Raw genomic sequence first — 49,829 nt, forward strand, 5'->3', positions numbered from 1 at the left:
TAAAGTAGCCTTGCCAAAATTTTTGATAGCGCTGTTCGTCCTCACTATGAATACTGGCAGGGTTGCGTAAAACAGCATCATCAAGCTCGGTGATGGTTTGCAGGGCAGCGGGGCGCGTGGGCGTGCTTTGACTCTTGTCATAATAAATGCCATAGCCACGAGCCAGATCATAGATAGCCCAATGCTGATCTTGATAGCGCTGCCGAAAATGCTCCCCAATCAGCGGCAAGACGTTAAAATCAGGCTCAACACGGGCAAAATAGATGTCACTGGTTGTGTGCTCAAAACGCACAAACGCTTCCATGCGATGCTTTTCACGTCCGACAGACTTTACAGTTTGTACCAGCTCAAGTATGTTCAAGTTACCCAAGTCTTGCATAACATAACGACTAGGGTAGTCAATAGCATATTTGACTACTTGAAATAAAGTAGTACCAATGTCGTCTTTTTCAGACAAAAACCCCCAAAGTAAATTGCGCATACCTGAGCGACCTAATAGCTGGTTTAGTTTTACCAATACACGTTCAGCATTTTCTTCATTAGGCACAACGCTGGTTGCTTGAGCAATCAATGAGGGTACATAACAGTCTTGAGCAATCAATCGTAATGCTTCATCGTTTTGCAGCTTATTGACATAAACATAAAACACCGCGCTCAACCAACCTTCAAAACTTGGCTCATAAAGCACAATACTGGGTGTCAATTGACCAACAGGGTACGCGGTGTTTGGGGTCAGCTCTAGCATATATGCTCCTTTTTAAAACAGTGCTAATTGCCCACTGCGCTGATCCTTAAATTTAGTCTGCGTTTGCGCCAGTACATATTGACGAAAGTTGTCACGAGTCAGATGTGCAAGATGCTCGTTTTTGCCAGTGGTTGCGATGAAATATTTGGCACGATTGACCGCGGCGCCCATTTTTTTGAGATGATAAAGGGTCAACTGATTAAACTTACGCGCTTTCACTATTTTTTTGGCCGTTTTGGTGCCAATACCTGGGATGCGTACAATCATCTCATAAGTCGCTGTTTGAATATTGACGGGGAAGTGCTCGCGATGACGAATGGCCCAAGCCAGCTTTGGATCACAGTCCAAGTCCAAAAAGGGCGACTCTGGCTCCACAATTTCGTGTGCACCAAAGCCATAAAAACGTATTAGCCAATCGGCTTGATACAGACGGTTTTCACGTACCATTGGTACTGGCGTGCCAATCGCTGGCAAGCGGTTGTCAGAAAGCATCGGCACGTAACCTGAGTAGTAAACGCGCTTGAGATCATAAGTCTGATAAAAATGGCTCGATAGCTGAATTACTTGCAAGTCGGTCTCATTGCTAGCACCGACTATCATTTGGCTGGTCTGGCCAGCTGGGGTAAATTTGGGTGCTTTTTTATGGGTTTTACGGCTCTCACGAATCGTGACGATTTCTTCTTTTACCGTCTGCATTGGCGCTTTTAGCTCGTCGTGCGACTTCTCTGGTGCGAGCAAAGCTAGACCTGACTTGGTAGGAATCTCGATATTGACGCTGAGACGATCTGCATACAACCCAGCTTCTAACAATAGCTCTTTTGAAGCGCCAGGGATGGTTTTTAGATGAATATAACCGTTAAAGCGCTCACGAGTACGCAGGATTTTGGCAACTTCGACCAGTCGTTCCATCGTATAGTCGCCACTTTTAAAGATACCAGAGCTGAGGAACAACCCTTCGATATAGTTACGGCGATAAAACTGCATGGTCAGATCAACCACTTCCTCAACCGTAAATGCTGCGCGCGGTGTGTCATTGCTTTTGCGTGAGGTGCAGTACGCGCAGTCATAGATACAGTGATTGGTTAATAGGATTTTGAGCAAGCTGACACAGCGACCATCTTCGGTATAGCTGTGACAAATTCCTGTCGCTGAAGCGTCGCCGAGACCACCGCCTTGGTTTTTGCGAGTACCAGCGGAGGAGGAGCAAGAAACATCATACTTAGCAGCATCCGCTAAGATGTTGAGCTTGCCTTGTAGTCGTTCATAATTGATGGTTGCCATAAGTTATAGTGCCCATTCATTAGTAGAGTACTATTTTATCAAAATTAACGCTAAGTCATTGGATTTATAGAAGAATTGGGGATATAAAACGACAGATAGTGTCGTGATATGAAACCAAAATTTTACTGGTAGGGAGTGCTTAAATGACTGTGTGAGAAATCGACGAAAAGCTGTGACCAACTAAAAAAAGTCTTGCCGACTAAATATTTAGCCCACAAGACCTTTTATAAAATTTGATGGTTTTTGAGTTTTAAATTCCGCTTTGTTCTTATTGAACCTTGGCGCGTATAATTATAGTTTGCGGTGTATTCGCGTCAAGATCGACTAAATTCCATTTAAGTCCAGAGTAGTTTTCTTTCACTACTACAGTATTACCCACTTGCTGAATGGTTTGATAGCTGTCGCCGCCAGTAGTTGCAAGCGTCGGTAGTGGGCTGTTTAGTGATACCAGCTGCACATTATTCGGCAACGACACCATGGCATTGATATCATCAACGGGCTGCGCGTTGATATTGTTATAAACGGTGTGGTATTCGATGACATCGCCCGGCGAGACATGATTGGCTGGTACTGCAATCTCACGTCCGTCACTGTTTTTTAAAATTTTCATAATTTTGGTTTTGGCATCAACGATGCCAGGTGTAGTAAACGTTGGGGTTAACTGTAAATTATCTAAAGTCGTCGTTAACAATTGATTGCTAGCAGGTTGACCAATAACAATCTGATCATTAGCTGACTGAGTGATGGTTGTCTGAGCGATAACAGGTATCTCATTATTATGAGTGATGGGCAATACTTGTGCTATCGTATTTACAGGAGTCGTCAGGACACCTGCTTGAGTCACTTGTTTGGTCACTGGTATGGTATTCACTGGCACAGTAGTGATGGTCGTCGTACTTTGACGCTTATTGCCAGAATTGATGGTCCCTTGCTGAATAGTATAACGTGGTATCGTAGAGATATTAGTGGTCGAAAATGGTATGCCATCTTGCATAGTAATACCATGCGGTGTCGCAGTAATAGTAGCTATTTTACCATCGGTATAATGTTCAACTACGGTAGTAGTGCCATTGTCAGGATGGCTAATAGCCACCTCGGGTGCAGCGTTCGCAGTAGAAGTAGCGAGCAAAAAGCTAACAAGAGCAATGCTGATATATATCGGTTTGGTGTTATTACATCTGTTTGTGGCGACAAGGCTAGCTATCATAACGTGAGTCCTTTCAATGAATAATAAGTCAAACTAATATAAGTGACAAATATAAGTGACAAAGATGTAAAAACCCTTGTAAGCTGACGATAGGGAGTATGTCAGCTCACAAGGGCAAGGGAAAAACAACAACCGACAATATAACTGCCTAGCTGTTGATTTTTACAAGTCCTACTAAAATAAGTCTTAACAATTATGCACTCAAAAAGCTCTAATAATAAAGAACAATTGTGTAATTGATAAACGTTAAGCAGTTATCAAAGATTATTATAACCAGTAACTAAAAACCAGTATCTGACGTTACTAGCATTAGCACTAGTTATAAATAACTTCCATCACTTCATATTCAACCACACCTTTTGGTGTTTCGATGCGTGCCTCATCGCCTTCAAACTTACCGATCAAGCCACGAGCAATCGGTGAGTTGACAGAGATTTTACCTGCTTTAAAATCAGCTTCGTCATCGCCGACGATCTTATAACGTTTCTCTTCTTCAGTGTCCATATTTTCGATGACAACAGTTACACCAAACACCACACGACCTTCTTGTTTTAAGGTAGTAGGATCAATGACTTGTGCCCCGCCAAGCTTGGCTTCGATATCGCGAATACGTGCTTCACAAAATCCTTGCTGCTCTCGTGCAGCATGGTATTCAGCGTTTTCCTTCAAGTCGCCGTGCTCGCGAGCTTCAGCGATAGAAGCAGTAATACGGGGACGGTCGACACTTTTGAGCTGTTTTAATTCGGCTTCTAAAGCAGCATGTCCTTGTGGAGTCATAGGGTAACGTTGCATGTTTTTTTCCTTAAACCAATAACATCACACCACCTCATAATGAGATGGTGTCGGTGTTATCGCAATGAGTGTGAAATATAAAAAAGGTGATGTTTGTGCTGTTTAATCTTAAAAATTTAATGATCTAACAATTGATTTAGCATCTTACAGTAAGCTTACGTGATAAAAAGCATAGTCGCAGTTAAGCTACTATGCTTTTTAAAAGTTATGCTATTAAGGTTACGAATATAGTTAATCTACTGAATTTATTCAGTCGCGTCAACCACCTTTGCTTGCTCATGCAGGTCTTGTAACTTATACACATCAAATGGCAAGTCAATGGCATAAGATTTACAGACGGCATCTGCTGCACCTAAGGTAGTGACATAAAATACTTTACCTTGTAGCGCACTACGGCGAATAGAGAATGAATCTTCCTGCGCCTGCTTGCCTTCGGTGGTATTAATAATAAGGTCAATTTTGCCGTTTTTCAAGGCATCAACAATGTGTGGACGGCCTTCGGTGACTTTATTGATTTGCTTACATTCAATACCAGCGTCGCTCAGTATTTTTTGCGTACCAGTGGTCGCAACAATGTTAAAGCCAAAATCAGCCAACTGGCGAGCGATAGGGGTGACTTGTTCTTTATCGCTATCACGTACCGAGATAAATACCGTCTTGGTTTCGCCTTCGGTTGGTAGGCCTGGCAAGCGCTCGTTACTACCGATAATAGCCTTATAGAACGCTTCACCAAAGGTTTTGCCCACACCCATAACCTCACCCGTTGATTTCATTTCAGGACTCAAGATTGGGTCGACACCAGGAAATTTGGCAAATGGGAATACGGCTTCTTTTACTGCGTAGAATGCAGGGACAATCTCTTTAGTAAAGCCTTGATCCTTAAGTGAAGTGCCAGCCATACAGCGCGCTGCCACTTGCGCCAATGACGTACCGATACACTTAGAGACAAACGGCACGGTACGAGCGGCACGTGGGTTGACCTCAAGGATATAAACGGTGTCGCCTTTTACTGCAAACTGTACGTTCATCAGACCGACTACGCCAAGCTCTTTTGCCATTGCCACCGTTTGCGCGCGCATGACATCACATAGCTCATTAGAAAGCGAGTAAGGTGGCAATGAACAAGCCGAGTCACCAGAGTGCACACCAGCCTGCTCGATATGCTGCATGATACCGCCAATCACGACGTCATTACCATCACAAACGCAGTCCACATCGACTTCGATGGCATCATCTAAGAAGCGATCTAACAGGACTGGCGCTTCATTTGATGCTTGTACGGCAGTGCGCAAGTAGTGTCTTAGCTCGTCTTCGTTATAAACGATTTCCATCGCGCGGCCACCTAGGACATATGACGGACGTACAACCAGTGGGTAACCCACGTCTTTTGCTTTAACCAAGCCATCTTCTAAACTGGTTGCTAGGGCATTTGATGGCTGGACTAGGTTAAGCTGTTGAATCATATGCTGGAAGCGCTCACGGTCTTCAGCGCGGTCAATGGCATCAGGACTGGTACCGATGATTTTTACGCCAGCAGATTCTAATGCGCGCGCAAGCTTCAATGGGGTTTGACCGCCGAATTGTACAATCACGCCGTCTGGATTTTCGATACGGACGATCTCAAGTACATCTTCTAGTGTGATGGGCTCAAAATAAAGGCGGTCTGAGGTATCATAATCGGTTGAAACCGTTTCTGGGTTACAGTTGACCATGATGGTTTCAAAGCCATCTTCGCGCATGGCAAGGGCAGCATGTACACAGCAATAGTCAAATTCGATACCTTGGCCGATACGGTTAGGACCGCCGCCGATCACCATGATTTTTTTCTTATCAGTTGGGTTGGCTTCGCATTCGCTATCATAAGTTGAATACATGTAAGCAGTGCTAGTGGCAAATTCAGCCGCACAAGTATCGACACGCTTATAAACAGGATAAACGCCTAAATCCCAACGTTTTTTACGTAGCTGTTTTTGCGACAAGCCGAGAAGTTTTGCCAAACGCAGGTCTGATAGGCCTTTGCGCTTAAAGCTGCGCATGTTTTGTTCAGTTAAGCCGCCAAAGCCTAAAGTTTTAACTTGAGCTTCGGTCTTGACGATATCTTCGATTTGTACCAAAAACCATGGATCAATTTTGGTGTAATTAAAGACGTCATCGACACTCATACCCACGCGAAATGCATCGGCAATATAATAAATACGTTCAGGCGTTGGGACGGTTAGACGGTTGATGATTTCGCTACGTGCTTTTTCAATACTTACTTTTGCCAGATCGATTTGCTCATCAAAACCGTCAGTGCCTGTCTCCATGCCGCGCAGGGCTTTTTGCATCGATTCTTGAAAGTTACGGCCAATAGCCATCACTTCACCGACCGATTTCATTTGCGTCGATAGAATGTTGTCCGCTTGTGGAAATTTTTCGAAGTTGAATCTCGGTATCTTGGTGACGACATAATCAAGCGCTGGCTCAAAGCTGGCTGGCGTTTTGCCACCTGTGATGTCATTTTGCAACTCATCTAGCGTATAACCAATGGCTAACTTTGCAGCAATTTTGGCTATCGGGAAGCCAGTAGCTTTTGATGCCAGTGCCGATGAGCGTGATACACGTGGATTCATTTCGATGACGACCATACGGCCAGTATTTGGATTGATACCGAACTGCACGTTTGAGCCACCAGTTTCCACACCGATTTCACGCAATACCGCGAGCGAGGCATTACGCATGATTTGGTATTCTTTATCGGTCAAAGTTTGTGCTGGTGCAACGGTGATAGAGTCGCCAGTATGGACGCCCATTGGGTCAAAGTTCTCGATGGCACAAATGATGATGCAGTTGTCGTTTTTGTCACGAACCACTTCCATCTCATATTCTTTCCAACCGATTAACGATTCATCGATAAGCAATTGATGGTTGGGTGATAAATCAAAACCACGCTCACAGATTTCGATAAACTCATCGCGGTTATAGGCGATACCGCCGCCTGAGCCGCCCATGGTAAATGACGGGCGAATGATACACGGATAGCCCATTTTTTCTTGGGTCGCAAAGGCTTCTTCCATGGTTTCAGCAGTCTCAGCGCGCGGACATTCAAGGCCAATACGCTTCATGGCTTGGTCAAATAGTTCGCGGTCTTCTGCCATTTCAATCGAGTCTTTGGTCGCGCCAATCAGCTCACAATTGTATTTGGTCAATACGCCGTGTTTGTCTAATTCTAGGGCGCAGTTTAGCGCCGTCTGTCCGCCCATCGTTGGCAAAATAGCGTCAGGGCGCTCTTTGGCAATGATTTGCTCGACCGTCTGCCAAGTAATCGGCTCGATATAGGTTGCATCAGCCATCACAGGGTCAGTCATGATGGTGGCAGGGTTTGAGTTGACCAAGATGACGCGGTAGCCTTCTTCTTTTAGTGCTTTACACGCCTGTGCGCCTGAGTAGTCAAACTCACATGCTTGGCCGATGACGATAGGGCCTGCGCCAATGATAAGAATGCTTTTTATGTCGGTACGTTTTGGCATAGTTAGGGCTACCTTCGTTTAAATGATATTTTAGTGAATCTATACTTTTATAGGGCTTATCATGTTTTGTATGATAACGCTTAAACCGCTATTAGTGTTTCAAGCGTTATATTTATTGTTCGACAGTTGACCATCTACTTATGGTTAATGACTGGTTGTCAAGACTTTAAGCTTTAGCCGTCTTAGCAGCTGCCATCATATCTGCAAATTTATCAAATAGTGGCGCAGCATCATGCGGGCCGGGGCTGGCTTCTGGGTGACCTTGAAAGCTAAAGACAGACTTATTGGTCAGCTCAATCCCTTGGTTAGTGCCATCAAATAGTGAGCGATGCGTTGATTTAACGTTGTCAGGCAGCGTGTCTTCATCAATCGCAAAACCATGGTTTTGGCTGGTAATCATAACCGTCCCAGCTGCTAGGTCCTGCACCGGATGGTTGGCACCGTGATGTCCAGTTTTCATCTTAATAGTGCTTGCACCGCTGGCAAGACCGATCAGCTGATGGCCTAAGCAGATACCAAAGGTTGGAATATCTGTCTCTTCAATGATGTAACGTACCGCGTCGATAGCGTAGTCACAAGCCGCAGGATCGCCAGGACCATTAGATAAGAATATACCGTCTGGATTCATCGCTAGCACGTCTTTGATCGGCGTTTGTGCTGGCACGACCGTCACATGACAGCCGCGGTCGACCAGCATACGTAGAATGTTGGTTTTACTACCGAAGTCGTAGGCGACAACATTATATGTTGTGTCGACATGTTTACCTAACTGCTTAAAGAAGCCGCCTGTACCGCTATCATGGCTACCGGGTACATCACGGTTGAGTAGAGTATCTGACAAATCCCAGCTGCCCGCTGTCCACTCAAACGTCGTTGGCGTACAGCATTCTTTTGCCAAGTCCATGCCTTCAATACCAGCAAATTCTTGTGCCAGTTTAATAGCTTGTTGTTCGTCGTCAGTGCTAATCGTTGCGCCGTTAGAGGCAGTCATGATACAACCGTTTTGCGCGCCTTTATCACGTAATAGGCGAGTCAACTGGCGCGTATCAATGTCAGCGATGGCGACGGTATCATGGCTCTGTAGATAATCACTTAATGATTGGGAGTTGCGGAAGTTGGATGTTGCCATGGTAGCGTCACGGATGATCAGGCCATCCGCCCATACTTGATGACCATTACCAGACTCGATATCTTCAGCGTTGGTACCAGTATTGCCAATATGTGGGTAGGTGAGGGTGACCAGCTGACGGGCGTAGCTTGGGTCGGTTAAGATTTCTTGATACCCTGTCATGGCTGTATTAAAGACCACCTCACCGACACGATGACCGAGACTACCGATACTAACACCGCGAAAAATCGTACCGTCTGCTAGTGCCAAAATTGCTTGTATTTCTGCCGATGAATTCAAGGGTTGCCTCCGCTATTATTTGTGAGTGCCATAATAATATGTTGGTTCAAATATTGGCTCATAGTCGCTTTTTATACTGTTATAACTGCCGTCAAAACCAGAATAAAAAAGGGCTAAAGTCAAAAATTTTCCACAAAAAAGCGAGAAGACATTATTGATGAAAACTACAAAACTCACTAGGTAGTGAATAGGTAACTTGCATCATGTCCGCTCGCTTAGGCACAGATTTTGCGCATTATATACAATATATGCCAATATAGCTAGCCGATTAGCAAGGTTAATAATCACTTGTTAAATGATAGTTGCAACTGATCACTCTAAAAACTAAGAATAGCCTAAGCTTTAAGACATCTAACTGACTACTTGAAGTTAATATAACTATAAGACTCCTATCAAAACGGCTGGATTTTACGACATAGCTTTGCCACAATGGACGGCACTTAATTATATCTACTAAACAATAAAGTCAACACGTACAACTAAAACAAGGATTCGTTATGATTTATCAGTATTTAGACAAAACCCCTGAGTTTGCTGTTCCATTCAACGGTTGGGTTGCAGATTCAGCACGCGTTATCGGTGACGTTTACTTAGGTCATCAAGCCAGTATTTGGTTTGGGGCGGTCATTCGCGGTGATAACGAGCGCATTCATATTGGTGATTATAGTAATGTGCAGGAGAATAGCGTTATCCATACCGATGAAGGTATTGAAGTCAAAATTGGCAATTATGTTACTATCGGTCATTTAGCCATGCTACATGGCTGCGAAGTGGATGATAATAGTCTGATTGGCATCGGCGCCGTTATTTTAAATAATGCCAAAATTGGCAAAAATTGCATTATCGGTGCAAAGGCTTTGGTCACTGAGGGCAAACAGATTCCAGATAATTCATTAGTTATGGGCGCACCAGCAAAAGTGGTCAAAACTTTGACTGATGAGCAAGCGGCTATGATAAAAGAGTCTGCTATGCATTATGCAGCACGTTGTCAAAAGTTTAAAACTGGTCTAAAAGAGATTGAGCAGCCAGAATAATCGCACGTCATAACCCAACGTATCCATTTTATTTGGTATTTGCTATATCAACCAATTTAACGATATCAAAACGTCCTAACCAACATCTACTTTCATGAGTTCTTTAATATGAGTACCAAAACTGACGACACCGTTCCTGTCGCGCGCACTTTAGCGTTGTTCGACTTAGACCACACTTTGCTCGACGTCGATAGCGACTATTTATGGGGCGAATATATCGTCAAACACGACCTTGTCGATGAAGCTGAATATCGCACTGCCAATCAAAAATTTTATCAAGACTATATTGAAGGTACGCTTGATGCGACAGAGTATAATGAATTTGTCGCGCAGTTTTTAAGTAGCTTGCCAATGGATAGACTGCACGAATTGCGAGAAGATTATATTAAAAGTGAAATCGAGCCTCATATCCGTCCAAAAGCGATGGAAGTACTGTGTCAGCACATTGAGCAAGGTCACGATGTTGTAATTATTTCTGCGACCAATGATTTTGTGGTGTCTGCCATTGCTGAGCGGTTTGGCATTACGGATGCCAATGTGCTTGCCACACCGCTCGAAATCAAAGACGAACGCTATACTGGCAAATTGACTGATAAGCCAAACTTCCAAGCGGGCAAGATTTATCATCTTGATAAATGGCTTGATAAGCAGCAAATAGCAGGGGTTAAGTTTGAGAAAACTTACGCGTATTCAGATTCTAAAAATGATATCCCGCTGCTAGAATGGGCGAACGTCGCAGTGTGCGTGTCTCCTGATGACGCGCTGCATGCGCATGCGCTGGCCCATCGCTGGGCAGTAGAAGATTGGTCAATTTAGGCTGCTTAAAACTTCTTAATATAAACGCTGTTTAATACAAAGGCAGTAATAATTAGCCAGACATGGTATCCCAATCTCGTTTAATATAGCGCCATATTAGTGAGATATAATCAATCCACTATAAAATAAATACAGTGTTACTGGGATAAATTTTGCGCAGCCTCTGTCAGCGTAGACACAGCAAGCAAGTAAAGTTTATACCAGTGACACGACGTTATAATGTTTATACTCTTTTTATTTAAGATTAACGAAACAGGAAAACCTATGGAAATCAATCCGTATCAAGAAAAAATCAAAGATTTATCTGAGCGTGGGCAGGACTTGCGGAGGTATCTTTGACTTCGATGGTAAGCAAGAACGCTTAGAAGAAGTCAATTTAGAACTAGAAAACCCTGAGCTATGGAATGATCCAGAGCGTGCAACCAAGATTAATAAAGAAAAAAGCCAGCTTGATGGCGTCATCGATGTTGTGGTCTCACTTGAGACTACCTTAGAAGATGCATCTGCCATGCTGGAACTGGCGGTAGAAGCAGAAGACGAATCATTGCTTGCTGATGTACAAGCCGAGCTCGACGATGCGGAGAAGCGCGTTGCTGACTTAGAGTTCCGTCGCATGTTTAGTGGTGAGATGGATCCAAACAACTGCTACTTGGATATCCAATCGGGCAGCGGCGGCACCGAAGCGCAAGATTGGGCCGAGATGCTACTGCGTATGTACACGCGCTGGGCAGAGGCGCATGGCTTTAAAGTTGACGTCATTGAGGTGTCTTCTGGTAGCGTCGCTGGTATCAAGTCAGCTACGATTGAGATTAAAGGTGACTATGCGTTTGGCTGGTTACGTACCGAAATTGGCGTGCATCGCTTAGTCCGTAAGTCACCATTTGATAGCAATAACGGTCGTCATACCTCATTTGCGGCCGTTTTTGTCTCGCCTGAAATTGATGATAATGTCGAGATTGATATCAACCCAGCAGACTTGCGTATCGATACTTATCGCTCATCGGGCGCGGGCGGTCAGCACGTCAACACCACGGACTCTGCGGTGCGTATTACCCATGAGCCAAGTGGAGTAGTAGTCACTTGTCAGAATGAGCGTAGCCAGCACGGTAACAAAGCCACTGCGATGAAAATGCTACGTGCTAAGCTTTATGAGCTTGAGATGCAAAAACGTATGGAAAGCCAGCAAGCGGTCGAAGATAACAAATCCGACGTCGGGTGGGGCAGTCAAATCCGCTCTTATGTACTCGATGACTCACGCATTAAGGACTTACGTACGGGTGTTGAGACCTTTAACACCGGCGCGGTGCTAGATGGTGACCTCGATCAATTTATCGAAGCGAGCCTAAAAGCTGGACTGTAGAAGTGTTTTGAAGAATAAATTTCTACTCTTTATTCTTCAATATTTTTAAAGCCACAGCCTACAGCAGTCCATAAAGTTGATATATGGGTATAGTGAGTTCAGTATAAAGACGATACAGTGGGACTGGGATAAATTTTATTTAGAATCGACTATAACAATACAAAAATTACTTAAGGAAAAGTTATGCCAAGCGTTAATAATTATTTTGATGATAAAGTGACTTCTATTGCTTTTCAGACGGCGACCAAGCCAGCTACTGTCGGTGTCATGAGCATTGGTGAGTACGAATTTGGAACTAGCGAATTTGAAACCATGACAGTCGTTAGTGGGGCATTGACGGTTAAGTTGCCAGAAAGTAATGAGTGGCAAACCTTTAATGCAGGCGAGCAGTTTACTATTGAAGCCAATAAGAAATTTAATGTCAAAGTTGAAGTAGAAACGGCTTATTTATGTGTTTATGGTAAATAGTGGTTTTTTAGATACGCATCAGAAAAATGAACGCCAAGTATTAAATGCTTGGCGTTTTTTGTGAGTGCCTAATAAGCTATTTTTTACACAGCATTACACTTTATCCGTGGCAAGTAAACAGCAAAAATAACGTCAGTTAATTATGCTAAACCAACCACTTTTAAGAGGCGTACTGTTTTATGGTAAAGGCAAACCAGCAAGCGATTATAGAAGATACGCGTCATGATTATGAGCGTTTAGCACAGCGCGCCAATCTGCGTTATGTCAGCGACGATGAACCAGGGTTTACACGTAGACGTTGGGGGCGCGGGTTTACCTATCGTGATGCGACTGGCAAGACTGTGAAAGACAAGGCGTTGCGTAAGCGGTTCAATGATTTAGTGATACCACCAATGTGGTCAGAGGTTTGGATATGCCAAGATGACAAAGGCCATTTGCAGTCAACGGGACGCGATGACAAAGCACGTAAGCAGTACCTCTATCATCCATCATGGAACCATATCCGCGATCAGGCTAAGTTTGATGCCATGGTAGGTTTTGCTAAAGCACTACCAAACTTACGCGCGCAGGTCGAAAAAGATTTGGAAGCTGAGTCATTATCTCGGGAGAATGTATTGGCTGCAGTTGTTAAACTACTTGAGACTACTTTGATTCGTATTGGTAACAGCCGCTATGCTAAGCTTAATAAAAGCTATGGTCTCAGTACTTTACGCAGTAAGCACGTGAGCGAAACAGACAACGGACTGGCGTTTGACTTTGTCGGTAAAAGCGCCAAAGAGCATCATATTGAATTGCAGGACGAGCGTTTAATTGACATTGTGCAGACATGTAGTGAGTTGCCCGGTTATCAGATTTTTAAATATTTGGATGACAATGGCGATAAGCAAGTGGTCGATAGTGCCGATATCAATGACTATTTGCGCACGCACACTTGCGGCAACGATTGTGAAAGCAAGATGTATAGCGCAAAGGACTTTCGTACATGGATGGCAAGCGTGCTAGCGGCAAGCTACCTCTATGATGAGCTGCAAACGTCAGTAGGTCAGGAGATACTGGCAAGTGCGCCCGAGAGCGACGAGCGCCAACAGCTCATTACGGATATGGTCAAAAATGTAGCAGATGAGCTGGGTAATACACCTGCCGTATGCCGAGCCTCTTACATTCATCCCATTATTATTGAGAAGTTCTTAGCAGGGGAGTTTTTTGCGCCTTACAAACAAGCACGTCGTGGACGCACCAATGACCATCAACGCTGTGAAGAAAAAGCGTTGCTTGGTTTTTTAAGCGCATTAGAATAAAGGTATGTCTATGAGATGATTTGCATTTAAACGTAAAAATGATACGTTATGTATTGAAATAAATATATAAATGCGTTACTAATAGATTGACTTAAATATTAGTATGCCATACGGTTTATAGGATGTAACCGCTCTGCTTTTAAACCCAAACTATTAAAACCAACATCGACCAGTCTTTGTCAGTTGTTCGATATTTTCTACTGCTAAAGGATTAGCTCATGACTATCTCATCTTCAAATACCAATTCATCTCGAAACGTCGATTCAAAGGCTTTAACAAGCTATAGTGACTATTATAATAATTTTAATATGGATGCTTTGTTAACAGAAATCTTTGGCGAGCATCTGAACGATAGACTTAATGCTTATATGGCCTGCTGCGGTCGTCATGTGCGTGACGGCCGCGGCGATAATCTAGCCTTAGTGCATGAAGATACCGCTGGTAATGTAACGCGTATGACTTTTGCAGAGCTTGATAAAGCAAGTGCGCAAGTGGCCAATTTATTAAAATCCTACGGCGTACAAGTTGGCGACCAAGTGGCGACCATGCTACCGCGTACCCCTGAGTTATTAGTCATTGTGTTGGCAACTTGGCGATTAGGTGCGATATACCAGCCTTTATTTACCGCTTTTGGCTATGATTCAATCAAGTACCGCATGGACAAAGCTAACACTAAAGTAGTTTACACTAATCAAGAAAATCGTAGCAAGTTCGAAGATCTGGCCGAGCAAACCAAAATGGTCTTAATTGGTAGGGCAGACGATAGCAAGGCTTGGGGAGACGACAATTATAACGAGATGATAGCAACACAGTCGCAAGATATAGAACCAGTCTTGTTAGATACGGATGCGTCATTTTTGCAGATGTTTACCTCAGGTACCGTTGGCAAGTCAAAAGGTGTTAGTGTTCCATTAGCCGCGTTGCCAGCTTTTTATTTGTATATGCGCTATGCCATTGATCTGCGCGAGAGTGATAACTACTGGAATATGGCAGATCCAGGCTGGGCGTATGGTTTGTACTATGCAATTACCGGACCTCTATTATTAGGTATCACGACTCATTTTAATGAAGCGGGTTTTGATGCGACCAATACGCGCGACTTTATAGTACGTCATAACATTACCAATTTAGCCTCTTCACCAACGGCATTTCGCATGATGAAATCCAGCGGTGTCTTTGAGGAAATTACTAAAAACAACCCTTCAAAATTATCATTACGCTGTGCCAATTCAGCAGGCGAAACTTTAAATACTGAAGTAGTAAGCTGGATTGAAAATCATCTAGGCTGCAAAGTCTGTGATCAATATGGGCAGACAGAGACTGGAATGACCTGCTGTGAGCACCATGCCTTAGACCATGAATGCCCAGTCGGCTCAATGGGTATGGCTCTGCCAGGACATACTCTTGTCGTATTAGATGATGACATGCAAGTATTGCCAGATGGCGAGCAAGGTCAGCTAGCAGTTGTAGTCAGTCAATCGCCAGCGTTTTATTTCCGTGGTTATAGCTGGAATGAAAAACAGGCTTTCTTTGAAGACTATTATCTGACAGGAGATGTGGTCGAGCGTCATAGCGATGGCAGCTATTGGTTCTCAGGGCGTGATGATGACATCATTACGACGGCAGGTTATCGCGTTGGTCCAACTGATGTCGAAAACACTGTATTAGAACATGAGGCTGTTGCTGAGTCGGCCGCCGTCGGTGTCCCTGATGAGGTGCGCGGACATAATATTAAGTCTTATGTGGTGCTAAAAGACGGCATCGAAGGCAGTGACGAGATTGCCCAGCAAATTAAAGACTTGGTACGTAAGCGCTTATCAACCCACGCTTATCCGCGAGAAATTGAATTTGTCGCAGCATTACCAAAGACGCCAAGCGGTAAGATTCAGCGCTTTTTATTACGAAGTTTGACTGCTGAATAAGCTGCTAAATGAACAGACTTAGTTGTCAAAATTTTTAATAATATTAACTAAAAGCTTTCTAATATTTTAACTAAAAATACAAAATCTCAAATAAATAAGGAATAATCATGCAAATTCAACAACACAGCTTTTTGGTGACTGGTGGTGCATCAGGATTGGGTGAGGCAGTCGTTCGTGCCATCGTTAGTAAAGGCGGCAAAGCTGTCATCGCTGATTTGAATGAGTCGGCGGGACAAGCACTGGTCGATGAACTGGGTGACAATGTACGGTTTGTACGCTGTGATATCACCAGTGGCGAAGAGGTACAGGCGGCTGTTGATAAGGCTGAAAAAGAATTTGGCGGTCTGCAAGGATCTATCAACTGTGCAGGTATTGCGGTCGTACAAAAGCTGCTCGATCGCGAAAACAATCCAGCGGAGCTTGATGCCTTTAGTCGCGGGGTTAATATTAACCTCGTTGGCTCTTTTAATGTGGCGCGTTTGGTCGCGGCTTCCATTGCTAAGCGCATAGCAAATAATAGTGATACAGAAAGCGCTGCAGAGAAGAACGCTGATAATGGGGTTATTGTTAATACTGCTTCTATTGCTGCTTTTGATGGGCAAGTAGGCCAAGCAAGTTATGCGTCGTCTAAAGCAGGCGTGGTCGGTCTGACTTTGCCACTCGCACGTGAGCTGGCACGTCATGGTATTCGCGTCATGACTGTCGCGCCTGGAGTATTTGCGACGCCTATGATGGATACCATCCCTGAAAAAGCGCGTGAGCAGTTAGAAGCGGGCGTCCCTTATCCTAAACGTTTGGGCGCTCCTGATGAGTTTGCCAAACTGGTCATGCATATCATCGACAACGCCTACTTAAATGGGGAAGTCATCCGTTTAGATGGTGCTATTCGTATGGTTTAATTCGTACTAGTTGACGGTAAGAGACAGATAACTCTTTGATATAAAATCTTTATTTATAAAAACCCCATAAATCTTAGCATAGCGCTTTACTATTTATAATAGATTCGTGATTGGTCGATGTAGTAATATGTCTCCCCAATAAACAGCGATCATGAGTAAGGCGTATGTCATTTCTCTATACTTTCTTCGATATAAATCGGCAAAAATTTGTTACGTTTGTAAATTAGCTTGGCTGTTATAGTTGGTATTAATATAAATATAGCAGCTTATATAAATAGCACCGACTACGAAGACAGCACTGTTTCATCATTCTAAAGCTCTTCTTATAATGCAGCCGTAAATAAAATCCTTATGAATCAATGTTTTGTTTGAAATTCTGTGCATACCTTGTGGTTACTGACTTTTATTAATAATTACTATCTATAATTTGTTAATTTAAGACGTCAACAAATCAGCCTTCTATATACTTCTTCAACGATCAAAACAGCGATAAAGGTTATTATCATGTTATTACAGAACCGTATATCAACGTTATAATACCGTATATCTAGACTCTTTTATGTTACCTCTTCCTTTTTAATATTTCTGTGCTATTGTTTATAATCGCTTATATGAATATAGGGAGGAATCCGTGTTTGAAAAGTACACCCACCATGAGTATCGAAACGACATCCAAGGACTGAGGGCCGTAGGTGCAATCATTATTATGGTGTTCCATATTTGGTTCAATAAGGTGTCAGGCGGGGTTGATGTATTTTTCGTCGTTTCCGGATTCTTGATGGCTTCAATTGTATTGAAAGGTTATTTTTTAAATGGCACGGCCAGCCCATTTCCTTTTTGGGGCGGCGTCATAAAAAGAGTCGCGCCCTCAGCGTATATTGTACTTGCAGCGACACTCGTTGCCAGCTACTTTATCTCATCTCCAGTTCTTATATATACGGTACTACACGAGATCATCGCCAGTGCCTTGCACCTTGAAAACATACAGTTAATTAGGCTTTCTGTCGATTATCTATCTACTGGTAGACCGCCAAGCCCAGTTCAGCAGTTTTGGGCATTGTCTATTCAAATGCAATTTTATGTGGTTTTTCCACTGATTCTTATTCCTCTTGCCTATCTTGCGAAGAAAAGACAAACATCAGCGCCTCTTTTTTTGGGGATAATTATTATTATATTGGCGTCCTTTGCCTACGCTACTATGCTGGTCAAAGACGATCCAGCGATGAGTTATTTCAATCCACTGTCTAGAATTTGGGAGTTTTTCTTCGGTTCACTCTCCTTTCTTTTAATCTCCAATGCCAAAAAAATAAAATATAGACAAATTTTAGGCATTTTGGGTATTGCTCTGATTATTGGCGGTGCAATCTTCATACCCAGAGGCGCAAGTTTTTCAGGCCCTGTATCCTTAATTCCTGTACTTGGTGCAGTTTTTATTATTATGTCAGGTGTCGGTGGTAAAGGCGTCGTAAACAACTTACTGTCAAATAAATTCCTAGTATTTTTAGGGGGGATATCCTTCACTATCTATCTATGGCATTGGCCCATCTTGATATTTTATAAAGAATACTTCGGTTATGAATCTATCAGTCTCTTACAGGGGCTAATGATAATGATCGTATCTACGATTTTGGCTTACTTTACCAGCAAAAAAATAGAATCTCCTTTTAGAAGGATACCAAGAGAAAAAGTATTGGTGAATTTTTCAATCGGAATTCTATTTTTCTTGCCTGTGATGGTAGCGGCTTTCGCCTTTAGACACGAAGTCGTCTCTACTACTGAAAATGCTAAGATAGAATTGGAACAAAAATCTATTGAACCATTTACGGGTGATAAAATTTACTTAGAAGATGAAAGCTTCAAACCAGATCGCGAACGTCTGCTTACGATAAAGCAAAGAGTCCCTGCTGCCTATGCTGCGGGTTGTAATCAATCTATGGATGGCGAGGAGGTGACTACTTGCGACTTTGGAGATTTGACGTCTGATCGTGAGATAGTACTGGCAGGAGGGTCTCATGCAGTGCAATGGATCACTGCACTAGACACCATCGGTAAAGATAATAACTTCAAAGTTATCAATATGACAAAGGCGGGTTGCCCGTTAGGAGTAGTAGAAGATTCTAACGAGTCTTGCCATAAATGGAATGAAGAAGCGGTTGAGAAAATTATAGAGATAGCACCTTATGCTGTTATCACCAACTCTACTAGAACGGTGGTAGACCAAAAGGAGTTTATCCCTCAATCTTATATTGATACTTGGAAAGTAATCTCTGATAACGAAATAGATGTGATTGGTATAAGAGACAATCCTCGCTTTAGTTTTGATGTACCAGACTGCTTACATAGAAGTAGGAATGTAGCAGATACAGATGCCTGTGTCATAGATCGGACAGACGCTTTATTGCCGACTGATCCTACTATAGAGTATCAAGACATTATTACAGGTATTGATATGTCAGATATGTTCTGTACCGCTGAAAAATGTCCAACTACTTTTTCTGGAAAAATAATGTATCGCGATGCAGAACACATCAGTATAGAGTATGCACATTTTATAAAAGATAAATTTGAAGATAAACTAAAAGAAGCGTTATCTACGGTTAGTTAAGAACATTTAAAACTTTTAAATTAGTACAAAAAGAGCTTGGAGCGTTGGTTTAGCCAACGCTTTGGGCTTTTTTCGTTTTAATAGATTCTAAAACAGTAGATGTTACAATTTTTCCTTTTTTTATAACGTTTTGATTTTGAAGTATTCTCTTGAAATACCTACCAAACACACCAAATAATATCTGTAATCAATACCAATACTGTGAGTAAGGTTTAAACAATAAATAGTATTTTTGCACTGTTACCAACAAGTCATTAACCAGTATTGACACTATATATTTTTAGTTGAAATGCAAGATATTATCCCGCATATATATAGCAGACAAACAGAGGGCGTATATTATAGGCCTGTTATAAAAACTGTTAAAAAAATATGAATTATAAAAGGATTACCCTATGAGATTTGAAAAGTTTACGCAAAAGCTGCAGGCCGCTATCCAAGAGGCACAAAGCTTGGCATTAGGACGTGATAATACGGGCATTGACCCAGTGCACTTGCTTGCCGTTCTACTGCAGGATGAATCCAATTTATCTATCTGTCAGCAAGCAGGTGCCTCTATTCCTGCACTAAAAAATGGCGTGGCAAAAGCATTAGACAATCAAGCCAAGATTAGCGAGCCGACAGGGGATGTAAACCTAAACCCAAACGCAGTCAAAATTCTAAATCTTGCAGATCGTCAAGCGCAAAAAGCTGGTGATGATTTTATTGCCACTGAATGGGTCATATTGGCACTGGCTGAACAAGGTGAGACCAAAAAGATATTTGAGAGTGCTGGCGTGACTGCTGATAAGTTAAAAGCAGTTATCGAGCAATTACGTGGTAATGATAAAGTAGACAATCAAAACGCTGAAGATCAGCGTGATGCGCTCAACAAGTATACGATAAATCTGACCGAGCGAGCAGAGCTTGGCAAGCTCGACCCCGTCATCGGCCGTGATGAAGAGATTCGCCGTACTATTCAGGTTCTCTCGCGCCGTACCAAAAACAACCCCGTACTCATCGGTGAGCCAGGTGTCGGTAAGACGGCTATCGTTGAAGGTCTAGCACAAAAAATTATTCAAAAAGATGTGCCAGAAGGATTGCGTAATAAAGAAGTGCTGTCTTTAGATCTGGGCGCATTGATAGCTGGAGCGAAATTCCGCGGAGAGTTTGAAGAGCGTCTCAAAAGCGTACTGAGTGACTTGGCCAAGCAAGAAGGCAATGTCATCTTGTTTATTGATGAGCTGCATACCATGGTTGGTGCGGGCAAAACTGATGGCGCGATGGATGCAGGGAACATGCTAAAGCCTGCATTAGCACGCGGTGAGCTACATTGCGTTGGGGCAACGACCTTGGATGAGTATCGCCAATATATCGAAAAAGACGCGGCGCTTGAGCGTCGTTTCCAAAAGGTATTGGTTGATGAGCCGACGGTTGAAGATACAATTGCTATTTTGCGAGGTCTAAAAGAGCGTTATGAGCTGCATCACGGTGTCGACATTCAAGACAGCGCGATTATCGCAGCGGCGCGTATGAGTCATCGCTATATTACCGATCGTAAATTGCCAGATAAGGCCATTGATTTGATTGATGAAGCGGCAAGTCGTCTGCGTATGGAGATGGATAGTAAACCTGAAGCTTTAGGCAAACTTGATAGCCGTCTGATTCAGCTAAAGATGCAGCGTGAAGTGCTCAAAAATGAAGAAGATGCGGGCGCACGAGCTGAGCGTAAAGTACTTGATACGCAAATAGAAGAGCTTGAAAAAGAATACGCTGATCTTAATGAAGTCTGGCAAGCAGAAAAAGCTTTGGTCAAAGGCAGTCAGCAGCTAAAAGATGAGCTTGATAAAGCGCGTATTGCTTATGATAAAGCCAGTCGTGAAGGCGATTATGAGACCATGAGTAAACTGCAGTATGAGACCATTCCACAGCTTGAGCGCCGTATCAATGAGTCTGATCTGGCTGAGCAAGAAGAGCAGACAGGTGAGCCTACAGGTGTAAAATTACTGCGTAATAAAGTCACCGATAATGAGATCGCTGAAGTGGTAGCAGCGGCGACTGGTATTCCTGTCAGTAAGATGATGCAAGGTGAACGTGATAAGATGCTAGCGATGGAGGACAAACTCCACGAGCGCGTTATCGGTCAGGATGAAGCGGTCGAGTCAGTTGCTAATGCAGTACGTCGTAGCCGTGCAGGCTTGTCTGACCCCAATCGTCCTTCTGGCTCGTTTTTATTCCTAGGACCAACAGGGGTTGGTAAGACTGAGCTGACTAAGTCTTTGGCAAACTTCTTATTCGATAGTGAAGATGCGATGGTGCGTATCGACATGAGTGAGTTTATGGAAAAGCACAGTGTCAGCCGCTTGGTAGGTGCGCCTCCTGGTTATGTCGGTTACGAAGAAGGTGGTACATTGACAGAAGCTGTACGCCGTAAGCCTTATAGTGTGATATTGTTTGATGAGGTAGAAAAAGCGCATCCTGATGTGTTCAATATCTTATTGCAAGTTTTGGATGATGGGCGCTTGACTGATTCGCAAGGTCGCGTTGTAGACTTTAAGAATACTGTCATCATTATGACCAGTAATTTGGGTTCACATAAGATCCAAGAGATGGTCGGTGAAGATTACCAGGACATTAAAGCGGCAGTGATGGAGTCGGTTGGTGAGCATTTCCGTCCCGAGTTTGTAAACCGTATTGATGAGATTGTAGTGTTCCATGCGCTCGGACAAGAACAAATGGCCGGCATTGCTGATATCCAACTAGAGCGTCTGCGTCGCCGTTTACAAGATCGTGAGTTAGATATTACCTTATCTGATGAGGCGATGAATCAGTTGGTCGCAGTAGGTTATGACCCAGTATATGGTGCGCGTCCGCTAAAACGTGCAATCCAGCAAGAGATTGAAAACCCATTGTCATTAAAATTGCTGGCAGGTGACTTTGTCGCTGGTGACATTATCAAAGTCGATGTAGATGTGGATGATAAGCTGACCTTTGATAAGCTTAGAATGAGTTAATAACGCTAAAATTTAGTACAAAATCAACCTCTTATTTGCAATAGCAGATAAGGGGTTTTTTTGTACAAAAACATAATTTGTACCTTGATAGGGTTGTCACTTGCTATATTAGATAAAAGCAGATTGATAGGGAGAGCATGATGATAATCACTACCAAGCACGTAAAGATACCTTTGAGCATAGTAGCGTTACTATTTAGCGCCTCTGCTTGTTCTAACCCAACTACAGTAAATACCGATACAGCACCTACGCAAACAAAAGCGTCCGATAATGCTGCTAATGATGTCCAAAAAAGCACTATCAAACCTGAATTTACGACTAAAGAGTTTGCGACCTTTGATGAGCCATGGGCGATGACTGCGCTACCCAAAACAGCAAATGACCCCCTCAAATTACTCGTTACTCAAAAAACAGGCGAGCTCTTTATCGTTGATACTCAAACGGGTAATAAAACCCAAGTCAATGGTGTGCCAAGTGTGGCTTATGGCGGACAGGGTGGTCTTGGCGATATTATTTTAGCGCCTGATTTTGCAACGAATCAGATGGTATATATTAGTTATGTCGAAGCAGGAGACGGTTCCGACAACAATACTTTTGGTGCTAAGGTGATCAAAGCCAAACTTGTAGGGTTAGATACTGATGCGCCAAGTCTGCAGGCCATCACACCAATTTGGCAGCAGACTCCAAAAGTAAAAGGCCAAGGTCATTATAGTCATCGATTGCTATTTTCTCCTGATGGGCAGTACTTATACATCAGTTCAGGAGAGCGGCAGAAAAAAGACCCTGCGCAAGATATGACCGTTAATTTGGGTAAAATAATTCGGTTAAACGCTGATGGATCTGTGCCCAAAGACAATCCATTTGCAGGTAATACTCGCAACATTGCTTCACAGTTTTGGACGATAGGTCATCGTAATGTGCTTGGTATGGCATTTGATGAGTCAGGCAGATTGTGGGCTAATGAGATGGGACCACGCGGTGGTGATGAATTTAATCTTATTAAAAAAGGCAACAACTATGGCTGGCCCGTGGTTTCTAATGGCCGTAACTATTCAGGCACTGATATTCCTGATCACGATACCCGTCCTGAGTTCGAGCCGCCTAAGATTACGTGGACACCCGTCATTTCACCCTCGTCCATCAGTATCTATACTGCTGGTAATCAAGATGATTTTCCAGAATGGCAAGGAGATGCCCTTATGAGTGGCTTATCATCTAAAGCTTTAATCGTGGTCGATATGAAAGAGACAGGGGAAGCGTCTGAGCGTTATCGCTATGATATGGGCGCCCGTATTCGTGATGTTTTAGCAGTCGATGGCGAAGTGTGGGTACTAGAAGATGGCGATAATGGTAGGTTGTTACAGCTCTTGCCAAAATAGAGATATTCACGCTTATTTTAACTATATGCTTTTACCATATAGTTGCTTTAACGATAACCAACTTTTGATGTAGCAAGGATTAAAATTGTTAGAAAATCGATAAGTTAAGAGCAAATATTAATGCTTAATGCTTAATGCTTACTATAATTACTGTCTTCAACTCTGTTACAAGCTGTTAATCTGAAGTATTGCAATCAGTTGCAAACTTGTAAGTACTTGAATTAGATTTGATAGTTATGAAATATCTTGTTATTGTTAGCCTCTTAAAAAATTAAGGCAAATTTACAGATGGACCATGTAAAGGTTGAGAGACTAGGACCGTTTCCGCGAGTGAGCAAACCTGTCTTTATTACGTCGAGCATTTTAATCGTTGGCTTTATTATCTTTGGCGTGCTATTTACTGAGACTGCTGGAGCACTTTTTAGTTTTTTACAAGGTTTTATAACCGACAAGTTTGGCTGGCTCTTTATTTTATTAATGAACCTAGCTTTAGCGATATGTGTTTATTTAGCCATGAGCCGTTATGGTGATATTCGTTTGGGCCTTCAAACAGAGGCACCGCAATATAGTCTATTTTCATGGATTGGCATGTTGTTTTCTGCTGGTGTCGGTATTGGACTGATTTATTGGGGCACGGCTGAGCCTTTATATCATTTCATGGCTCCACCTTTGGGCGAGCCAAATAGTATAGAGACCGCCAAACAAGCAATAAATCTTACCTTTTTACATTGGGGTCTACATGCTTGGGCGCTATATGCGTTTGTCGCATTATCTCTTGCTTATTTCCATTATCGCCGCGGCCTACCTCTATCAATTCGCTCAACGCTTTATCCTTTACTAGGTAAGAAGATCTTTGGTAGATGGGGGCATGCTGTTGATATCTTAGCAGTATTTGGGACAATGTTCGGCGTTGTAACGTCTTTGGGTTTGGGCGTTATGCAAATAAACTCAGGACTTGAGAAGTTATTTGGTACGCCTAACAGTTTAACAGTACAAATTGCTTTAATTGCTTTTATAACGGTTTTGGCCGTTATTTCTGTTTTAATGGGCTTAGATAAAGGTATCAAGCGTCTTAGTGATATTAATATTGGGCTGACGGCTATCTTACTTGGTTTTATGGTCATCCTAGGACCAACGTTATTCATCTTTGATAGTTTCCTTGAAAATGTTGGTAATTACTTATCAGTGTTTGTTCCACTCGGACTGTGGGGCGAGGCTTATGAAGGTCAAGAAAATTGGCAGTCTTCATGGACGATATTTTATTGGGCGTGGTGGGTAAGTTGGGCGCCATTCGTCGGTATATTTATTGCACGTATTAGTCGCGGCCGTACCATTCGTGAGTTCGTGTTGGGGGTCATGTTAATACCAATAACAATCTTGTTTTTCTGGTTTACGACTTTTGGCGGCGTTGCTATTCATATGGAGTTGCTCGCTGCTATTGATCCCACTTTAGCTAGTCCAGGACTCGTTGAAGCGGTACAAGCAGATTTTGGTAGTGCAATTTTTAAACTGATTGAGTATTACCCGTTAACCAAACCGATTACTTTTATAATTGTTATTATGATTATACTTTGGTTCGTGACATCCTCAGATTCGGCAAGCTTTGTCATTGATATGCTAACTGCCGGTGGCGATACCAATCCGCCAAAAATACAGCGTTTATTTTGGGCAAGTACTGAAGGTGTCATTGCCGCAGTTTTACTTGCAGCGGGTGGGCTAAGTGCTTTACAGGCAGCAGCGATCGTAGCAGGTCTACCATTTGCTTTGGTTGTATTTGTAATGATGTACGCACTTTTACGCGGCTTAAGTAGAGATCAATTGATACTGTACAGAGCTCAACAGTACTACATCACTGCAGAATCAGCAGATCACAATACTGCCAATGAGTTCGTTGATGAAGATTTATTAAAAGGTCCGCCCAAGATTGTCAAAGGTGACTAACTCGTATTAATTGCTAGCGTCATTGTTGTTACAGTAATTGTCATACACAGATAGCCCTCACATTTAGGGCTATTTTTATGTGATTATATTTATTTTTAGGTTTGATAGGTCACTTATATCCAAACATAGTGGCACAACTCTATTTTAGGAAGGTATTATGAGTGAACTCAAAATTGGTCGTTTAGGACCTTTTCCACGAGTCAATAAGCCTGTTTTTATTGCTTCGGCAGTTTTAATCGTGGGTTTTATTATATTTGGTGCTCTGTTTCATGAGCTAGCTGATACAGTATTTGCTGCAGCACAGGGTTTCATTACTCGGCGATTTGGCTGGCTGTTCGTTATCTTGATGAACGTGGCAGTGGTTTTAAGTTTATATTTGATTTTTAGTAAGTATGGTGACATCCGCTTGGGTCATCAGACTGAAAGGCCACAATATAGTCTGCCGTCTTGGATCGGTATGTTGTTCTCAGCAGGTATTGGTATCGGTATCATGTACTGGGGCACCGCAGAACCTGTATATCATTTTATGGCACCACCTCTTGGCGAAGCTGAGACAGTAGAAGCTGCCAAACAAGCGATGAACATCTCGTTTCTGCATTATGGTATCCATGCTTGGGCTATTTATGCCATCGTGGCATTGTCCTTGGCATACTTTCACTTTCGCCGTGGTCTACCACTCTCTATTCGCTCAAGTTTGTATCCGTTATTGGGTAAAAGGATTTATGGCGGGTGGGGCCATGCTGTTGATACTTTAGCCGTATTCGGTACGATGTTTGGTGTCGTCACAACCTTGGGTTTTGGTGTATTACAAATCAATTCAGGGCTTGAGGGATTGTTTGGTATACCAAATTCGGTACCTGTACAAATTATCCTGATTGCTTTTATTACTATGCTTGCCTGTGGTTCTTTATTAATGGGATTGGATAAAGGCATCAAGCGTCTTAGTGATACCAATATTGTTTTGACCTTTGTGTTGCTAGCGTTTGCTTTTATCATGGGTCCAACCCAATACATCATGGACAGCTTGGTTGAAAACGTCGGTAACTATGTACAAAATATCGTTCAGTTAGGCTTTTGGAGTGAAGCTTATAGTAAGGGCGATTGGCAGTCATCATGGACCATTTTCTATTGGGCTTGGTGGATTAGCTGGTCACCATTTGTTGGCGTGTTTATCGCTCGTATTAGCCGTGGCCGTACCATTCGTGAATTCTTGTTAGGTGTATTATTTATTCCTATGGTTATTCTGTTTTTCTGGTTCACAACCTTCGGCGGTGTGGCTGTAAATATGGAGCTGATTGGCAATCCTGGATTCATTGAAGTGGTACAAAATGACTATGGTAATGCGATTTTTAAATTGATGGAGTTCTATCCATTTACGCAAGCCACAACGATGTTAATCATCATCATGATTGTTTTATGGTTTGTGACCTCATCAGATTCAGCAAGTTTTGTGATCGATATGCTAACCGCAGGTGGTGAGACCAATCCGCCCAAGATCCAACGTCTATTTTGGGCGATAACTCAAGGCTTTGTTGCTGCTATTCTGTTGGCAGCGGGCGGCTTAGGCGCTCTACAAGCAGCTGCTATCGTGGCAGGTTTCCCGTTCGCTATCGTCGTCTTTGTCATGCTATATGCTATGATACGAGGGTTCAATCGTGACGAGCTTATATTGTACCGTGCAGAGCAGAGGTTTATCACTGAAGAGTCAGTTGAGCACAATACAGCGAACGAATTCGTTGATGAAGAGCTATTGGACGGGCCACCTGAGATTGCTAAAGGTGACTAAATCATAGTAACCACTGAATGTCTCGAAACAAAACCTCAATCTATTCGTAGATTGGGGTTTTATTAGTTAATATAGCCAACAAAGCACTGAATAGAGTAAGACTACCTTCAAGCCGTACTTGTCGATAAACAGAATCTTGGCTTTTATGACTTATTTCTCACTTTACAGTCAGTCGTAACGATGTTGTGTTTGATAAATGGTTAATATCTTGATAGGGTGACGCTCTTTTAAGTTTGGAAAAATCTATGGATCACGTCAAGGTTGGTCGATTGGGCCCTTTTCCAAGGGTAAGTAAACCAGTATTTCTGTCTTCAGCGATTTTAATTGTCGCATTTATCATCTTTGGTGCCTTTTTTAATGAGCTGGCAAGCGTAGTGTTTGGGCAAGCAAAAGCGTTTATCTCAATGCGTTTTGGCTGGTTCTTTATTGTGGTAGTCAACTTAGCCGTGGTCATGAGTATCTATTTGATATTCAGCCGATATGGTGATATCAGGCTCGGACATCAGATGGAAAAGCCGGAATACAAACTCATATCTTGGATTGGTATGTTGTTTTCAGCGGGTATCGGTATTGGTTTGCTTTATTGGGGTACGGCTGAGCCGTTGTACCACTTTATGGCGCCGCCACTTGGTGAAGGAGAGACAGTCGCATCTGCTAAGCTTGCAATGAACATCTCTTTTTTGCATTACGGTATTCATGTGTGGGCGATTTATGGCATGGTGGCTTTAGCGTTGGCTTATTTTCACTATCGCCGCGGTTTGCCACTGGCAATTCGCTCAACGCTCTATCCATTGTTAGGTCAAAGAATCTATGGGCGTTGGGGTCATACTGTCGATACCTTAGCTGTGTTTGGCACAATGTTTGGGGTGGTCACAACCTTAGGTCTAGGCGTGTTACAGATAAACTCTGGTCTTGAGAGTCTATTTGGTATTCCTAATAATATCACCGTACAGATTGTCTTGATTGCGGTTATTACAGCGCTTGCTGGGTTGTCTTTATTGATGGGACTGGATAAAGGTATTAAGCGTTTAAGTGATATTAATATCTTTTTGACTATCGTGTTATTAAGCTTTGTGATTATTTTAGGTCCAACGCAGTTTATATTTAATAGTTTTGTAGAGAATATCGGTAATTATCTGCATCAAGTTATTCCGCTAGCTTTATGGACAGAGTCTTATGAAGGTCAAGAAAACTGGCAATCTTCATGGACGATTTTTTATTGGGCATGGTGGATTAGCTGGTCACCGTTCGTTGGCGTATTCGTCGCTCGTATCTCTCGTGGTCGCACTATTCGTGAGTTTATATTAGGGGTATTATTAATTCCGGTTACCATATTATTCTTATGGTTTACAGCCTTTGGTGGATCGGCAGTACACATGGAGCTGACTGCTGCAGTCAGCCCTGATATTGTCAGTCCTGGACTGGTTGAGGCAGTGAGAGCAGATACCGGTAGTGCTATCTTTAAATTAATGGAAACCTATCCGTTTACTCAAGCAGCAACCGCCTTGATTATTATAATGATCGTACTATGGTTTGTGACCTCGTCCGACTCCGCCAGCTTCGTCATTGATATGTTGACGTCAGGTGGTGATACCAATCCACCCAAGATTCAGCGTCTGTTTTGGGCAGGAACTGAAGGCGTTATCGCAGCGATATTGTTAGCAGCAGGGGGGTTAGGGGCATTGCAGGCTGCTGCTATAGTGTCAGGATTCCCATTTGCTATTGTTATGCTGGTCATGATGTATGCACTACTTCGCGGCTTGAGCCGAGATCGTCTGGTGTTATATCGCAATCAGCAGTGGTTTGTCACTGAGGAGTCGGCAGAACACAATTCAGCGAATGAGTTCCGTGATGAACATTTGCTAAAAGGCCCTCCTAAAATTACTAAGTCCGATTAGTAAGATTGCATAAATAACATGAATAATAAAAGACCCCAGTTTATATATAAGCTGGGGTCTTTTTATGATTATCAGGCTGAGTTTTTATGCAGGACTCCTAAAAGCTTAGACGCACTTGCCTGGTATATAACCTATCGCTGCAGTTGTGCCACAGGCTGAGCAGGCGTTGCCCGCTGTGCGATAACTGATGGTCGAGCCAACTTTCGTGGTTACGCAAACAGGGTCGTATTGCATGGTACATATGTTTTGCTCTGGGTTGTGAGGCGGACACTCAGTAAACAATTCATCGCTAGGCGCTGGTTGATTAGTGGCTGGTGTATGAATTGGAGTGGTGTCGGGCTCGGCGACACTCGGTATATTGCTACAGCCTACTAAGGTCATCGCGACGGATATTCCTAGTAACGACAAGCATGAGCGCCCGGATGTCAAAAAATTATTATTAAACATAATATATCCTTATTTATGAAGATCATAATTTGTGGAAGTTGTAATTTATGAAACCTACAACGTCCTGTTGTAGTAGATAAGCTAATAATCGGTTGTATAGCAGACTATTCTGCTTTATCTGCTTTTATAAGTTAATGACGGCCTAAGCTTGAATGGCCCAAGTAACCTAAGTATTAGCCTAATTGTAGTCAGTCACTTGCTAAAAAGATAGCCAATAAAAAACCCCAGTCTATAAATAGGCTGGGGTTTTGTTTAAATATTAAATAATAAAGTAGTTACTTAGATGACTTATCATCTTGGTTAAGCTGTACATATTTGTCAAAGTTTTGCGCATAATCGGTCAAATTATCACTTAGCATCTGACGGTACTGTTTAACGTAAAACTCTACGATGTCGTCTTTTTCTTTTGCAAAGTCATCACCTTTCACAAAGCCAATAGAGGCGACCGAAGCGCTATAACGCGCTGCTGCATAAAGTAATGAAGCACCGACTTGCCCTGAATGAGCTTCAGGACCCAATTGACTATTTGCAACCCCGATAATAGCATCGGCACGCTGATAAAACGCCTGCATTTCAGGGGTGATTTCAGTCATCGCTTCAGCATTGTCGTTTAAATTTTGGTTTTGAGCGTTGTTATCAATATTGTCTTGAGACATAAGCAACTCCTATTGAGTGTCTGTAAATATGGGTTTATAAACCTGCATCTGCTTTTAGTAATTCAGCTTTGTCTGTTTTTTCCCAAGTAAAAGCAGTATCAGAGCCGACGCGACCAAAATGACCGAAAGTTGCTGTGCGTTGATACATAGGCTGGAGTAGGTTTAGCATTTGGGTAATGCCATAAGGGCGCAGGTCAAAATGCGTACGAATCAGACGAATGATTTCATCAGAGCTGATTTTACTCGTACCAAAAGTATTAACTGATATAGAAGTAGGTTCAGCAACTCCAATCGCGTAGCTGACTTGTACTTCACAGCGCTCGGCCAAACCTGCTGCGACGATATTTTTGGCGACATAACGTACTGCATAAGCGGCACTGCGATCGACTTTTGAAGGGTCTTTACCACTGAAGGCACCGCCACCGTGGCGAGCCATACCGCCGTAGGTATCGACGATGATTTTACGTCCGGTTAAGCCTGCATCACCGACAGGTCCGCCAATAACGAACTTGCCAGTTGGGTTGATGTGGTAGCGAGTACCAGCATGCAACAGGTCGGCTGGCAGTACTTGTTTGATGATAGATTCCATGACTGCTTCTTGCAGATCTTTTTGCGAAATACTTGGATCATGCTGAGTAGACAATACCACAGCATCAATTGCAGTCGGACGATTGCCATCATATTTTAAGGTAACTTGTGCTTTTGCATCTGGACGTAACCAAGGCAGGTCACCAGCACGGCGTAGCTCAGACTGACGCTCCATAAGACGATGTGCAAACTCGATAGGAGCAGGCATTAACACATCGGTTTCATTGCTAGCATAACCAAACATCAAGCCTTGATCACCAGCGCCTTGCTCTTCTGGGCTGTTACGATCGACACCTTGAGCGATTTCAGGTGATTGCTTGCCAAGCATGTTGATCACTGCGCAAGTCTCACCATCAAAACCAAGATCTGAGTGATGATAACCAATACCATTGACCGTATCACGTACAATACGCTCCAAATCAATGTTGGCGGTAGTGGTCACTTCGCCTGCTAGTATCACTGCACCAGTTTTGACCAGCGTCTCGCATGCTACGCGAGCTTGGATGTCTTCACGTAAGATGGCGTCAAGGATAGCGTCTGAGATTTGGTCGGCCATTTTATCAGGATGGCCTTCGCTTACAGATTCAGATGTAAATAAGTTGTATTCACGCATAGTTAGATCGCTTAATTGCAAGGACTGTCATTACTAAATCAGTCATAATTGAATGTTAACGGAAAATAAGAGGCAAAAGTGAACCAAAAAATTAGCACATTTTACCGTGAATCGAGTGAAAACTCTAGTGTAGCTATTGTTGCTATCAATCGTAAAAATCATCGAGTTGGCTAAATTTCTGCTAATAGTTATCTGTATTGTTTTTCTTTGAGTTGGGTTATCTCTATTAGACAATACTAGCTATAAAGAATTTCAAATCTCTACAAACGTAGCTTTGTCCTTAAACATGCATTCTTCATAAACCGGACAGGCGCCGCATTTAGGGGTACGCGCTTGACAGGTATAGCGCCCATGTAAGATGAGATAGTGATGAGCGTCAACCAATAGGTCTTCTGGAATGCGCTCGACCAGTCTTTTCTCTACCATCAATACGTTCTTACCAGTGGCCAGCCCCGTGCGATTGCTAACACGGAAAATATGCGTATCGACTGCCATTGTTGGTTGTCCAAAGGCTGTGTTCAAGACCACGTTAGCGGTTTTGCGCCCCACACCAGCGAGCGACTCTAAGTCTTTACGGTTATCAGGTACGGTGCTGTCAAATTTCTCTATTAAATCGCGACAGGCTTTGATCACATTTTTGGCTTTGGCATTATATAAGCCAATATTTTTGATATAAGATTTTAGGCCTTCTTCACCCAATGCCAATATGGCCTCAGGAGTATTGGCGACAGGGTATAGCTGCTGGGTTGCAATATTGACACTCACATCAGTCGCTTGTGCAGAGAGTATGACTGCGATAAGTAGCTCAAAATTATTACTGTAGTTTAATTCGGTAATGGGATCGTCAATAGTAGCAGCCAACTTCTCAAAGAACGGTCGTACGTTACGATTGGGTAATCGTCTCGATGGCGGTGTGTCTGCAGTTTTGTGTTTGACAGTTTTACTCATAGGATATAGACAATATTTTTATAGCTGTTGATGTTAATAGTGGTTAAGGTCGATACTAAATTAGATCAAATAAGATAACAGAATACGGACAAATTATAACTGAGACAGTTGATCTTGCAACGTAGCCAACTCGGCACTTTTCTCTGGATTAGGACGGACGCTTAGCTGTTTTTCTAGTTTTTTGATTTTGGTACGTAGTTTGGCGGCAGCAATAGTGTTTTTTGCTTGCTGCTCATCAATGTCAATCGCTTGTGCGCTGGCGTTATTTAGCTTGGCTTCTACCATACTGACGACAGGTCTACTATTGTTACTGTCGGCCAGTTGCTCAGTTACGCGCCTAAGATGCGTATGATAACGTTGTCGCAGCTCATTTTGTTCTTGGAGGCGCTCTGCTGCTGACAATTCACGCTCGATAGGTACAAGATCAATGCAGTCCACAGGGCAGGGTGCGATACACAACTCACAACCGGTGCATAAATCTGTAAAAATCGTATGCATATGTTTGCCAGTACCGACGATAGCATCGACTGGGCAGGCAGGGATGCACTTCGTACAACCGATACAATCATCTTCACGAATGATGGCACGTACTTCATGCGGACGCTCGGTCGTAGGGTCTATTGGCCACTTTGACGGTACAGCAATCAAGCGTTCGTGCTCACTACTTGAGGTTTGGTTCTGTGAAAAGACCGTATCCAAAGTATCATGATCTGCGTCTAAAATAAGGGCAATTGCATCACTAACAGGTTGACCTCCAGGCACACATTTATTATGTGGTTCACCATTTATAACGATAGCGGTAGCATAAGGTAGACACCCATCGGGATGATCGCAAAGACCGCACTGGGTCTGGGGTAGACACGAATCTACATACGCAATTTGCTGTTGTGTGTCAGCTGGGAGCGTCTCTAAAGTTAACGTATCAAACAGTATGGGCAAGTTTGTTAGACGAGTATGAATATCACTGGGCATTTAATCAAAGGCCTTAAAACTGGCGTAAAGAATGGGTGAGAGCTACTATACTATTGGTAGCTACTAGTATAGATAATCTATCATAAAAGAGTATTGTTCATAATGGCATGCTACTGATTACACGCTAATATATTCTATAAAGCTAAAGTATTATGCCTTGTTCGTGAGCAATTTGCGCAATTAAATCGTAAGCAATACTGCCCTTAAAAGGTATCTTTGGTAAGTTTGAGATATCAAAAAAGTCGGCGTGCGAGAGCTCATCTTCTTGTATGACTATCTGACCGCTAGTGTAAGACGCTCGAAACCCTAGCATTAAGTTTGAGGGAAATGGCCATGGTTGGCTACTGACATAGTGGATGTCAGTCAAGCGAATACCTACTTCTTCTAACACCTCTCGCATTACGGCATGCTCTAGACTTTCACCTACTTCTACAAAGCCTGCAATCAAGCCATATTGAAGCTGCGTGCTTGGTCGACCATAGCGGTGATGGTGTGCCAAGAGTATCTGCATCTCACCGGTTTGTGGGTTTGGACGGGTGATGGCTGTGATGACACAAGGTTGTACTCGTGGATACTGGCGTAAGCGGCAGACTGGACAGACCATCGCACGCTCGCCAAATTTGGCTACCGTAACCGAAGCGCTGCAGCGACTACAAAACTGAGTATCTGCTTGCCAGCGCAGCAATTGAATCGCTTGGCTCAGCTGCGTCGAGAGAGCAACTGGTAGCTGGGTGATAAGCTGCCTATAAGTAATGAAGTTTATCTCGTCAGTACGGGCTAATGGCGTCTGCAATACAGTTGACTCATGGGAGTCTTTAGTTAAGTTGGGAATAGCAATGCCGTGAGTTTGCGCATAATCATAAGTAATGGCAATGGTAGCAGGTACATCATCGCCATCAATAGGCTCAGGGCTTGTATCCAATGCTAGCGACTCATTAGTCTCCCAATTGCTTGCTGCTAAGCTTGCCAGTAACTCCACACGGCCAACCTGATAAAGCTTAATTGATGACTCTGCTGCTTGGTCTTTTTTGACAATATCACTGTTAATAGCCAAAACAGGAAATTGCAGAGGTCGCCAGCCTTTTGTAGTATAGCGGCACAGTACAGTCTCGTTATTAATCACAAAGGCGGTAGTCATAAATAGCTATCCAAAGCAGCAAGAGGGTTGCCTAAAAGTTGCTTGTATTTATTTGTAACAGTTAAGCGGCAAGTAGTTGGCTTAAACTATCCTGAGCAACATCAAGCGATTTTTTGCTCACAGGATGGTTGTTCTCAAAACCATCTAAGCGATAGTCTACTGCCATAAGTACATCAGCTATATGAGCAAGTGTACGATCATCTATACTTTGACCACTTTCAAGACGTTTTTGCATATTGGTGGTCAACTGGCCAAGCATATTTGCGGGTGTAGGCAATTGTAAGAAGCGTATTGCGCCTGCGACTTGATGTATCAGATCAGGTATGTTTTCGATGTTGAGCAGGTCACGATTGTCATCCATTAAATAATCGTTAATTGCTTGCTCTGCACTTGATAGAGCTGTACGGCTCTCTTGTACCAACGTATCATAGGCCGTATCGATTTGGTGTAATGAGATATGCTGACTATGCGTTGCCAAATGAATAGCGCCTGGAGTGTGTATTTTTGCCATCGCGTTCGAAGCGTTCTCTGCATGCATCAGTGCTAATAGTAGATAATCAAACTCATCAGGTGTTGGCGTCTGCCATTTTGCTACAGATGAGGCTACATTTTTGAGTGAAGTTGCCGCATCAGCTAAGCATAATAACTGCAATGCTGAGCCCAGCTCTATAAGATCGGCAGCTATTGAGCTTACTTGTACCGCCGCAGGGCTAAGTGTATCACCGCGGGCATAACTATCGACTTTTTCTTTAACAGTGCTGATTTGGTTTTGAATAATATCATTTAGCGTGTCAGTAATGGCACGGTTTGGTCCAAACAAGAAGCGTTGCATCTGCGTAAGCTGTGACGACTCAATCCGATTATTTGCATACTGAGTACGTAGCTTTTGCGCTTGTTGATTATCGCGCTGGCAAGCAAAACTCACTAAGTCTGCAAAACGGGCGTCCATTACTGGCAAGTAGCTATGAAACTGCTGCTCTAAGTAGATAAGTGTATGTTTTTGACTAGCACTTAACGGTAAGATGTCTTTGATATCTGTGACAGCAGCCGTTGCCGCTTGCCAAAACAAACTGTCAGTGTGGGCGGCAATCATTGCACAAGCAGCACTCATGGCATTAAGTTTTTGCTGGGCATCTGCTGTTAGTGGCGCATGTTTGGCAAGGACCACATTTAGACCACTACGATAAGCATTAGCGAGTAAATCACTATCGAGATTTAGCTCGCTTAAAGGTTTGAAGTTCTGTTCAGGATTGGCAATGATGACGCTGCTGCTACCAAAATCAGAAAAATAATCGGCATCGATCGTATCTTGCTGACTATGAGCATATAGTTTGTTAATAATTGGCAAGAGTAGAGTTGGCTCAACTGTCTCGGTCAATAGTACAAATTCAACATAACGATCAAGTGTCATGATCGCCTCTGACAAATCCATAATCAAAGCGGTGTCACTGTTGTTATTATTGTCATAAAGTTGTTGTAGACCTTGTGCGATAGCCGTACTTAGTAGCTGTCCGCCAGTCAATGCAATCAATTTAAAAATACAAGACAGTTGTGTTAATACGCTAATAGAGTCTAACAATAAAGAGACTTGTTCGTGATCATCGTTAAATTCGCTAAGATGATTTTCAGTATCTTTTAGAATGACCGTAATCTCATTATGCAGCAGATGTAGAGAGGGCAAGTTAAAGTTAGTGATACTAAGGGCAGGGGTGGTCAACATTGTTTGCTCAGACTGGCTCATAGTTTTTTCCATAAAGTGTTGATAGAGTCGACTCTAGCAGCAGATAGTTATTGATAAAAGTGGGCTTTTTAGTATGTCATTAGACAAATGACTGGCTTAGCCCGACCAATTATGCGCAGTAACACGCTCTACCACTGCGATAGCCTAGCGTTTAATTCAGGGTAATCTTCTGCTAAACCTGCAAACCAGTTTTGATTGGCATGGTTGTCTACGGTTGACTCTAGCAATAAAGATGCCAAATTCGCAAAATTAGCATGAGCGGTGTTTCCACCCTCTGTTTGAGTATCTTCTTCGATCGCTAACGTTACCTGTCCACCCGTCATTGCCAGATAAACTTCAGCTAAGATCTCCGAATCTAATAAAGCACCGTGAAAAGTACGGTCTTGCTTACCGACATCTAGCCGGCGCACCAAAGCATCCAAGGTGTTTTTTTGTCCAGGATACTGCTGCTTTGCCATCAACAAAGAGTCAGTCACTTGTACACGCTCGGCGAAGTCTGTCAGACCAACTTTACTAAACTCCATGCTTAAAAAGTTCATATCAAACGTGGCGTTGTGAGCGATGATTTCTGCGCCATCCATAAAGTCATATAACGACTTAGCAACTTGATCGAAGGTTGGCTTATCTGCCAAAAAAGCTTCGGAGATACCGTGAATACGAATGACCTCCTCATCCATACCGCGCTGCGGGTTGATATAAACATGGAGCTTTTCGCCCGTAAACTTACGACCGACCATCTCGACAATACCGACCTCAATCACGCGGTCACCTTTAAGAGGATCAAGTCCTGTCGTCTCTGTATCCATGATGAGCTGACGATTGGGCTCGTGTCGATGGATAGGCTTTGGCAGTAGCGGACGAAAATTGGGGTTAGCACGACCAGTATCACCATCGAATTTTGGCAAGTCTACTGTTACGTTGGTTGTATCGCTGTGTGCATTCGTCTCATCTGATATCATAGTATCGATACTCACTGGCTGCGTAGCATTGTCTGGTTGTTGCTTGGCTGATAAAGGCTTTGAATCATTATTATCTGACATCTCATCTAAAGGGGTTTCGTACGACTCTTCATCTAAATCATTATCCATCATATTAAAGCCTAATGGATCGTTATTTAGCCAGTCATTAGCGGTTATTTTATCTTTTTTTTTAGCAATATCAGCGTCAATAGGTTCAAAGCTATTTATAGAATGCGCTGTAGATGAGTGCTCGCTACTAGAAGTGACGCCCAGATTGGCCAGCTCATCAGCTTTCTCATTACCTGCGTGTCCAGCATGACCTTTAACCCAGTGCCAATCAACATCGCGTGCTTGACAAAGATTATCCAACTGTTGCCACAAGTCTTGATTGGCTACAGGCTTTTTGCCTGCCGTCTTCCATCCGCGCTTTTTCCAACCTTCAATCCATTGGGTAATGCCGTTTTTAACATAACTAGAGTCGGTCCAAATCTCAAGCTTTAAATCGCGTGGGCTATGCTCTAGAGCTTTTATTGCGCCCATCAGCTCCATACGATTATTAGTGGTTTCTTTATCGCCACCGTATAGATCTTGCGTACGTCCATCACTAAAGATAAGGTGCGCGCCCCAGCCACCGGCGCCAGGATTACCTTTACAGGCACCATCAGTATAAGCGACGGTAGTATTTGCTTTCACGGCTAGCGGATCAGCCGCATTTTGCTGACTTGCGCTAAAAACATTTGTACTAGAAGTGTAGGATGATAGAGCAGGATTGTCTGACATAAAAATCTAATAGCCTAATAGATAGTTAACGTACGATAAACAGATATATTATTCGCCTTGCAAGCTCAGTTCTATAGAGCCTCTGCGCTATTTATTTATATCTATACTATCGAGCTTGACTATAGTTTAACTGAGAGTATAACTGGGATTAACGCGCTTGATTATAGCAAATCCATTAGCAATATGCGCCATCGCTCGCCACAAAACTGTAAAGCTAAATATCAAAACAGAAAGGGAGTTGTTTTCTGTTAAAATGAGCCTGATGAGAGCACAGCTTTTCAGTTGAAACTGAATGCACATGCCTCAGTCCCTTTTAACGCAGGATGACATTATCATGCTCAAGCGCTCAGACGTTATTTGCAAAAGACTTACCTTGTTAGTGGTTAGCGGTATCACTTGTAGTGCGCTATTGCTAGCAGGTTGTAATGATAGCAGTACGACCGTGGTGAAAGATGCGGCAAAGACCGAAACGGATTTATCTATATTTGAAGGCTGCTATACCGTCAGCAGTGATGAGCCTGCCCAGATTAAGGTCAGTCAGCAACAAGGCAGATGGGTTATGCAGATGAAGGAGCCTGCAACTGCCAAGCGTGTCTGGGATACTGCTGAACCGTTAGAAGAGCTTGATAATAGTGAGATACCTAAGTTTTTCTCCATTGATCCTGACAATGTCGATGCAGTTATTGGACGTCCTGATAGAGTGTTGGTCATGGCACATGTCAAACCTGTTTATGCCAATATCGATCCATTACTTGATAGTGAGTATTTGTCCTACATCTATAAGGGCGCAAATACGATTTATCGGGTAGAGTGTGATGAGGTCAATACTGATATTTTAGCCAATCCCCATGCCGATATTGTCATCGATAACGTTGGGCCGAGTACTAAAAGTCTTTGATAGCAAACAGTATTTATTATAGGTTTGTTGGACAGTAATATAATATGTTCTGCCAGTTATTTAGTAATAGAGTCAGATAATATGAATTTTTTAAGTTATGTCGTTTTGGGCGGTTTGTCTTATGCCGCTGGTTGGGCGATACGTATATATATACTTGGTAAACAACCTAAGCCTGCGCAGCCCTATGGTTTAAAACATCCTGTCATCTTAGGGTATCTGGGCGCGTTTTTTATTATTATGCTTATTGTCTCTTGGTTGATTGGACGCTATCTACTTGGTCACGTCACGATTGACTTACCCTTTATCATTATTAACAGTCTGGTTGCGACATTCGTATACTCATTTGGTCTCAACCCAGAAAACGCCAATTATGAGGTACCTGATTGATGGTTAGTGATCACTCACTAATGTTGGTTTACTAGCTTTAAACTTAATGCACATAAAACACGGTCAGTGATGAACTCATTGACCGTGTTTTTATGATTAAAGATACCATTTATCACTATTTTAATAATTAGGATTTTTTCTTAGCTTTTGCATTTTTGTCTTTATTATCAGACGTTTTATCTTCAGACTTTGCACCATCTTTAGACATTGATTGCTCGCTTTTCCAAGCTTTATATTTGTTCAAGTCTTTCTCCATCAGTCTTAAGCAAAACCCAATTACCAAGGCATCATCAACTTGACCAATAAAAGGTATAAAATCTGGAATAATATCAATAGGGTTTAAGACGTATAACAATCCAACCACTGCTGCTGAAATAGTTTTATAAGGTATATTGCGATAGTTACCTTGGTAATAATCTTTTACCAAGCTCATCAGTAGCATCAAGTCTTTAGCATAACGCTCAAGACCGCGATCCTTGTCGACTTGTTTCTTTATGCTGTCTTCTTTACTTAAGATGAGTTTAATATTGTCTAAAAGCGACTTATTATCTTTTTCTTTATCAGCCATACTAGCGTTCCTATTATTATTGATGAATTATTTCTTACTATTTACTATAACAAGAGTAATGGTAAGTACCAAACATGGTTGTTTAACGATTTGTTGTCGTTGTAATAAGCAATGGTTATAGGGTTATGCAACCATTGTCGCTATTAAAGCTGCCAAACCGCGATATTTATATAAAGTTAATGTTAAAAACGTTGATAATTAAATCATTATTCTAAAACCATTATTCTAAAATAAGTTTTGAGGTAACAGCTTAGTATGCTTATGACAAATCCAACTCTTTTACAGCAAGCTGATATAACCACCGTAGCCAATAAGGAGCTTAGTCGTCGCCAATTCTTACGTCGACTAGGCGTGAGTACAGGTGCTGGACTACTTGCAACTCAAGGTATCGCTCAAGGCTTAACGATTAAAGCTGCAGACAAAACGAGTGATCAAAATAGCAGTATGCAGCTGACCAAAGATGATCTGCCGACGGCGTTGCCAGAGGGTAATCAGTCAATAGCGTCCAAATTACATTGCATCAATTCTACTATTGAGACGCGTCTATTTGCTAGCTCCAACGTTGGCGGTAATCATGAGCGCAACCAGTTGGCGTTAGAGCGCTTGGCTTGCGCAGGTTTTGATGTGCAGAATCCTGCTATCACCGAACGACAATATTTGCGCTTTGCGGGAACGGACAGGCAGCGAGCTAGTGATCTACAAAACATTGCGACTGGGGCGATTGATGCACCTAAACTGCTCATGGGTGTACGCGGTGGCTATGGCGCAATGCGTCTGCTGCCATTGATTGACTGGCAAACGCTGGGACGAATTATGAGAGAGCAGGGTACGATACTAACAGGCTTTAGTGATGTCACTGCTATTCAATGTGCACTGCTGGCGAAAGGGCAAATGAGCTCGCTCGCTGGCCCCATGCTCTATAGTGAATTTGGTAAAGCAACTCCTGATGAGGTTAGTTGTCGGCAGTTTGCAGAAGCGCTTACTAATCCTAATTTAAGCATTAATGTTCAAAACGCCGATTTGACCAGTAAGCAGTTACCAGCGATTCTAGCGACTGATAAGACTCAAGCACTCACAGGAACGATTTGGGGCGGTAATTTGAGCGTGGTATCAGCGCTGGCAGGTAGCGAGTACTTGCCGCGTATTAAAGGCGGTATTGTATTCTTAGAAGATGTGGGGGAACAGGCTTATCGTATTGAGCGCATGCTCTATGATTTGTATTTGGCAGGGGTGTTCCAAAATCAGCAAGCAATCGTGTTTGGCTCATTGTCTGGTGCAGGTGAAGATAGCTACGATAAGCGTTATGATGTGGCGATGGTCATACGCCAATTGCATAAACTGACTGGACTACCTATCTATAATGGCATGAGCTTTGGGCATATCAGTAAAAAATATAGCTTTCCACTGGGTGTGACTTGTCAAATTACGCCAGCGAGCAATCAAGCAGGCGGCTATACACTAAGCTTTAGTGATTATCCGATAATTGATAAAAGCGCTGTTAATCTTGAAGGGTTGTGGCAAGTCATATAGATTGATCGGAAGTTTTTCGATCATCAGATTAACATTTGCCTTACAGAAGGCATCGCTCATATCTGTCAAGATTAATCATCAATTATTCTCTTATTACAAGGATTTATGATGATGTCAAACGCCAAAAAAACAAATCTTTCAGCCTTTTCTGTTCATTACAATGCTACTTGCAGCTGTGAAAAATGTGGTTGTACCAGTCCATCAACCTGCAAAAAATGCAACATGTGCGAAAAATGCTGCCAGTGTAATTAAGCTTGATGAGCAATAGTAGCGAGTGAGAACGCAGATTCGATTGTTACTAAAAGTAATAAGTGCTCAACAAGCGTATGCAACTGCCTTAACTCTATGAGTCGGGCGGTTTATTTTTTCTACTTAATAAAGATAACTATATAAGTTGCAAGATCATTTAGGGCGAGTAAAAAGACAATAAGCACACCTAGCGGTTTTTGTTAAACGATTAATGAAAACAAACAAAAATGATTGGTTAGTAATAGCAGATAATATTTAAATGACATATAAGATAGTACTTACCTTGAATTGATGGATATTATAATAAGGAATATTAAAATGAAAAATTCAGTATTGAATAGAACCTTTCAAAATAAGCTATGGGTGGCAGTATTAGTAAGTCTTATCGGACTGAGCGCTTGTAGTAATGAAACAGAAGAAAAGGCTGATACCAATAATACAGAGACGAGTGAAATGACGCCAGTACAGACAGATAGCGACACTGAAGCTAGTGTTAATACTTCCACAGATGAAGCAGAAAGTGCAGACAGTACAGATGATGACGCAGGGGGTACAGCATACTATTCTGGTGTAGACAGCGTGGAAAATGAGCAAAAGGCTGACGATACGGCTACTGTAAACGAAAATAACTCGAACTTAGATAAAACAGCAGCGGAAGGTCTACAGTAACAACTGAATGATATATAGCTTTGTCTATTGTCTTTATTAAAAGTAAGACCGCTAGCTATTTATCGCATCGGTTTACTGTGTATTTATATGTAGGTAATGTACACCAATGCACGGATTGGGCTAGATAAGGCAGGACAGTATAAGACGCCAGATACAACAAAGCCCCTGATATCAGGGGCTTTAGCTGTTCTATAAGATAGTATAGGACTATGTAATGGTACCCGGAGCCGGAACGGTGATACTTTAATAAGTATTTGATATATATGAATAAATTTTTAAAAATATAAATTAGTACACTTGTGAGTATACTTAAGACTTGGTTTTCAGTTTTATAATTTAATAGTAACTAAATATTATAGTTTGAAAAGTTTTTAGTATAACACAAGCCGTAAACTTAATATTGTAAAGCACAAGCTGTTGATAGACTTGCAACAAGTATAAAGTCAGCCTGAAGCATCGTCCTTATCTAATGTATCATTATTACCTACAATGAGCTTATCATACATTTGCTCTATCGACTTATTAACCAACTGATTCGCTGTAAAACTACTAAAAGCCCTCAGTGCCTCTAATTTGGGTAGATTTGGCTTATATATTTTTATATAGCCCTTTTTAACTTCGTTTTCAGTATCAGTCTGCTTCCGACCATCCCATGCTTTTTTCATGCTAGATAATACGTAAGCTCTAAGCGAAAAGCCTTTTTTGTTTTTGGTGCCTATGGATGGATCATTTATGTTAGATAGTACATCTAGACTTGCAAGGATAAGCTCATATTTTTCCTGAGTATTTTCTGGAAAAAATATCCCCTTCAGTATGATATGTTCACGACCTTTTCCGCATAGATATTTGTAACTCCAGTCAATCATTTGATCATTTTTAGGGTCTATCCAGTCAAAATTTTCTGTGCGATTTTTCAAGTATATAGATTTAACACTCTCTATATATGCTGTTCTTCTGTCTCCCTTTTCCTGCACTATTAATGAATAATTAGGAAGGTTTTTCCTATATTCTTTAATAAATATATGAATCTCATAGCGCAAGATGTCAGCTACTGACTGAATCAGCTCTTGCCTACCTTTGTAAGTTTTATTAACTATTAAGTGGTTAATGAGATGGGCTAAAAATAAGGAACAGCGTAGATCGTTTTTAAACCAATCCAAGTATGTCTCTGGCAATATATGATCGATTTTGTATCTAACAAGATTGTTAAATTCTTCTAAAGGGCTGTCGCTACATTTTAAATGGAAAATAAGTTGGTTTGCATAATCATCACCATCAAACGATATATTTTCCCAACTTCTGCCTTGTAAGTAGTTCTTGATATAGAGTAGTGATTTTGCGTCACTCTCTCCAATCTTGGACAATCCTTTGTAAAAATCTTCTGTGGTTCTTTTATGGTTTTTGACGTCTCTTATATATTCATCAGCTACAAATCTCACCAATTTAGAGTAAATATATTGTCCTGTGGCCTGATCAAAAACAGGATTAGGATTGTCAACAAATACTGGCTGCGCAGGATACACGTTGTGTGTCTGGTTTGATAATACTGTATTCATGATATTTTCTTCCCTGAAAATAGCTAGTTTAAATCTAGATTATTTGCGGTATAAGCTTAGAAATTACTTGGGAAAAATCTAGTAAATTTCTAGCATAAATATGCTACATCCATTGATAATATTAGACATTATATAAATATAACATAAATGGTACTCTTCTTATAGTACATATTAATAAAAAGCGTAACTCTATCCTTTTGTTATCTGCTGCTATAGCGAGATATTTTTATTATTGTTTATATATATATCCAACCCTGACGGGTTATTTTTTGTTGTGCTTAATGGGTTATTTATATTATATAAGAACATTGATTGCCAATTCTTATGTTTATCATAAAAAATTAAAGACCGTATTAAATAATATTTTACTTATCAAGCTAACTATATGAACCAAAAACTCATATAGGATTTGTAATGAATAACTATTATCAAACAGAGGGTAATATACTGACAGATGTTGATAAATTTGTAATGGTGATTTTGCTTAGCAAAGTAGATAATGCTCAATTGGCTTTAGTATTAAACTACCTATACCCAGCCATGATGCATCACTATAATCATGAGCTTGAGTACACGGAAACAGTAAAATGGTTTGTGGCTGTCGGACAGCTATTAAAAGGTGAGTACTATCCTGGGGAGGTAATATGGGATCAGCAATCAGTTGATGCATTTATCTACGAAATGCAAAAGTATCGACCTGAATACGATTTGAGCCGTACTGCTTTTTTACTACAAGAAACTCGTAATACTGACTCTTTTTATAAATACTCAACAAGCTTATTCGCACACCACTCACGCTTACTTGTGGTCAGAGTGGATTTACAGTATAAAATCGAATACAGGAGTGATATTAGTGTTTGGGATTTTGATGAGCACATGACAGCGCTACGAGAACGTATGAGTAATAAAAAGGGCTGTTTTAAGGGACTTGAAGGATTTGTTTGGTCACTTGAGCAAGGATATAAGCAAACTGGAAGTCACGACAATAAAGGTAGCTTGCATTGTCATCTAGCACTCTTGTACAACGGCGCTAAAAAAGATAATGGTTATTACTGTGGTCGTAGTGTTGGTGAGAAATGGGTATCTATGACAGACGGACAAGGCAGTTACTTCAATTGCAATGATCCAAAATATTTCAATGTATTTAAAATGAAAGGTACACTTGGTGTTGGAATGACACATAGGAATGATTCTGACAAAGTTCAAAATACCATTAATGCATTATCATATCTCACCACGAAAAAAGACAAGTATGAACAACGTCTCAAAGCCAAGATCCCTAATATGCGTACCTTCGGTCATGGCACCTACCGTACAAAGAAGCGTCGTGGATTACCACCCATAACAAACTAATTTCAAATACATACTACATTCATGAGATCGAGCATTAGCGTCTTAATGCTCATCCTTACCAACTCATTAAAGGCCTGCCTCGTGCAGGTCTTTTTTATGCGCGCAATAAGGAGCCCTTATGAAACCCCTATGTCCACGCTGTCAGTCGTCCGCTGTTTATGTGATGACTGATAGTACTAACCAGCAGCTTGTGGATGAGCCGTTATCACCCGCTGCACTGATCGGTCTTGGTATCAGTCTATGCAAATCATTCAAAGTCCATTCTATGATCGGTGTGATTGCAGGTACTGCGATTGCAGCCGTCATCGAGCTTGCAGAGCCTCATAGCGCTTTACCGATGCTGATCAATAAGCAGCATCGCTGCGATGACTGTACGCACGTTTTTTCAACCATCAATTAATGAATCATCGCATTACTTAATGCTTATAAACAATTAAACCTAAAAGGAAATGAATCATGGCACATTTAATCGAAAATATGGCTTATGTCGGTGACACCCCTTGGCACGGTCTCGGCAGTCAGCTACCAAAGAATCAACCTATCGAGGTATGGGCTAAAGAGGCTGGTATGGATTGGCGTATCGAATCGTCTGATGTCAGCTACATGGCAAGCAATGAAAAAGGGCAAAGCCTAATTATGCCGTTTGACAGCAATAAAGTGTTGTATCGCTCAGATAACCTAGAGCCCTTATCGGTGGTCAGTCAACGCTATCAAGAAGTACAGCCCCGTGAGATTCTAGAGTTCTATCGTGATCTTACTGAGCAGTCTGACTTTGAGCTTGAGACCGCAGGGGTGCTAAAAGGTGGTCGCAAGATGTGGGCACTCGCTCGTACAGGTCAGTCTATGACTCTCAAAGGCGGTGATGTCAGTAACGGCTATCTACTCTTAGCAACTGCTTGTGACGGCACGCTTGCGACTACAGCACAATTTACCAATATCCGTGTGGTGTGTAATAACACGCTAGCCATTAGCCTCGCTGACGGCAGTGGTGGCGTGGTAAAAGTACCGCATAGCACCTCCTTTGATGCGGACAAGGTCAAGCAGCAATTAGGCGTTTCTGTTCAGCAGTGGAATGAACACATGTATGAGATGAAGCAGTTAACCCAGCGCCGTGTAACCCAAGCAGAAGCCGCCAATTACCTGAATCGTGTCTTCAACGATCAGGACAACGACATCATTCTGTTTAACAGCGCTAAGAAAGAAAAGGATGCGGTGCCCAATGCCCGTGCCATGAATCAGGTGATGAACATGTTTAACGGTCAAGGTCGCGGTGCAGATTTGGATTCAGCGCGTGATACCGCTTATGGGCTGCTGTCGGCAATGACAGAGTTTGTTGACCATGAGCGCCGAGCGATGTCGACAGACCATAGGCTTGATTCCGCATGGTTCGGTGCAGGCGCTAAGCTGAAAGATAAAAGCTTAGAGGCAGCCTTTGCACTGATTGCCTAAAGACGCTTAGTACACGCAACGATTAAACCACGCTCGAAAGCGTGGTTTTTTTATGCCGTTTGTTTCTCATTAATCAGTAAACAACTAAAAACCAATAACCAATTTAACGAAGGAATTTACCATGAACATGATCGCATTAAATACCAACACTCAGCCAAGACAGGCTAAGCGCACTACTGTGAAGCGTAAATCAGCAGTGGTGAAAACCAAGCATATGGATACCACTGACAAACCTGCTCAAGTAAGCACGTCAACCACGGCTAAGCGTTTGGTTAATACCAAAGACTTAAGCCGTGAGGACTGGCTACAAGTACGCAGACAAGGCATTGGCAGCTCTGATGCCGCTGCCGCTTGTGGTATCCACCCATACCTATCCATGCTTGAGCTGTGGATGATTAAGACAGGACGCATGAGCTCAGACATCGATGAGAGCATCGAGGGGTATTCCCCACTGTATTGGGGCAATACCCTAGAGCCGATGGTGGCTAAGTACTATCAAGAACATACTGGTAATAAAGTCAGGCGCGTAAACGCCATCTTGCAGCACCCTGATCCTGACAAGCACTTTATGCTGGCTAATTTAGACTATGCCATTACTGGTAGTGACGAGGTGCAGGTACTCGAGTGTAAAACCGCGGGAGAACATGGTGCTAAATTATGGAAGCAAGGCGTACCGTTATATGTCACTTGCCAAGTCCAGCATCAGCTAGCGGTCACTGGCAAAACTGCAGCGCATATCTGTGTGCTGCTTTGCGGTCATGAGGCGAAGATTTATAAAGTTGAGCGTGACGAGCGCTTGATTGAGTCCATCATGGAGCATGAAAGGTTATTCTGGCAATACGTGGAAACCGACACGCCACCAATCCCTGATCATAGTGAATCCGCAGCTCGAGCACTAAAACAGCTTTATCCCAAACCTGAGCCTAACAGAAAAATTGACTTTAAAGATGATACTGGCGCTAACAAGCTATTTGAGCAATTGCTGAGCTACCGTGATTACATGCAAGAGTTAGAGCAGCGTCATGATCAGGTAAAGCATCAGCTACAAAGCCTGATCAAAGACCATGAGGTGGCGGTTTTCGATAAAGGGGCTATCTCGTGGAAACGATCCAAGGACAGCGTAAGCTTAGATACCAAGGCGGTGATCAAAGCCCATCCTGAGCTACTCACTCAGTTCAGTAAAACCCGTCAGGGTAGTCGTCGTTTTGTTGTCTTAAACGATTAACCTGCTATCTATTCTAATCAACACACACAAACCAAATCTAGCGCATAACCGCCCACCTATCAAAGGTGGGCTTTTTTATGGCTAACTAAAACATATAAGGAATATCACCATGATTAAAGGTCTCACCATAACCCCACCAGTATTAGGTCGTATCAGCATTGGACGTGTCATTGTAAAAGATGGCAAGCGTCTGCCTGCCAAAGACGATCAATTTACCATCACCAGCCAAGTCCAAAATAAAGACGGATGGATCAATCATCCACTAGACGAAAAACTACGCGCAAATAATGACGGTAAGCTCAGACAAATACCCGTGCGTATGCTGTTTAATGATCCGACACTAAATCTGCGAGCTGAGTACACACTGTTTGATCGGCAAACGGGCAGACCGCTATGTGTGGGTGACGGTGAGCAGTGTCAGCGCCGAACCAATAATGGCGTTGAGCAACTGCCGTGTCCATCACCTGATCGCTGTCCATTAGCGCAAGGCGGTGCTTGTAAACCTTACGGTAGGCTCTACGTCAATCTGTCTGAGGACGATGAGCTGGGCACGTTTATCTTTCGCACGACTGGCTTTAATAGTATTCGCACACTGGCAGCAAGACTCAGCTACTTTGCTGCAGTATCCGGCAATAAGCTGTCGTGTTTACCACTACAATTAACCCTAAGAGGTAAAAGCACAACGCAAAGCTATCGCACGCCAATTTACTTTGTCGATTTGACCTTGCGTGATGGGGTGACGCTGAAAGATGCGGTATCTAACGCGCAAGCTATTGATACGGAGCTTAGCGAACACGGCTTTGATCAAGCTGCGTTAGAAGCAGCAGCGAAGCTTGGCTATGTCAGCTCAGCCTTTGAGATTGATAGTGATGAGGCATTTGCAGTCGTGGAAGAGTTTTATCCAGTCGAGACAGGCGATTCTGGTCAACATCAAGGTGAGCATGAGCCCTTAAATCATGGCTTAGCCAATAATGACGTGACTAGCATTGAGCAGGGGCTACGGCAAAGCGTGACGGCGGTGAGCTAGTAAAGCTAACACACGCACACGGCATAAAAAGGAGCTGTTACATGCAGCTCCTTTTTTTATTAGCTGCGTCAAAAGCTAACTGTCGGACAGCATGGGATGCAGTAAAAAATTATAGGACTCGGTAAGTATATGAGGGGAAACGCTCTCATACACTTATAAGGAGCAAATCATGGAAAATTTGAATACAACACAGCCAGTAGTCGAGCAATGCAACCATATACCGCAGCTACTGAGTATCAAAGATGTTGGTCATTATACCGGTCTTAGTCGCTCTACGATCTACGAGATGGTCAATGAAAAATCTGATCGTTACGACCCAACATTCCCTAAGAAGGTACAACTGACACAGGTAAGGGTAGTATGGGTAGCAAGCGAGATTGCAGAGTGGATTAATACTAAGATTGCTATGCGCTCAGTTTAACCTTATCGAGCCGCCTTAACTCTAAGAAAGTAAGGCGGTTTATTTTTTTTGTGATTATCTATTTATTAACTAAAAGTAAATTTAAGACCATTAAGTTTTGTCAAATATTTAGCTGATTTAACACTAGTAACAGCTATCAATATCTGAGTATAATAATTTTTATTTTAAACTACAAAAGTAAGCTATTTATGAGATTTATTCTACTAGAAGTAGAGTTTTATAAATTAATGGAGTAAGTATAGTCACTGCACTACAAAAGAGTTATGTTTTGGATGAATATCATAAAACAATTTAGATAAGTCATTTTCCATCCA

The 49,829-nt window shown here is 42.4% G+C and carries 39 protein-coding genes (1 of these 39 cut by a window edge); 23 read left to right on the plus strand and 16 right to left on the minus strand.

Going from position 1 to position 49,829, the window contains the following annotated elements; translation table 11 throughout:
• From BTV98_RS11585 to carA, 6 genes are all read right to left on the minus strand, one after another.
• On the minus strand, nt 1-745 hold the 5' portion of the coding sequence (locus tag BTV98_RS11585) for a TIGR03915 family putative DNA repair protein (RefSeq protein ID WP_058369966.1). It extends 128 nt beyond the left edge of the window; 745 of the gene's 873 nt are visible here — the first part of the coding sequence; its start codon is at nt 743-745; the stop codon falls past the left edge of the window.
• Between the two features lie 12 nt (nt 746-757).
• Complete coding sequence (locus tag BTV98_RS11590) at nt 758-2,026, minus strand: putative DNA modification/repair radical SAM protein (protein ID WP_075103649.1); 1,269 nt, start codon at nt 2,024-2,026, stop codon at nt 758-760.
• A gap of 268 nt (nt 2,027-2,294) precedes the next feature.
• The gene (locus tag BTV98_RS11595) at nt 2,295-3,233 is read right to left on the minus strand and encodes a hypothetical protein (protein ID WP_075103650.1); all 939 of its coding nucleotides are present in this window, start codon (nt 3,231-3,233) and stop codon (nt 2,295-2,297) included.
• Nucleotides 3,234-3,548: 315 nt separating this feature from the next.
• On the minus strand, nt 3,549-4,025 hold the full coding sequence (gene greA / locus BTV98_RS11600) for a transcription elongation factor GreA (protein WP_058369707.1): 477 nt from the start codon (nt 4,023-4,025) through the stop codon (nt 3,549-3,551).
• Nucleotides 4,026-4,270: 245 nt separating this feature from the next.
• Nucleotides 4,271-7,534, minus strand: coding sequence for a carbamoyl-phosphate synthase large subunit (carB, locus tag BTV98_RS11605; RefSeq protein WP_058369708.1), 3,264 nt, complete (start codon nt 7,532-7,534; stop codon nt 4,271-4,273).
• Nucleotides 7,535-7,700: 166 nt separating this feature from the next.
• The gene (gene carA, locus BTV98_RS11610) at nt 7,701-8,942 is read right to left on the minus strand and encodes a glutamine-hydrolyzing carbamoyl-phosphate synthase small subunit (protein WP_058369709.1); all 1,242 of its coding nucleotides are present in this window, start codon (nt 8,940-8,942) and stop codon (nt 7,701-7,703) included.
• Between the two features lie 497 nt (nt 8,943-9,439).
• Between carA and BTV98_RS11615 the strand changes: the two genes are divergently transcribed.
• The 13 genes from BTV98_RS11615 to BTV98_RS11675 all read left to right on the plus strand — a co-directional run bounded on the left by BTV98_RS11615 (nt 9,440) and on the right by BTV98_RS11675 (nt 29,341).
• Nucleotides 9,440-9,976: a gamma carbonic anhydrase family protein gene (locus BTV98_RS11615; RefSeq protein ID WP_058369710.1), complete on the plus strand. Its 537-nt coding sequence runs from the start codon at nt 9,440-9,442 to the stop codon at nt 9,974-9,976.
• Nucleotides 9,977-10,084: 108 nt separating this feature from the next.
• Nucleotides 10,085-10,792, plus strand: coding sequence for an HAD family phosphatase (locus BTV98_RS11620; protein WP_058369711.1), 708 nt, complete (start codon nt 10,085-10,087; stop codon nt 10,790-10,792).
• 264 nt (nt 10,793-11,056) lie between these two features.
• Nucleotides 11,057-12,152 (plus strand): peptide chain release factor 2 gene (gene prfB, locus BTV98_RS11625; protein WP_143505748.1). Its coding sequence is split into 2 segments (ribosomal slippage): nt 11,057-11,128 and nt 11,130-12,152, totalling 1,095 coding nucleotides; the frame shifts between segments, so codons are not numbered across the junction.
• Between the two features lie 183 nt (nt 12,153-12,335).
• Entirely contained in the window at nt 12,336-12,620 is a 285-nt protein-coding gene (locus BTV98_RS11630; protein ID WP_058369713.1) for a pyrimidine/purine nucleoside phosphorylase, read from the plus strand.
• A gap of 179 nt (nt 12,621-12,799) precedes the next feature.
• On the plus strand, nt 12,800-13,918 hold the full coding sequence (locus BTV98_RS11635; protein WP_058369714.1) for a DNA topoisomerase IB: 1,119 nt from the start codon (nt 12,800-12,802) through the stop codon (nt 13,916-13,918).
• A gap of 218 nt (nt 13,919-14,136) precedes the next feature.
• Nucleotides 14,137-15,840: an AMP-binding protein gene (locus BTV98_RS11640; protein ID WP_075103651.1), complete on the plus strand. Its 1,704-nt coding sequence runs from the start codon at nt 14,137-14,139 to the stop codon at nt 15,838-15,840.
• Nucleotides 15,841-15,947: 107 nt separating this feature from the next.
• Nucleotides 15,948-16,739 carry an SDR family NAD(P)-dependent oxidoreductase gene (locus tag BTV98_RS11645; protein WP_075103652.1) on the plus strand — a complete coding sequence of 264 codons (792 nt, stop codon included), beginning with the start codon at nt 15,948-15,950 and terminating at the stop codon, nt 16,737-16,739.
• Between the two features lie 631 nt (nt 16,740-17,370).
• Nucleotides 17,371-19,344: an acyltransferase family protein gene (locus BTV98_RS11650; protein WP_075103653.1), complete on the plus strand. Its 1,974-nt coding sequence runs from the start codon at nt 17,371-17,373 to the stop codon at nt 19,342-19,344.
• A 395-nt stretch (nt 19,345-19,739) separates the two neighbouring features.
• Nucleotides 19,740-22,337 carry an ATP-dependent chaperone ClpB gene (clpB, locus tag BTV98_RS11655; protein ID WP_058369718.1) on the plus strand — a complete coding sequence of 866 codons (2,598 nt, stop codon included), beginning with the start codon at nt 19,740-19,742 and terminating at the stop codon, nt 22,335-22,337.
• 137 nt (nt 22,338-22,474) lie between these two features.
• Nucleotides 22,475-23,716, plus strand: a complete 1,242-nt coding sequence (locus BTV98_RS11660) for a PQQ-dependent sugar dehydrogenase (protein WP_075103654.1) — start codon at nt 22,475-22,477, stop codon at nt 23,714-23,716.
• A 288-nt stretch (nt 23,717-24,004) separates the two neighbouring features.
• Nucleotides 24,005-25,657, plus strand: a complete 1,653-nt coding sequence (locus BTV98_RS11665; protein WP_058369720.1) for a BCCT family transporter — start codon at nt 24,005-24,007, stop codon at nt 25,655-25,657.
• Nucleotides 25,658-25,814: 157 nt separating this feature from the next.
• A complete protein-coding gene (locus BTV98_RS11670) occupies nt 25,815-27,443 on the plus strand; it encodes a BCCT family transporter (RefSeq protein WP_075103655.1) in 1,629 nt (542 codons plus the stop codon).
• A 245-nt stretch (nt 27,444-27,688) separates the two neighbouring features.
• Nucleotides 27,689-29,341 (plus strand): BCCT family transporter, encoded by a 1,653-nt coding sequence (locus BTV98_RS11675; protein WP_058369721.1) that lies wholly within the window; start codon nt 27,689-27,691, stop codon nt 29,339-29,341.
• A gap of 105 nt (nt 29,342-29,446) precedes the next feature.
• Here BTV98_RS11675 and BTV98_RS11680 read toward each other — a convergent pair whose 3' ends face one another.
• The 8 genes from BTV98_RS11680 to dnaQ form a co-directional block, all read right to left on the minus strand.
• Nucleotides 29,447-29,788, minus strand: coding sequence for a hypothetical protein (locus tag BTV98_RS11680; RefSeq protein ID WP_058369722.1), 342 nt, complete (start codon nt 29,786-29,788; stop codon nt 29,447-29,449).
• Nucleotides 29,789-30,063: 275 nt separating this feature from the next.
• On the minus strand, nt 30,064-30,381 hold the full coding sequence (locus BTV98_RS11685; RefSeq protein ID WP_143505752.1) for a DUF3144 domain-containing protein: 318 nt from the start codon (nt 30,379-30,381) through the stop codon (nt 30,064-30,066).
• Nucleotides 30,382-30,478: 97 nt separating this feature from the next.
• Nucleotides 30,479-31,645, minus strand: a complete 1,167-nt coding sequence (gene metK / locus BTV98_RS11690) for a methionine adenosyltransferase (RefSeq protein ID WP_058369724.1) — start codon at nt 31,643-31,645, stop codon at nt 30,479-30,481.
• 252 nt (nt 31,646-31,897) lie between these two features.
• Nucleotides 31,898-32,593: an endonuclease III gene (nth, locus tag BTV98_RS11695; protein ID WP_058369725.1), complete on the minus strand. Its 696-nt coding sequence runs from the start codon at nt 32,591-32,593 to the stop codon at nt 31,898-31,900.
• Nucleotides 32,594-32,686: 93 nt separating this feature from the next.
• Nucleotides 32,687-33,565: an RnfABCDGE type electron transport complex subunit B gene (locus BTV98_RS11700; protein ID WP_075103656.1), complete on the minus strand. Its 879-nt coding sequence runs from the start codon at nt 33,563-33,565 to the stop codon at nt 32,687-32,689.
• A 142-nt stretch (nt 33,566-33,707) separates the two neighbouring features.
• The gene (gene nudC / locus BTV98_RS11705) at nt 33,708-34,703 is read right to left on the minus strand and encodes an NAD(+) diphosphatase (RefSeq protein ID WP_058369727.1); all 996 of its coding nucleotides are present in this window, start codon (nt 34,701-34,703) and stop codon (nt 33,708-33,710) included.
• Between the two features lie 61 nt (nt 34,704-34,764).
• Nucleotides 34,765-36,444: a hypothetical protein gene (locus BTV98_RS11710; protein WP_178379381.1), complete on the minus strand. Its 1,680-nt coding sequence runs from the start codon at nt 36,442-36,444 to the stop codon at nt 34,765-34,767.
• 128 nt (nt 36,445-36,572) lie between these two features.
• Complete coding sequence (gene dnaQ, locus BTV98_RS11715) at nt 36,573-38,183, minus strand: DNA polymerase III subunit epsilon (RefSeq protein WP_075103657.1); 1,611 nt, start codon at nt 38,181-38,183, stop codon at nt 36,573-36,575.
• Between the two features lie 298 nt (nt 38,184-38,481).
• Here dnaQ and BTV98_RS11720 point away from each other — a divergent pair, with 298 nt between their 5' ends.
• Both BTV98_RS11720 and BTV98_RS11725 read left to right on the plus strand, forming a co-directional pair.
• Complete coding sequence (locus BTV98_RS11720; RefSeq protein WP_227511827.1) at nt 38,482-39,081, plus strand: hypothetical protein; 600 nt, start codon at nt 38,482-38,484, stop codon at nt 39,079-39,081.
• An 81-nt stretch (nt 39,082-39,162) separates the two neighbouring features.
• Nucleotides 39,163-39,468 carry a hypothetical protein gene (locus tag BTV98_RS11725; protein WP_058369968.1) on the plus strand — a complete coding sequence of 102 codons (306 nt, stop codon included), beginning with the start codon at nt 39,163-39,165 and terminating at the stop codon, nt 39,466-39,468.
• Between the two features lie 127 nt (nt 39,469-39,595).
• Here the strand turns inward: BTV98_RS11725 and BTV98_RS11730 are convergent, their stop codons facing one another.
• Complete coding sequence (locus BTV98_RS11730; protein WP_075103658.1) at nt 39,596-40,036, minus strand: YkvA family protein; 441 nt, start codon at nt 40,034-40,036, stop codon at nt 39,596-39,598.
• A gap of 261 nt (nt 40,037-40,297) precedes the next feature.
• On the opposite strand from BTV98_RS11730, the gene BTV98_RS11735 reads away from it, so the two are divergent.
• Both BTV98_RS11735 and BTV98_RS11740 read left to right on the plus strand, forming a co-directional pair.
• Entirely contained in the window at nt 40,298-41,566 is a 1,269-nt protein-coding gene (locus tag BTV98_RS11735; RefSeq protein WP_058369737.1) for an LD-carboxypeptidase, read from the plus strand.
• A gap of 567 nt (nt 41,567-42,133) precedes the next feature.
• Nucleotides 42,134-42,484 carry a hypothetical protein gene (locus tag BTV98_RS11740; RefSeq protein WP_058369731.1) on the plus strand — a complete coding sequence of 117 codons (351 nt, stop codon included), beginning with the start codon at nt 42,134-42,136 and terminating at the stop codon, nt 42,482-42,484.
• Nucleotides 42,485-42,927: 443 nt separating this feature from the next.
• Here the strand turns inward: BTV98_RS11740 and BTV98_RS11745 are convergent, their stop codons facing one another.
• Nucleotides 42,928-44,040, minus strand: a complete 1,113-nt coding sequence (locus BTV98_RS11745; protein ID WP_075103659.1) for a hypothetical protein — start codon at nt 44,038-44,040, stop codon at nt 42,928-42,930.
• A 414-nt stretch (nt 44,041-44,454) separates the two neighbouring features.
• On the opposite strand from BTV98_RS11745, the gene BTV98_RS11750 reads away from it, so the two are divergent.
• The 6 genes from BTV98_RS11750 (at nt 44,455) to BTV98_RS11775 (ending at nt 49,515) form a co-directional block, all read left to right on the plus strand.
• On the plus strand, nt 44,455-45,393 hold the full coding sequence (locus BTV98_RS11750; RefSeq protein ID WP_075103660.1) for an inovirus-type Gp2 protein: 939 nt from the start codon (nt 44,455-44,457) through the stop codon (nt 45,391-45,393).
• A gap of 118 nt (nt 45,394-45,511) precedes the next feature.
• Nucleotides 45,512-45,793, plus strand: a complete 282-nt coding sequence (locus BTV98_RS11755; RefSeq protein WP_075103661.1) for a hypothetical protein — start codon at nt 45,512-45,514, stop codon at nt 45,791-45,793.
• A gap of 56 nt (nt 45,794-45,849) precedes the next feature.
• Nucleotides 45,850-46,842, plus strand: coding sequence for a DUF932 domain-containing protein (locus BTV98_RS11760; protein WP_075103662.1), 993 nt, complete (start codon nt 45,850-45,852; stop codon nt 46,840-46,842).
• A gap of 214 nt (nt 46,843-47,056) precedes the next feature.
• A complete protein-coding gene (locus tag BTV98_RS11765) occupies nt 47,057-48,067 on the plus strand; it encodes a YqaJ viral recombinase family protein (RefSeq protein WP_256713907.1) in 1,011 nt (336 codons plus the stop codon).
• 109 nt (nt 48,068-48,176) lie between these two features.
• Nucleotides 48,177-49,094: a hydrolase or metal-binding protein gene (locus BTV98_RS11770; protein WP_075103664.1), complete on the plus strand. Its 918-nt coding sequence runs from the start codon at nt 48,177-48,179 to the stop codon at nt 49,092-49,094.
• 169 nt (nt 49,095-49,263) lie between these two features.
• Nucleotides 49,264-49,515 carry an AlpA family transcriptional regulator gene (locus BTV98_RS11775; RefSeq protein ID WP_075103665.1) on the plus strand — a complete coding sequence of 84 codons (252 nt, stop codon included), beginning with the start codon at nt 49,264-49,266 and terminating at the stop codon, nt 49,513-49,515.
• Nucleotides 49,516-49,829 lie beyond the last annotated feature (314 nt).

Origin of the sequence: Psychrobacter sp. Cmf 22.2, from assembly GCF_001921745.1 — a bacterium.
Lineage (GTDB): Bacteria > Pseudomonadota > Gammaproteobacteria > Pseudomonadales > Moraxellaceae > Psychrobacter.

Bases quoted from the DNA above. Each gene is read 5' to 3' on its own strand.
- nth (WP_058369725.1), bottom strand. From the start codon at position 32,593: ATGAGTAAAACTGTCAAACACAAAACTGCAGACACACCGCCATCGAGA.
- carB (WP_058369708.1), bottom strand. From the start codon at position 7,534: ATGCCAAAACGTACCGACATAAAAAGCATTCTTATCATTGGCGCAGGC.
- BTV98_RS11670 (WP_075103655.1), top strand. From the start codon at position 25,815: ATGAGTGAACTCAAAATTGGTCGTTTAGGACCTTTTCCACGAGTCAAT.
- BTV98_RS11685 (WP_143505752.1), bottom strand. From the start codon at position 30,381: ATGACTGAAATCACCCCTGAAATGCAGGCGTTTTATCAGCGTGCCGAT.
- BTV98_RS11750 (WP_075103660.1), top strand. From the start codon at position 44,455: ATGAATAACTATTATCAAACAGAGGGTAATATACTGACAGATGTTGAT.
- BTV98_RS11730 (WP_075103658.1), bottom strand. From the start codon at position 40,036: ATGGCTGATAAAGAAAAAGATAATAAGTCGCTTTTAGACAATATTAAA.
- BTV98_RS11645 (WP_075103652.1), top strand. From the start codon at position 15,948: ATGCAAATTCAACAACACAGCTTTTTGGTGACTGGTGGTGCATCAGGA.
- dnaQ (WP_075103657.1), bottom strand. From the start codon at position 38,183: ATGTCAGACAATCCTGCTCTATCATCCTACACTTCTAGTACAAATGTT.
- BTV98_RS11755 (WP_075103661.1), top strand. From the start codon at position 45,512: ATGAAACCCCTATGTCCACGCTGTCAGTCGTCCGCTGTTTATGTGATG.
- BTV98_RS11740 (WP_058369731.1), top strand. From the start codon at position 42,134: ATGAAAAATTCAGTATTGAATAGAACCTTTCAAAATAAGCTATGGGTG.
- BTV98_RS11620 (WP_058369711.1), top strand. From the start codon at position 10,085: ATGAGTACCAAAACTGACGACACCGTTCCTGTCGCGCGCACTTTAGCG.
- BTV98_RS11680 (WP_058369722.1), bottom strand. From the start codon at position 29,788: ATGTTTAATAATAATTTTTTGACATCCGGGCGCTCATGCTTGTCGTTA.
- BTV98_RS11745 (WP_075103659.1), bottom strand. From the start codon at position 44,040: ATGAATACAGTATTATCAAACCAGACACACAACGTGTATCCTGCGCAG.
- BTV98_RS11735 (WP_058369737.1), top strand. From the start codon at position 40,298: ATGACAAATCCAACTCTTTTACAGCAAGCTGATATAACCACCGTAGCC.
- BTV98_RS11615 (WP_058369710.1), top strand. From the start codon at position 9,440: ATGATTTATCAGTATTTAGACAAAACCCCTGAGTTTGCTGTTCCATTC.
- BTV98_RS11630 (WP_058369713.1), top strand. From the start codon at position 12,336: ATGCCAAGCGTTAATAATTATTTTGATGATAAAGTGACTTCTATTGCT.
- BTV98_RS11760 (WP_075103662.1), top strand. From the start codon at position 45,850: ATGGCACATTTAATCGAAAATATGGCTTATGTCGGTGACACCCCTTGG.
- BTV98_RS11595 (WP_075103650.1), bottom strand. From the start codon at position 3,233: ATGATAGCTAGCCTTGTCGCCACAAACAGATGTAATAACACCAAACCG.
- BTV98_RS11710 (WP_178379381.1), bottom strand. From the start codon at position 36,444: ATGAGCCAGTCTGAGCAAACAATGTTGACCACCCCTGCCCTTAGTATC.
- BTV98_RS11770 (WP_075103664.1), top strand. From the start codon at position 48,177: ATGATTAAAGGTCTCACCATAACCCCACCAGTATTAGGTCGTATCAGC.
- BTV98_RS11675 (WP_058369721.1), top strand. From the start codon at position 27,689: ATGGATCACGTCAAGGTTGGTCGATTGGGCCCTTTTCCAAGGGTAAGT.
- BTV98_RS11775 (WP_075103665.1), top strand. From the start codon at position 49,264: ATGGAAAATTTGAATACAACACAGCCAGTAGTCGAGCAATGCAACCAT.
- nudC (WP_058369727.1), bottom strand. From the start codon at position 34,703: ATGACTACCGCCTTTGTGATTAATAACGAGACTGTACTGTGCCGCTAT.
- BTV98_RS11700 (WP_075103656.1), bottom strand. From the start codon at position 33,565: ATGCCCAGTGATATTCATACTCGTCTAACAAACTTGCCCATACTGTTT.
- clpB (WP_058369718.1), top strand. From the start codon at position 19,740: ATGAGATTTGAAAAGTTTACGCAAAAGCTGCAGGCCGCTATCCAAGAG.
- BTV98_RS11665 (WP_058369720.1), top strand. From the start codon at position 24,005: ATGGACCATGTAAAGGTTGAGAGACTAGGACCGTTTCCGCGAGTGAGC.
- greA (WP_058369707.1), bottom strand. From the start codon at position 4,025: ATGCAACGTTACCCTATGACTCCACAAGGACATGCTGCTTTAGAAGCC.
- BTV98_RS11725 (WP_058369968.1), top strand. From the start codon at position 39,163: ATGAATTTTTTAAGTTATGTCGTTTTGGGCGGTTTGTCTTATGCCGCT.
- BTV98_RS11765 (WP_256713907.1), top strand. From the start codon at position 47,057: ATGGATACCACTGACAAACCTGCTCAAGTAAGCACGTCAACCACGGCT.
- BTV98_RS11660 (WP_075103654.1), top strand. From the start codon at position 22,475: ATGATGATAATCACTACCAAGCACGTAAAGATACCTTTGAGCATAGTA.
- BTV98_RS11635 (WP_058369714.1), top strand. From the start codon at position 12,800: ATGGTAAAGGCAAACCAGCAAGCGATTATAGAAGATACGCGTCATGAT.
- BTV98_RS11640 (WP_075103651.1), top strand. From the start codon at position 14,137: ATGACTATCTCATCTTCAAATACCAATTCATCTCGAAACGTCGATTCA.
- metK (WP_058369724.1), bottom strand. From the start codon at position 31,645: ATGCGTGAATACAACTTATTTACATCTGAATCTGTAAGCGAAGGCCAT.
- BTV98_RS11590 (WP_075103649.1), bottom strand. From the start codon at position 2,026: ATGGCAACCATCAATTATGAACGACTACAAGGCAAGCTCAACATCTTA.
- BTV98_RS11720 (WP_227511827.1), top strand. From the start codon at position 38,482: ATGCCTCAGTCCCTTTTAACGCAGGATGACATTATCATGCTCAAGCGC.